Below are 48,527 nucleotides of genomic sequence, written 5' to 3'. Positions count from 1 at the left end.
ACCCTGGCTAGTGGGAGTTATGACAACACTATCAAACTATGGAATGTAAACACAGGAAACCTACTGCAAACCCTCACTGGTCATTCTAGATCGGTTAATTCAGTAGCATACAGCCCCGATGGTCAAACCCTGGCTAGTGGGAGTAGGGACAGCACTATCAAACTATGGGATGTAAACACGGGAAACCTACTGCAAACCCTCACTGGTCATTCTAGCTGGGTTAATTCAGTAGCATACAGCCCCGATGGTCAAACTCTGGCTAGTGGGAGTTATGACAACACTATCAAGATTTGGCAGGTTGCAGCATCTATTAGTAAAGCACCAGTTCAGCAAAATCGATCTCAGGTTTCACAAACGCCAGTTTCTACACCTCAGAGTCAACCTGTCACAATTCCAGCGCCTCAAACAACGATTCCTGTTTTATGGAAACTATTAATAGCTGCGATATTAGGACTTATAGGAACTCAAATCTATGGCTATGCACGTTATGGCGTGTTTCCAGTCAATCCCATATCTATAATTGCAAATTTACCTATTGGTTTCTCTTTAGAAAAAACCCTTGAAGGTCATTCTGAGAGGGTTTGGTCAGTAGCATACAGCCCCGATGGTCAAACCCTGGCTAGTGGGAGTGAGGACAACACTATCAAACTGTGGGATGTAAACACGGGAAACCTACTGCAAACCCTCAAAGGTCATTCTGAGAGGGTTTGGTCAGTAGCATACAGCCCCGATGGTCAAACCCTGGCTAGTGGGAGTAATGACAAGACTATCAAACTGTGGGATGTAAAAACGGGAAACCTATTGCAAACTTTGACTGCTCATTCTAACTCGGTTCTTTCAGTAGCATACAGCCCCGATGGTCAAACCCTGGCTAGTGGGAGTGAGGACGACACTATCAAACTGTGGGATGTAAAAACGGGAAAGCTACTGCAAACCCTCACTGGTCATTCTGACTTGGTTTGGTCAATAGCATACAGCCCCGATGGTCAAACTCTGGCTAGTGGGAGTGAGGACGACACTATCAAACTGTGGGATGTAAAAACGGGAAAGCTACTGCAAACTTTTACTGCTCATACTAGCTCGGTTCTTTCAGTAGCATACAGCCCCGATGGTCAAACTCTGGCTAGTGGGAGTGAGGACGACACTATCAAACTGTGGGATGTAAAAACGGGAAAGCTACTGCAAACCCTCACTGGTCATTCTGACTTGGTTTGGTCAATAGCATACAGCCCCGATGGTCAAACTCTGGCTAGTGGGAGTGAGGACGACACTATCAAACTGTGGGATGTAAAAACGGGAAAGCTACTGCAAACTTTTACTGCTCATACTAGCTCGGTTCTTTCAGTAGCATACAGCCCCGATGGTCAAACTCTGGCTAGTGGGAGTAGTGACAAAACTATCAAGATTTGGCGGTTAAAGTAGTCATTGATAAGGTTTTATTAGCAATGGTCTATTTTATCATCTTGTAAATCCTGTAATCCTGTACTTCGACTTCGCTCAGTAACCGTGCATCCTGATTCAGACAATTTTACTAACCTATTTCCTCACCATAAATCTATGAATCATAAAGTTTTTTATCTTGATGGTAAAAAAATCAATAGCATTCACTATTTGGAGATTTTTTGTGGTGGTTGTCTGAATCAGGATTACCAGGATTTAAGGATGTACAGGATTTGATTGACTTTTTACCTGATAAAGATAAATATAATATTCCATCATTCCCAACCCGCATTTCTCACAAACAATGCGATCGCAATCTATATAATCCTTATAGAGCAACGGTTTCGGTCATTTTTCACGAGGTTGTTTTTGATGCAGTGTAAAAACCCATAATCCAGATTATATAAGGGTTTGAGGATTTTGGTGAGAAATCCGGGCCAATAGTCGGTTTAAACCGACTTGAGCTTTTAGACAGGGAATTAATTCCCTGGCTTATGGCTATTTGGAGATTTTTTGTGGTGGTTGTCTGAATCAGGATTACCAGGATTTCAGGATGTACAGGATTGTTATTTATAGGTTTTCTGTGAATAGTTAATGATGATAATTTATGACAGGACTTACGCAACTGGCACAGCGATCGCTAATTATTAGTATATGTGTACTGCAATAATGAAGATGTTATTGAATCAGACTGATTGAGAATTGTTAATAGTAATAGATTAAATAAATGACGGGTATTAATTTTATGAGAGAATGATGATAGGGTGCATTAAGAAATTAATTAACGATGAAATTTACTAAACTTAATTACTGCCAGTATTTACTTAGCAGTCAAATCAACTACACAATGACTAATCTAGCAGAACATTTAGACAATATTAATAACATAATACTTAAAAATAGTTAAAATTATCATCTACATAATTTTAAGATTTATATAATTTTATTAGCGATCGCCCATTTTATATTTTATCATCCTGTAAATCCTTTAATCCTGGACATCCTGATTCAGACAATTTTGCTAACCTATTTCCTCACCATAAATCTATGAATCATAAATTTTTTTATCTTGATGGTAAAAAAATCAATAGCAAACAAACATTTTTAAATCAAGCTGCTGAAGCAATGGAAATTCCTACATACTTCGGACATAACTGGGATGCTTTTGATGAATGTATCACCGATTTAACATGGTGTCCGGCGCAAAGATATGTAGAGTCAGATCCCCGACTTCTTTAATAAGTCGGGGATCTTGTTGTTCATATTCCTCTCAATTTTTTAGTTATTAACAAATAGGTAAAGTTACATTTTCACTATTTGGAGATTGTTGGTTGTGGTTGTCAGAATCAGGATAACCAGGATTTTAGGATGTACAGGATTTGATTGACTTTTTACCTGATGAAGATAAATATAATATTCCATCATTCCCAATATCGGTTTAAACCGACTTTAGCTTTTAGACAGGGAATTTATTCCCTGGCTTCCTATTTGGAGATTATTTGTTGTGGTTGTCTGAATTAGGATAACCAGGATTTAAGGATGTACAGGATTGTTATTTATAGATTTTCTGTGAATATTTAATGATTATAAATTATGGTTCAGAGAAAAATATATTTTCTATCATTCACAAAAACCTATATTTTCTAAAAAACATCCTGTTAATCTTCTAATCCTGGATATCCTGATATGGCTTGCGCCACGCTACGCTATCAGACAAATAATAAAATTTATTCCCCGGCTTCCTCAATTCATGGTATTTTTACCCTGATTATAGTTTTCCGTATTTTTTCTAATCTGGCTAAAAATATCCTGCATCATGACTAATAATGACATTCACTGTCAACTAAATGATATAGCCGAACAATTTCATATTTTTGAATGTGTTCCTTGTGCTATAGCTTTGCGTCAATTCCTAATTAATCAAAAAATACCTGGTAGAAAAATTAACTTGTTTACAGGGAGTACAGAAGACCCATTCTGTAATATCTACCATGAAGTTTTACAACAAAATATCTCCATTAACGGTAGACATTATGCTATTGCAGTAGAAATTGATGGACAAGAACTAATTTTTGACAACATTCACCCCGAAGGAGTTTCTAGGGTAAACTGGATAAATAACTTATATTGCGTTATACAAGATTTAGGTGGAGAATTTCAAATTACTGAAACAGAATTTTAACCAGAGGAATATTATGTTAGATTTATACGATTTAATCCGCAATATTCAAAAACGTCCAGCTATGTATTTAGGAAAAACAACCATCGCTAATCTTCGCACTTTTATCGCTGGTTACAGTTTTGCACGTCGTCAAATGCAAATACCTCAAACTTCTCAAGAACAAGAATTTTCAAATTTTCAACCTTGGATACAACAAAAATATAATGTTGCTTATAATCAAACATGGGATCAGATAATTTTATTTTTCTCTAAAGATGAAAATACTGCTTTTGAGGATTTTTTTAAATTATTTGATGAATTTACACAAACAGATTCTATTTCTAAACAGCAAGAGAATGTAAAAGTAAGTTCAGCCACTATAGTGTAATCGTTATACTTTTGAGAAATAAGGGACAAAACAATGAATCAAAATAATTTATTGGCAACCTTGCAAGAAAATCGCTTAATGCAAACAGAAGAACAAGTTACAAATTTTGAAAATGCCAGGACTTACGCAACTGGCACAGCGATCGCTAATTATTAGTATATGTGTACTGCAATAATGAAGATGTTATTGAATCAGACTGATTGAGAATTGTTAATAGTAATAGATTAAATAAATGACGGGTATTAATTTTATGAGAGAATGATGATAGGGTGCATTAAGAAATTAATTAACGATGAAATTTACTAAACTTAATTACTGCCAGTATTTACTTAGCAGTCAAATCAACTACACAATGACTAATCTAGCAGAACATTTAGACAATATTAGTCACGATAAAATTAATTATTATTTAAAAAATGAGAAATTGACTCCTCGGTTACTTTGGGATAATGTGAAAGATATAATTGTCCGGGACGAGAATGCTTATATTATATTTGATGACACAGTTTTAAACAAAAGATTTTCAGAAAAGATTGAAATAGTGCGAAGGCAATATAGTGGAAATGAGCATGGCATCGTCAAAGGAATTGGAATAGTCAATTGTATATATGTTAATCCTAAAACTCTCAAATTTTGGGTAATAGATTATCGTATTTTTAACCCTGACAATGATGGTTTAAGTAAAGTTGACCATGTGAAAAATATGTTGCAAGGGCTTGTATATCAAAAGGTTCTGCCATTTGATACAGTTTTAATGGATACTTGGTATGCAGTTAACAATTTAATGCTTTATATTGATAGTCTAGATAAAGTTTATTATTGTCCTTTAAAGATTAATCGTTTGGTTGATGATAGTTTTGGCAAAGAAAAATATAAAAATATTGAATCATTGTCATGGAGTGAAGATGAGTTAGAATGTGGTAAAATTATCAAGATAAAAGCATTCCCCTCCGAGAAAAAAGTGAAGCTATTCCGGGTTACTATCTCTACCGATAGAACGGACTATATCGCAACTAATGATATATCTCAAAGTTCTATGGATGTTACACAACAGGTGTGTAAAATCCGTTGGAAAATAGAAGAGTTTCACAGGGAGATAAAACAATTAACTGGCATTGAATCATGTCAGTGTCGCAAAGGTCGTCTTCAAAGAAATCATATAGCTTGTGCTATGTTGGTTTGGCTAAGACTAAAAAACTTAGCTTACAACACAGGTCAAACTATTTATCAAATTAAGCATAATTTGCTTTCTAATTATTTAATAGGACAACTAAAACGTCCAGATATTGCTATGTCAATGGTTTAGTCTTTAGGCGCTCGGTGCAGCGTAGCCGCACCATCGCTTGTGCCAGTTGCGTAAGTCCTAAATGTATGATATGGTCATGTTACTTTTAGAGTTAGAGTTTTCTCTGTTCTCTATTAGCGGCATATACTGGGATTTTTTCGGCACATTATTTCAATCTCATGTTTTTAAACATGAGTTTTTCCAGTTGCCCGTTCCCTGTTCCATCTGAATTTTTACCTAAAAAATCAACATGAAAGTTTTTACCCCCCCCATAATCGCTAAAACCCTTGCTCTGACTAGCTTTGCCTCTTTATCTTTCATGGTGGCTGCTCCTGCCCAAGCGATTACTTTTTCGGGAAACACAACGGGTGCTCCTACGTGGAATCGCCCAGTTGAGAATGCAACCAATCCCCCTAATTCTTTATCAGTTGGAAGTACTGCCGTCCCCTATCAAGTGCAAAATTTCTTTGTGGGTACTACTGGGGCTTACAATTTTCTTAGTACAGCCACTTTCGATAACTACACCTTTATCTATAAGAATAGCTTTAGTGCTGCTAGTCCCTTAACTAATGCTATTATCGGTAACGATGATTTTCCTGATGGCAATAATTCTGGCTTTAATGGGGTTAACCTGACGGCAGATACTCAGTATTATTTCGTGAATACGGGATTCAATAACAGTGATTTCGGTGCTTACAATTCTAGCATTACCGGGGTTGGGAATGTCACTCTGGGAGATGTGGCTGCTGTGCCTTGGGAAACCGACGCTCTTCCTGTGGTGGGTAGTACGGTGCTTTTTGGTGCGGGTATGTGGGCTAAACGCAAATTTGCTCAAAAAAAGATCGGGATTGAAAACGCTTAAATTGTTTTATTGTTGATAAATAGTCAGAACCCACTTAGAGGTTGTTTGAAAAGTATCAGATGAAACCCATAATTTCCAAAAACCTAACCCCCCTGCCCCCCTTCCCTACCAGGGAATGGGGTTTTCAAAGCCTCTCCCCTTGCAGGGGAGAGGTTTGGAGAGGGGTCAGTCTATACATTCAAAACTTTTCAAACATCCTCTTAATGAGTGGGTTTTTTATTCTGGTTTTAATTTTATGTCAATTTTGATAACTGCTAGATAAATCATGAATTTGAGGATAGAAAGGCAACTCCTTTTATTGGTAAATTCACTCTAGATTTTTATAACCCAATTGTTTTATATTGGATGGGCGGGTTGTGTCTAGAACGAAATAACCCCAACCCCAACCCCTCCCCGCAAGCGAGGAGGGCGGTATGATGTGTTTTATTTAAGTGCATACGATGGTAAGAAATTGGGGAATTTGTATCAACTCGAAAACTGCGTAAATCGGCTTAGTTAATAACCCTAATATATGGGTGATCATAACTCCATTCCCCAGGCAAATTTATGACTTCTAGTATTACAGATTCATTTGTGAAAGCTGCTATTGCGTCCATATCTTCAGAGTCAGCAACAACAGCCGAAAAAATCCAAATGCTGATAGAAATAGCACAAGGTTTTCAGAAAAAGCCGAAAACAGCCCAAGATCTACACAATGCAATTGGGCTATTTGACCGCGCTTATCAAATGTGTGGGGAGGAGTATCTTTTACTAAAAGCACGGGCTAAGGTGGGCATGGCAGGGACGTTACAGATGATCCCTGACGGGGGTTCCCAATTTTTGCAACAAGCGCGAGCAGATTATCAGGAAGCTTTGCCAATTTTACAACAATTTGCCCCAGCGGCAGAAGTAGCAGAAGTGCAGATGAATTTGGGGTTAGTTTTGCAATCTCTTGTTCCCTATAATTTAGCGCGGATAACTGAGAGTATTCATGCTTATCATGAGGCTTTGCGGGTGTTTACTTGGGAAGATTACCCCCAAGAATATGCGATTTTGTATAATAACATAGCGATCGCCTATCTTTCCATGCCCATGTCATCGGCACAAGAATCTTTACGTCAAGGTTTAGCAGTCCAATCCTTTGAAATCGCCCTCAAGCATATTAACATAATTGACCATCCTAGAGAATATGCAATGTTGCAAAATAATTTAGGAAATGCCTTACAATATCTAGTAAGTTCCCATCCTGTAGAAAATAATTTACGCGCTGTCTTAGCCTATGATGAAGCTTTAAAAGTGCGTAATCTTCAAGATACACCGTTAGAATATGCTAATACAATTTCTAACAAAGCTAACCTCCTCTTCAACTTACCCGACAACCTCGAAAAACCAGAATTAGGGAATCCCCAAAATCTCTTAAAAGCAGAAGCATACTATCAAGAAGCTTGGCGAATATTTACAGAACATAAGCAATTAGAACAAGCCGAAATAGTAGCCAAAGCCCTACAAGATTTAACCGCAGAAATCCAGGCATTTGCCATCAATTAACCCCAAAATAGGAGAATGACTATGTTTGATTTAGTTAATGATCCAGGATTTGTCAAATTTTTGCATAGTTTAAATACAGAATTAAATCTCACCACAGGATTTAGTTGGTTAATCATCGCCGCAATTTTATCAATGATTGGTGGTGCAATTGGCGGAATTATCCTTGCAGGTAAAGATATAGGATATCAATTTGCAGCCACAATTGGTAGTTTATTTGCACCAGCAGGAGTAATTCCTGCGGTAATTTTAGGATTATTTATCCTGAATTTATTAGCCAATCATTAGGAGCATATATGTTAGAATTAAGTTGGTTTTCTGTTAAGTTATTTCTCAAGGGTAAACTATTCCGTGACCCTATATATTTTCTGCGTCAAACTATTATTGCTAGTGGTATTGGCACGGTTATATTAGTATTATTAGCACAAGCATCAATTCCCCTCTGTATTCCCATTACTGTAGCTAGTTTAACGACAGGCGCAATTATGCCCTTTCTCTTGCAAGATTTTAAAATGAAATGAGGTTTTAACAATCTCTCTAAATAAATCCGTAGGGGCGCAGTGCCTGCGCCTTAAACTAATTTCAAAATAACCAATTAACCCCAGATAAACCCATAAAAATAATGAATAATCTTGAAGAATTGATTACAGATATCAATCGGTTTGAAGCGATTATTGCTAACTGGGATGAAAGTCAACGTTGTGTAGCATTAGGGTTACAAAGAGCAATTGAATCTCTACATAAAGCAGCACTAACTAATTTAATTAAAAGTCTTAAACAAGAAAATATATCAGCCTTACGTCATGCTGTAGATGATGAAATTGTTTATGCAGTTTTGTTATATCACGATTTAGTTAAACAGCCATTATCAGAACGTATCAAAACAGCATTAGCAGAAATTAGTCCCAGCTTACAAAGTCCACCTCAGAATGAATTCTGATAGCCTGCGTGGCAAAGCCATGGCTAATATCAAAAGTAAGCTAAAGCTGACTAAAGATAAAATTTTGGGGGAGAATCATAAAAATGTAGCCGGCTTGAGCCGACTTTCGTTATCAGACTGGGAATGAATTCCCAGGCTTAACTTAACCAAATGGGTAAATGTTGGGTAACATACGTCAACCCAACCTACTTTATTCCTCCACATCAAACCATACAGGAGAAATATCATCAACCTGCCCATTATAATTAATCGTAATTTCCTGACCTTCCCGAATATATTGATGAGCAATAATATCAATTACATTTTTAGCAAAATTCTTAGTATAAATCGCATTGGGATGATAAGAATGATTAAAAAGAGAAGCAAAACCTAAACCTATTGCCCCGCTTTCTCCATGCCAACCAAAATAATAATTTAATAACACCGTCTTAGTAATTAACTTAAGTTGTTGTTTAGGAATGACAATTACAGGGGATGTTTCAATTAAATCTCCTTTAGCAAAATCTTGCTGGGCAAATATACCTCTACCTTTAGTCTCTGTATCACGAAATACTAGCATATAGCAATTCTATCTGATGGGTAAGAATGATTTTTGACTAACCACTACAGATAAACGCAGAGAAAATAAAGACAAATTTTTGTCACTGACTTACGGCTACTATAGCTACTATAAAGTCAATGATCAAAGATGTAGTCAGAATTTCCGTAAATTTTAATTTTTTGTGCCAAGTTGATAATATTCATGTTATTATAAATATCCCATGCTAACTATCATTGGTTGTGGCAATCTGAATCGGAATGATGATGCTGTCGGCGTAATTATTGCCCAACGTTTACAGCAATATGTTGCCCAAAATCCTCACCCCAACATCCGCGTTTTTGATTGTGGAACTGCGGGAATGGAGGTGATGTTTCAAGCCAGAGGTAGCGAAAAATTAATTATTCTTGATGCTAGTTGCACAGGTTCAGAGGCAGGTGCTATATTTAGAGTCCCAGGGAATGAACTAGAAGCACTGCCCGAACCTAGTTACAACTTACATGATTTTCGTTGGGATCATGCCTTGGCTGCTGGGAGAAAAATCTTCTTAGATGATTTTCCCCAAGAGGTGACAGTCTATTTAATTGAAGCTAAAAATCTGGATTTTGGACTGGAATTAAGTCCTATTGTGCAACGTTCTGCTGATTTAGTTTTTGCCGAACTAATTATAATTATCCAACAGAATGTGATGGCTTAATCAACAATCTCAAATCCCTAATTGCATCAGATCCAATCACGATAAACTGGCAACTCATCTACTCTCATTTCAAAAGGCACAGTTTGACTATCGGGAGGACAAACCCGGATTTTAGCACTGCTAACAATGCCATGAAGAACATTCGCCATAGGGACAATTTGTTGCAAAATTTGCCAGTTAGTAACTTGGTCAGGACATTCAATTACTAAGGTCAAAATACTCGCGCGAGTTGTAGCATACCAACGACAATTAGACAACAAACTATGAATAATGCGATCGCATCCTTCATAAAAGTATTTGCTAATTGAATGCTCCAATTGTTGTCGAAGCATAATATCTGCTGATGTTGGCTGTATAGGGTGCTTATCATCAGCATTGAATTCATGTTCTGTTCTCGCCATGTCCGGTTATTTTCCTATTGATTACCAATTGCCATTGCATACAATACGTCCTTATTGGTTTATAGAAAGGCTTGGGTTTCATCATCATCGAAAGCACCAATACCACTACAATCTACTCCCCAATAATTTCTCAATAAATACACTCTCTGTCCGACAAATCCGGCTAATTGCATAGCGGTTTGATAACCTAACTAATCGGACACGAAAAACTCTCGTTACAGCACAATCTCTAGCTATAGGCTGATTAATGCACAAAAAACCTACTTTTCCCCTAAGATTACCCGCTGTAATCAGATGTGTATTTTTATATAACCCTGGTGAAATTCCCTCGATATCATGCACCACTGAGTAAATTTCTATATCTAACTGATTTTTTTGCACTTTTTGTCGATATCACACAACTAGTACCGCAAGGCGTTCGTCAAAAGTCAAAAGTCAAAACGAATATACAATGAGCTTTCCAGTAGTTTGGAATGGTCTATTTATTTCCGCCGACCTGTACTAGTAATAAACTCGTTATTCTCAAATCCCAAATCTGCATTGAGAATAAGTTTATCAAAATCAAAACATAGTTGTATGTTGTTTTCGTGAAGATATGCAAAAGCAGCGATAGCACCCAAATGGTGTCCGCTATCCAACAAACAATATCCCAAACTCCTGTCTTGATATTTCCAGCTAGACCTATGATAAACACAACTAACTAAAAAGATGAATCCGTTGATACGTTTATTTAGTATAACATAATTCTCCAATTCATCATCGCCTAATTCATAAATTAAGGTCAGATAATTATTCTCAACTTCTATATAGTAGATACCATTTATTATTCCCTGAACCCCACCCATTTGCACATCAACTTCCGGAAGATATAAAGCCCCCACAGACAGATTTACACGCAATTTATAGGGAATAATTTATATATCTTTTCTAAAGTAATCGCACTGGTTAACTACACAAAAGCATGAATAGGGTTATTGCGATTTAATTGCAAGGACTGATAAAAACGAGGATAAACTTTAAAATAAATCGGTTGTGTAGCGGCATCTACATAATTGGGATTAACTTGTACTGATAAGTAGGAATGCTTGCTTAAATCGTGATAGGCTTTTCCAGCAATATTACTGTGAGGCATTTCTTAGTAACCTTAAAACTTATCTATTGCTGGCAAAATCAATTGCTTTATATAGAACTAATATTTGATTTTTGAAATATACGTAAGGTGTGTTAGCGGTAGCGTAACGCACCCTATAAATACTACGCATTCTGGAAAAACTTTATTTTCTCTCATTTTACCAAAGTGATAAAATAATTAAATTTACCTAACTAACTATGATTTTAATTGTTAAATAGTAGATATGGGAAATCCAGAATATTCCAGAACAAATGGGATTAATTACCTACTATGCAAATTCATACAAATAGCTTGTCATGGTTTGATGCAACAGATGATGTTAAAGAATTATTGATATTAGCAGCACAGAATTGGGAAAACACCGAAGAATCTACAAAATATATGCAGCAAGCGTTAGCTAAAACAGGAGATAACACAGATGTTTTAGTTGCAGCTTATAGATATTTTTACTACAAAAATAATTATGTCTTAGCACTGACAACAGCAGAGAAAATAACCGCTAGAATAAAAAAAGCGGAAAGTCTACCTGATAATTGGCAAGAACTTAAACCTATCCTAGTTAACCGTCACCAAGAACCCGAAATCAGATTGTACTTAACTGCTTATGCTGCTTCAGGTTTGGTATTAGCTAAACTAGGAAAGATCGAACAAGCGAAAGAAATCAGTACCAGAATCAAAGGTATTGATGATAAAAATGATTTTGGTGCTGGTATTCTTCTCGATATTTTAACTCGTCCACCAGAAGAAGATTAAATCTGGGGATAGGGAAAAACTCCTACAAATGACAACTACAAACAATCAACAAATTACGAATCATGAATAATTGGTTATCTTTCAACTCAAATTCCCATCTAATATCGTCATTTTCTACCCAGAATACTGTGATTCTACCAGGAATGCCTACATCTCCCTTGACTCCTGTAACTAAAATGCCTCAAACTTCTCCTCCTATAATTTTTTTACCTAATTCTGCACAGTCAATATTTTAAAATTTATGCAAGGTCAGGATTTATTTGTTGCTGAAAATGGAGAATATCAAGTTTGTAAATCAGCAAGATCATGGGATTTATTGCGTGATAATTATCGTCTCTATCGCTTTTTAACTGAAGTCGAAGACGTTCTCAAAAATGTCGAAGATGAATCAACACGACTACCAGAAATTAGAATTTTGGTAAGACGATTAATGATAAATTCCTATTGGGTACAAAGTCAATCTTTACAACCTGATCTGAAAACGGGAATCTCGGTTTTACTATTATATGATGAATTAGGATTTCCTTTAACTGTACAAACAGTAACATTTGCACCGGGAACAACTTCTAGTATTCATAATCATGGAACATGGGGAATAGTGGCAATCTTAAAAGGTCAGGAAAAAAATACATTTTGGAAACGTAGTTATGATCCAGAATTTCCTGATAAAATTGAAAAAACAGGCGAAATAAATTTATCCCCAGGTGATATCGTGAGTTTTACACCGCAAACAATACATCAAGTTCAAGCCATTGGTGAAGAACCAACAGTAACATTTAATATTTATGGAGAAACCAACCCAAAACAGAGATTTGAATTTGACGTAATTAACCACATTGCTAAAAAGTTTTAAAAGTAGTGGCAAAAAACTAAATAACAGATTATGGTAATAAATATTAGAGAAAGTAAGATCCTGAGCTTCTTTTTAGATATTGTAAATGAATGATTAATTAATGCTAGAAGTCAGTCATCTTGGAATTAAGTAGGTGAACAGAAAAATTTAAAGGTATGTGAAGAAAAGTAAAATCACTCAAAACTCTCTTCCTGTTTCCTTGCCACAACGACAATTTTTAACGCCCACCTACTTAGCTATCAATCAAAATAATCATCTTTTATCTGCGTTTATCTGCGGTTAATTATTTCCTATCCAAACATCCAACCATAACCTTATAGGAGAAACAGCAATGGCCAGAGTAATTTTCTATGAAAAACCAGGTTGTAAAGGTGGTATAAAGCAAAAAGTTTTGCTCACAGCCGCAGGTCATGAAGTAGTAGCATATAATCTATTAACAGAACCTTGGACAGTGGAAAAATTGCGGTCATTTTTTGGCGATCGCCCGGTCAGCGAATGGTTCAATAAAGCCGCACCTAGTGTAAAATCAGGAGAGGTGAATCCTGAAAATATCACCACTGAAAATGCTTTAGTCATGATGCTAAGAGATCCCTTATTAATCCGTCGTCCCTTGATCCAAGTAGGGGACAAAAGAGAAGTAGGCTTTGATGTTGAGAAACTTGACGCATGGATAGGCTTAAAAGCCGTAGATGAGTCTTTAAAACCAATGAGTGAACACCTCATGCAGCAGAACCTCCAAGGCTGCACTCATGGACATAATCACGACCACCATCATGGTAAAGGTGGTTGCAAAAATCACTGATAAGGACAGGATATATTAACAAGCCTCTACCCGCATATTTTTTAACAATCAAGGCTGTTAAGAGAAAAATGCGGGTAAAGAGAATAATTTATCTATAATCCTGTGTTTGAATGTTCCTTAATCTCGCTGCATCACGCATACCATAATCAGTGCGAGTAAAGCGATTTAGCTGCATTTCAAAAAATTCCCGATTTGCTTGTAAATGCTTGGGATTTTCATCATCTAAAGGATATAAAAGGGCGGTTCTTAAGGCTTGAATTACCGCCGATGTGACGTTATACATGGAACGTTGAAAAGTAATTCCCAATTGAATCAAAATATCCTCTTCTCCGCGACAATATTCTTGGTAATAATCAACGAGATATTGAGGCAAAAAGTGCAACATATCTTGCATTAATAATGTGGGAGGAATACCTGCTGTACCGACGGGAAAGACATCAGCGTAAAGAATCCCATAATGGAAGTCTTTTTGATCTTCGGGAACTTGCCCTGCTTGGGCATTATAAGACTTTGTACCTCTAAATGGGGCTGTGCGATAAAAAACAGCTTCTACATAAGGTAATGCGGCTTCATATAGCCAAGTAAAACCTTTTGATTTGGGGATAATTTCAAAACATTCACCATCAATATAAACATGATGATAAATGGGACGACCGGCGATCGCAAATATGCCATTGACAAGGAAATTCATGGCATCAGGTACACCTTTGAAACCACCTTCATCATAAATATCTGACATTTCAAAAAATACTGGTGCCATGACTTCCCAGAAAAGTCCGAGATTAGAATAATAGGACATCATCCGGCACTGTTCCAAAAACATATCGGGAAACAGTTTATAAAGTCCTAACATGAGAGGATTTTTCCGAAAATAAGCCTTAATGGCTTTATCAGCATTAGTTTTATATTCTTCGGAATCTAAATAGGCATCAAATTGATTAACTGGTGCATACATTTTGCGATGCCATAACATAGCTTGCATACAAGCTTCTGCAAATTCCATGTTGATTCTGTCATGGAATAAATGATGGAGAATTTTTGGCATTTTGGTGGTTTCACCTTTTTCCATAAATGCCAAAAGTTCTGGGTGTGCAGTAGCTATACCTCGCCAAATTCTTAAATCAGCATCATCACCTGCATAGTGATTATGTAAGTCTAAATATTCCTGTGGTAAGAAATATTTAAAAGCTGGTAAAGGATCTAAAAATACTCTTTCGGCAATGTAAAGTAAATCTCGCCAATAGAAATCCATCGGTACAGCATAAGCTTTATAAATACCGATAATTTGCATTAAATTTTCCGGTGTATCTGGCAACATTGAACCGCCAGCTTCTAAGCGATGAATAATTTCGGCAAATTCGTGTTTTGATGGGGGGATTTTGGTAGTTGGTTTGTCTGAAATTTGTACCATAGTATTTTTTTGTGTTGGTTAATAGAATAGCTTATCTGTTAGCTTTCAAACCCACCCTGAAATGATAGCGCGGCGTGGCGTAAGCCATATTTCCGGGCTAATAACCAAAATAAACTAAAGTTTACTAAAAAATTTTCAGGTTATTTAGTCATCTTTAGATAACTTTAGCTATCAGACTGGAAATTCATTCCCAGGCGGGCTATATCACTCATGATTGATGATAATTACTTCAAAGCAATTACAGTTTTTTCTGTAGTAGGAATTGCGGCTACCATTGCAGTAGTTGTAGTTTCACTCCAACGCACTAACCAAACTGGTTGTACTCCTAAAAAGATGATTAAGGATGCCAAAATTAGGGCAGGGACTTTTTCATTCCATAATACTCTGGGATAGTAGGCTAGGTTATTTTGCAGCTTGCCAAAACAGGTACGATTGAGAAGAATAACAAAATAAACTGCGGTTAAACCAGATGCAACCACACATAAAATTGTGGGAATAGGGAAGGTTGAAAAACTACCTTGAAAGGAAATAAATTCAGCAATGAAACCAGTTAAACCGGGAATACCTGCGCTGGCCATGCCACTCAAAACTAGTAAGGCACTAATTAATGGTAAACCGCGAATAGGACTCATTAAACCATTGAGTTTGTCTAATTCTCTGGTGCCAACTTTGGTTTCGATAACTCCGACTAAATGGAAGAGAATAGCGAGAATAATTCCATGACTAAACATTTGGGCAACTGCACCAACTAATGATAAAGGTGTGGCGGCGGCGGCTGCTAGTAAAATATAGCCCATGTGTCCGATAGAACTATATGCTACCATCCGTTTTATGTCTGTTTGCGATATCGCTACTACTGCCCCATAAATCGCGCTAATTGCCCCCCAAATTGCTAAATTTGGGGCGATAATATGCCAAGCTTGGGGAAACATTCCTAAGCCAAATCGTAATAATCCATAAGTTCCTAGTTTTGCTAATACTCCACCTAGCAAAATAGCAATAGGCGTGGATGCTTCAACATAAGCATCTGGTAGCCAAGTATGGAAAGGAACTAAAGGAATCTTGATTCCAAAACCTAAAACTATTCCTGCTAATAATACTAATTGCATTCCGGCAGAAATATTTTGAGTTGCAACAGCATCAAAGGCAAAACTGCGAGAACCTGTTAACCACACCATTCCTAAAAATGTGGCTAAAATGAAAGCCCCAGAAATGGCTGTATAAATCAGGAATTTCATGCCCGCATAAGCTCGTTTTTCTCCCCCCCAAATGGAAATTAGTAAATAAAAGGGAATTAATTCCAATTCATAAAAGAGGAAGAACAAAAGTAAATTCTCTGATAAGAAAGCACCAGCCGCGCCACCACTAACTAATAAAATCAGAGAATAAAATAACCGAGGGCGTTCTGTATCTTTGCTGCTGCTATAAATAGCAATCCAAGTGAGGAAGCTATTTAATACCAACATTAATATTGATAATCCGTCAACTCCTAATTGATAACTCAACCCTAATGTTTCATTCCAAGGTAAATATTCGGTAAATTGTATCCCTGGATTGCTGATATCAAATTTTAACAAAAGGAAAATATTCCACAGCAAAACTAAACCTGTAACGATTAAAGATACTAACCGAATCCGATTCGCAGGAACATCTTTTACTGGATAAAAACCGATGATTATAGCGGCTATAATTGGTAGCCAAATTAAAACACTCAACATATTTTTTAATTGAAAATTGTTAATTGGTAATTTATTACCAGTTGATCTACAGTGTTTCCCAATCATCTCAGGTATATCATACTCCCCTCCTCGCTTGCCTACGGTGTACACACAAGTCTTTGTTTAGCATCCTTTCTAGAGATGTCTGTACACCGTAGCTCGAAGAGCAGGGAGGGGTTGGGGGTGGGGTTCTTATCTGTCACTCAACCGAGAACCGCACCCAATTGAACTAACTAAACTAACTTTACCAGTATCTAAATCGTAATAACCACCAACTATTTTGTTAATCATTGGATTATTCCTATAGATGATAATTATCATTTTAGATTATTATCAGCAATCCAAATCATAGATATTTAGAAAATTAAATCCATGAGTTGAATTCCCCAGAAAGGCCATGTTACCCAAGCACCTAAAACACCGACTCCTAAAAGCACTGTTAAGGCATAAGATTGAGTTTGTCCAGTGTTACTATATTTCAAGCCTTCACCACCTAAAAGAGAAAATAAACCAACAAAATTGACGATACCATCTATTACAAATCTGTCCAGCATATCGGCAAATTTAGAAAGTTGGGCAACGCCGAAAATAATGGTAACTTTGTAAAGTTTAGGGGTGTAAAAGTCGTAAGCAAATAAATTTTGTAAGCCCTGCCAGGGTAAACGAATTGGTTTAGGAATGTTGCCTAAATAGATGATGCTGCTAATACTGCACCCAAAGATACTTGACCAAATTAATAGTAGGGCGACATCTTTATTTAATGTTGCCCATTCGGGAAGTAATGATAAACTTTGTAAAACTATTGGTAGATGTAAAACAAAGCCAGATAAAATCATCATTGGCAAAACCATTAACCAAATAGCTTCGGGAGAACGTTCACTCATTTGTTTGGGTTTACCACCAAAAATTAAAGCAAATTCTCTAGTTAAACTAAATGCAGTGAGGGCATTAACAACAATTACTATGCCGACTAAAATCGGGTGTGTCCCCCATAAACCATCAGCTAATTTGAATAAAGCCCAAAAACTCCCTAAAGGCGGAAAACCGATTAAACCCAATGTGCCGATAATAAAGGCTAAACCGGACATGGGACGACGTGACCATAATCCACCTAATTGGGTAACGTCTTGGGTAACACTGTTCCAAACGATTCCCCCGGTACTCATGACTAACAATGCAGCGGCGAGGGCATGGGTGATGACTAATAGTAATGCTGCTTCATTTTGCTGTGTGCCTACGGCAATAAATACCAATCCCATGTAAACACTGACAGAGTAGGATAAACAGCGTTTGATGTCAATTTGAGCGATCGCAATTAATGAACCACCAATAGCTGTCACTGCCCCAATAGCCACTATCACCGCAGATGCCACAGGAGACAAGCTAAACACAGGTTGTAATTTAATTAACACCCATGCACCACTAGCAACTACCACCGAACTCCGCAAAATTGTACTGGGAATAGGCCCCTCCATTGCCTCATCTAACCATAAATGCAAGGGAAACTGGGCGCATTTACCCATAGGTCCTGCAATTAACCCGAAGCATACTAAGGTGATAATTGTGGGATTAACATTGACTGTGTCCGCCCATTCTGCTAACTCTGCATAATTCCAAGTTCCCGAAAGTGTCCAAAGTCCCAAGACACCCATTAACAAAAACAAGTCTCCCACCCGTTTGGTTAAAAAAGCATCTCGCGCCCCAGTGACTACCAAGGGCTGACTAAACCACAAACCTACTAATAGGTAAGTTCCCAAGGTGAGGACTTCCAAAATTACATAAGTGAAAAATAAATCGTTACACAAAACTAAGGCACACAGACCTGCTTCAAATAATCCCAACAAGGAAAAGAAGCGTCCCCAACCCCAGTCCATTTCCATGTAACCAATAGCGTATATCTGCGCCAACAAATTCAATCCGGTAATAATAATTACTGCACCGACGCTGACAGAAGAAAGTTCTAAATTAATAGTCAGGTTTAAACCTGCTGTTGATAGCCAAGGAATAAATACTTCTTTGGCTGGATGATTCCACACTGCGGGAAAAGCAAAAACAGCATGGAAAAATGAGATAAAAGTCATGACAACGTTGACATATCCCGCCGGTCGAGGACCAGTTTTGCGGATTATCCCCGGTGACCAAGGTATGGCTAAAAGCCCACCTATCAAGGCATAAACCGGAATCAGCCAAACAGTGTCTAATAAATACTGAGCCATTCAATTACCTCTATAGTTTGCAGCAAAAATTAAAGAAAATACACCTAATAGTGTTGATCCCTATCAACTTAGTGATGCCAGACAATGGAAATTTATCTTTGTTTAATATTGTTAGAATTAGCTTACCGTTATCTGCGCCAAAAAGGAATTATTTAATTAGACAAATTCACGATATTTTCTCTAAATTATTCTTATATTTCAATGGATTGAATTATTAAATAACAACTATTGATTTAAGTCTATGGATTATTTTTCTATCATAGAATAGGGGCAGAATCGTCTACCCCATCTGTTTCACACTTTAGAAATTATGTCAAGCTGCAAATTAGGGAAGTTACTGGACGCAATGATGACGACTGGGCTGATTTGACTAATGGGCGCTGGTTTCATATCCCGGTAATCGAGGATTTGGACAACAATGAGGTAGGCGATCGCTAGTAGAATAGAAATTGCACCTGTAATAATCGCAACTATCTGGGAACGGTTCATAAGTATTTTCTGGAAATTAAGTTATTGAGAGACTTCTATATCTAGATTGCCATAAACTCTGAGATCAGTTCCATTTGCCAAAATATATCCTAACCTAGAAGCGCGTATTGCTATTCCTTTTAATCCTTTTAAAAAATCTTGGTATGAAAAACAAAAGAGTATGCTATCTAATTCTCCTCTAGATACTACCCAAGATATATGGGTTGAAAATGAATTTTGGGATTTTTGTTCTGGAAAGGAAAATACATTTGAGGAGTTACAAGTTTAGTAAATTTCATCGTTAATTAATTTCTTAATGCACCCTATCATCATTCTCTCATAAAATTAATACCCGTCATTTATTTAATCTATTACTATTAACAATTCTCAATCAGTCTGATTCAATAACATCTTCATTATTGCAGTACACATATACTAATAATTAGCGATCGCTGTGCCAGTTGCGTAAGTCCTGTCTAAATGAAATTTCTTTGTTTATGTATCTAGTAAAGATAGTATCAATATAGAACTGTGCTGGAATTAACCGTTATGTCACTAACCGAAGAAATTCTTTCCCAACTCCCAGGGGATGTTTTAGGCAGCTTGCGTCGTACTGATAGCATATTAACATCCCTAAGAATCGGTAACACACCCATACCCAACGTAGTTACAGAAAATCCCAAAAATTTAGACTCTGTAGAATTTGATGTCATTATCTGTGGTGGAACTTTAGGAATTTTAATCGCTGCTGCTTTAGCTGTGCGGGGTGTGCGCGTAGCGTTGCTAGAAAGGGGAGTTTTACGCGGAAGAGAACAAGAATGGAATATTTCTCGCAAAGAGTTAGAAGTATTTCGGGAATTGGAATTGTTGACAGCAGACGAATTAGCACAAGCTATCGTCACAGAATATAATCCCGCAAGAGTTAGCTTTCAAGGAGATACAGAAGTATGGGTAGAAGATGTTCTTAACATTGGTGTCAATCCTATTTATCTTCTGGAAACATTAAAAACTCGCTTTCTCAATGCTGGAGGGAAGTTATTTGAAAATACACCATTTAGCGATACAGTAGTTCACCCAAATGGAGTTATGATCAATAATCAATTTACCGCAAAATTGTTATTAGATGCCATGGGAAATCTTTCCCCAATTAGCCAACAAGCGCGTCAAGGAAAAAAACCAGATGCACTTTGTTTAGTTGTGGGAAGTTGCGCGACAGGATTTCCAGAAAATAACTTAGGTGACTTGCTGTTATCTTTCACAGCTTTGGAAAATCAATGTCAATATTTTTGGGAAGCTTTTCCAGCTAAAGATGGTAGAACTACATATTTATTTACCTATATGGATGCAGATCCACAACGGTTGAGTTTAGAAACTTTATTTGATGAATATTTGCGCCTATTACCAGAATATCAAGGTGTGGAAATTAATTGCCTAAATTTTCAACGGGCATTATTTGGTTTCTTTCCTAGCTATCGTCAAAGTCCTCTGCAAACCCCTTGGAATCGCATTTTGCCTGTGGGAGATAGTAGCGGTAATCAATCACCTTTAAGTTTTGGTGGTTTTGGCGCTATGGTGCGTCATTTACAAAGGCTAACTTTAGGAATTGAAGAAGCATTAAAAACTGATCAATTATCTGCCCAATCTTTAGCAATCTTGCAACCCTATCAACCTAGTTTAAGTGTCAATTGGTTATTCCAACAAGCGATGAGTGTAGGTGTCAATCAACAAATTGATCCTAATCAAATTAACCAATTACTCTCCGCTGTATTTGCCCAAATGCAGGAGTTAGGAACACCTGTTTTAAAACCTTTTTTACAAGATATCGTCCAGTTTAAGGCGTTAACCCAAACTTTGTTAAAAACTGGTTTATCTCATCCTTTATTAGTGGCAAAGATTATTCCCCAAGTTGGTTTGTTGAGTTTATTAGATTGGATGTTACATTATATTAACTTATGGGTTTATAATGGGTTATTTTTTGTAACTCCAGTAATAGAATTTTTAGTTAATAATTTATCTATGCAACAACAATATTACTGGCATCGGTTAATAGATAAATGGCGGTTTGGTTCCGGCAATGATTACCATGAATAATATCTGAGGATAAGATGACTGAACGCAATTCTATCATGGTAAAATACCTTGCAGTGCTAATCAGGTTACTGCGAGAAGGTGAAGCATTTTTTAGCCATGAAGACAATGGCGAATTTTTTGCATCTCCGTTGTCGCTAAACCTAAATACATTTGCTGTAATTCTGTGGATAAATCAGGGTTTTTGATCAAATGTTCTATCCGGCTTTGCACAGTAGCAATCAAGTTATCTAAGTTTTCGTCAGCAACTATATGTTGTTTCTGTATCTGCTTGAACTCTGGCTGTAGAGGTAGTTCGGTGGAGCTAGTTCGGCTATGGAAATATTTAGCTTTCTCTGTTTCCAACTGAGCTACAGTTATTTGTAATGTTTCTATGACTCCATACATCTCCAGTGGGTCAAATATCCGTAACAAACTGGTTTGAGTTACGATCGCTAACTTTGCTCCCCAATCCCAGGATACAACTAATCGCTGCACTCGCCGCTGCTGCATTTCTTGATGGGCAGACCATAGGGAATCTTCTGGACTAAGCAAAAATAAGGGTGTACTCATGACTGTTCTTGCTTGAATTTGAGGCAGATTTAATCCCAATGCTTGAAATTGTACGATATCTCTTTCTGTAACAATTCCTACTGGTTTAAAAGCAGATAAAACATCATTCCAGGAATCTGTTTTCGCTATCACCACGCAACTAACTTGATGTTCTGCCATCATCTGTGCCAAGCTGAGTACGGAGGCTGTGGGTGGTGCATGAATTACCTGCGTAGTCATTACTTCTGACACACGGCGCATTTTCAGCAAGTTGGTAGGGCGCAAAACTTGCCTAATACTTTCTGGGGAGACAATCCCCACGAGTTGTTCCTTTGCATTGACTATCACCAAGTGGCGAATGCGATATCGTCGAAATAAAAACAGTGCAGCAAATATATCCCGAAATGCAGTTTCTGCCAAGGTTATGACTGGATGCACCATGACATCAGCTATTTTCACATTAGTAAAGTCTGTACCCATTGCTGTGAATTTGACAATATCTCGCTCTGTAAAAATACCCAATAGCTCTGTTTCTTCCATGACTAAAACACAACTTGAACGCGTGCCTTGCATGGAATTAAAGCCAATTTCCAAATCAAAATCAGGTAATAAACAACTATTACCTCGCATTTGATTCATTAAATTCACAACATCAATCAGGGAGGTATTGGGCGCAACAACCAGTGGCTGTCTATCTATCGCATCTTCTAAACAGGGAACACCAATGGGTGACTCATCAATTTGCATGGTTTACAATAGCTGATGAAGTTAATTTATGAAGTTTTGTAAAGTTTTTTGTCATATACACATTATTTCCCACAAATTTCAGTTATAATACGGGGGATGTAAAGGATAAATCGAGGAAACAGTTTACATATAAAGGATTGAACGATTAAAAGGTAAATTTGGAATAAAGTTTAAACTAGTACAGGTCGGCGGAAATAAATAGACCATTCCAAACTACTGGAAAGCTCATTGTATATTCGTTTTGACTATTGACTTTTGACGAACGCCCTGCGGTACTAGCTTATCCAAATAGGGGTAAAAGAAGACATTTTTGCTTTGTGGTTCTAAATTAGAGTCAATAAGCATTAGTCTTCATCCATGCCCGAAATCCTCTGTATTTTACCATATAGCCTGTCTAGGACTCTTTTAACTGATACAGGTTGCCATTGACTCCCCCGCTTGGTTTGATATCCCTGCTGGTTAAGCCAAGCGGCGATTTGTGGAAGTGATTTTCCTGACTTGTGGTGACGGCGAATTAATTCAATAATCTGTTGTTCAGATGGATTTTCCACTAATTCACCATTAACGGACTGTTGACCAAAAGCAGGTGAACCATAGCCGGCATAGCCGCCACTAGCAGCTTTCGCTTTCCTGGCTTGGTCTAGTTTTTCCCACAGGTAAGAGTCTTTTGATTTTTCAGTTGCCATTGTTTTCAGAATTCAATCACCTCTGTAGATATGATATCTCAAATATTGGTTAGTCCTAGAGGAATCCTATATTTGGGGATTGTATTGGTTGTTGATTTCATCTCATTTTCAGTTGGAAATAGGGGGTGTTTGAATGCGATTGATTTTCTTGGGAGTACCGGGTGCTGGCAAGAGTACCCAGGGGGCAGCACTGTCAAGCCAATGGCAAATTCCGCATATTTCCATAGATGATATATGCCGTCAGGCGATCGCCAAGGAGACTTCTTTCGGCTTAAAAGTCAAGCCCTATATAGAAAGAGGTGATGTAGTTCCAGATGATTTCCTGCTGAATATCATCCGCCAACGCTTAAATCATGCCTCTGCTCAACAGGGTTGGATTCTGGATGGATTTCCTGGTAACTTATCCCAGGCGAAACTTCTTGATCAACTACTATTAGAAATCCAGGCTAAAAACCACAATACTTCATCAAAACAGCTTTACGACCAAGTTTTTAGCTTTTATGTCCCCATTGATGTTTTGTTGCCAAGGTTACTGCAACAAAGTCGCCTAGATGATACTCATGATAGTGTTTACAAGCGAATAGAACTCTATCATGAGCATTCTGCGTCCTTAATTCAGTATTATCGCCAACAAAATTGTTTAACCATGATTAATGGCGATCGCTCAGTTGAAATAGTAACTCACTTTTTACAAGATTCCGTTGCCAAATCTTATTTAACAGCAAATAAAAAAATTTAACTGCTGGAAAAATATCAATCAAATCAGGAAAAAATATTTTATCTGCATGACACAAAAATAAAGTAAACTTCCTGCCTATTTTATGCGAAAGAAAAGAAAAATCAAAAGATTACAATTTCTATGGCATCAGAGTTATAGAACTTCTGAGCCTTGCGTTACCTCAACAAATAACCTCAATTATTTGACAATTTTCCATCTTACAACTACATAATCACCAATTTAAATTTTTGCTGGAGAAACCTATGGCTACTTCTGAGAGTCTGAATGAAAGTCTTGTTAAATATATCCAAAAATCAGAATTTGAATCGCTCTTAGAGGCAAAGGAGTTGTTTGTCATGGACTGTACCGCAACTTGGTGCGGACCTTGTAGGATGGTTGCTCCTTTAATGGATAAACTAGCCGAAGAATACAAAGATCAGGTAAAAGTGGTCAAATTAGACGTTGGTGAAGGCGAAAACCAAAGCGTTGCGAAAAAGTACGGTATTCGCAGTATTCCCGCAGTTATGTTTTTCAATAACGGTGAATTATCAGAAATAGTTGTTGGGGTAGTTCCCTATGAAAAATTCACCACAGCTTTAAACAAAATACTTTAACATTCTTGAGGGGGTTTCTCCATGCAGAGAGCGTATATATTTCCATGTCCTAATTGCGGTAGTCAAGCAAAACGTCAGTTTTTAACTGATGAAAAACTAGCTCACAAGTATTCTTTGATTAATCAAATTATCCGCACAGAGTGTCCAGTTTGTGACTACCTGATGGTAATACGCTCTCTGGATGGAAGTGTCATTGAAGCTTACGCACCTGGAATACCAAGTAATTTTCAGCCATTAACGACATCTAATCTTTCTCCAGAAGTTTCTAAACAGCACATATTAGAGATGAGTAAATCTATTTTATTCTCCCCCATATGTAGACATTTACCAAATCAAAATCCCAAAAATTCATACTCATTACTTTCAGGATTTCAACCATGATTAAAGCTGAAGACATAATGACCACAGAAGTTGTGACAATTCGCGGTTCAGCAACCGTAGCAGAAGCTGTAGCACTAATGAAAGAACGCCATCTGCGCTCTTTAATTGTCGAACCTCGCACAGAAAATGACCCCTATGGCATGATAACTGAAACTGATATTGTTTATAAAGTTGGTGCTTATGGTCAAGACCCCAAACAAGTGCGAGTTTATGAAATTATGACCAAGCCTTGTATTGTCGTCAATCCTGAGCTTGGTGTGGAGTATATAGCCCGCTTATTTGCCAATACAGGCATCCGTCGCGCTCCTGTCATTAAAGGTAAACTATTAGGAATCATCTCAATTACTGATATTCTCAGAAAAAGTGACTTTGTGGAAAATCCAAAAAGCTATTTTGAGATGTATTGTCAGGAATTTCCCGATGCTTTAGAAGCCAGAGTTTACGAAGATTAAATCCAATAATTCATGTTTTTTTGCCCAGTTAAGCATACTCATTTACATAAGAATAATGAGCAATCTGGAGAAAGCTGAAACGGAATTTTTGCAAATTCATTACAATTCAAAAGTTACCCACAAATTTCAATCCAACTATTGATAGGAACTTATAAACCGATGATGAAAGCTGAAGACATAATGACCACAGAAGTTGTAACAATTCGTGGTTCAGCAACCGTAGCAGAAGCTGTAGATTTAATGAAATATAAAGGTTTGCGATCTTTAATTGTTGAACCTCGCACAGAAAATGACCCCTATGGTATGGTCAGTGAAACTGATATTGTTTATAAAGTTGCTGCTTACGGTAAAGACTCCAAACAAGTGCGAGTTTATGAAATTATGACCAAGCCTTGTATTGTTGTCAATCCTGAACTTGGGGTGGAGTATGTAGCCCGCTTATTTGCCAATACAGGCATCCGTCGCGCTCCTGTAATTAAAGGTAAGCTATTAGGAATCGTCTCAATTACCGATATCCTCAGAAAAAGTGATTTGTTTGAAAATCCAAAACGCATCTTTATTGAAGACGAAATAGAAGTTGCACGGGAAGAAGCGAGAACAATTTGTACAACTAAGGGTGATTCTTCTCGTGAATGTGCAGCAGCTTGGGATATTGTAGAAGAACTTCTGGCAGTAGCATCTGACCAAAGATTAGTGAAGGAGAACGTTGTCGAATAAATACTATCTACCTTGCCTGATTTGCGCAAAATTCTCATAGGGGTAAGGGTTTTTTCTTGCCTTTATCCCTTTAAATAACACCTCTAAAGATAGTTGATGTATCCATTTTTTGTATAGAATGAGTCAGGATCTAGATTTAACTTCTATTTCTCATATCCAAAAACTTCAATTGTTGATATAAACAACGAATTTGCTGCAAATTTACACCTGCTAATTCTGCTTTTCTTAATGGATTACCAAAAATTGCTTCTACTTCTAAAGGACGCTTTTCATCAAAATCAATTTTCATGCTAGTGCGGTAAGGTTTCATTTTCAAGGTGTAATCTAACATTGTTTCTATAAAACTTTCAGGAATGATTCTCCCGGTACTTTTTGCCCCTACTACTACTTCCCTCATCAAACTTTCTACTAATTGATGAGTGTGAATATCCGTCATTAATTCATCTGTTCTCCCATCAAGAATTACAGATAAGCCATTATAGGGAATATTCCAGACTAATTTTTTCCAACGGGCTAAAAGTAAATCTTCTAATAGTTCTATTGATATACCTGCTTTTTCAAAGTCGCTGGCAATTTCTTCCATTTGTTTAGTAATGCCAGTTGATTGATAATTAGAAGCATAAGCACCTAAACTAATTTGTCCATAATCTAAATGATGAATATGTCCTGGTGCGACTTTGTTAGAACAGAGAAAACATAAACCGCCAATAATGTTAACATTATCTACAATTTTGGCAATTTCTGGTTCTATATCCATGCCATTTTGCAATACCAATACTACGCCATTATTTTTAACTATGGGTGGTAATAAATCTGGTAGAAGTTGATTTTGAGTAGTTTTTAATGATATTATGACCACATCACACTGTGGCATTTTATTGACATCATTATAAGCATTGACTTGGGGAAGGGTAAAGTCACCGTCTTTAGACTGAATAATTAAACCATTTTCCCTGACTTGTTGATAATCACTTTTGAGTAAATAGTGAACTTCTAAACCGGATTTTTGTAGCTTTGCACCATAAAATCCGCCTAATGCGCCAGTTCCTAGTATTGCATAAGTGCGTTTATCCATTTTATGTATAAAAAAACCTTAAGAAAATCATCAGAGTATATTCTACCAGAATTGTCATTAATAAAACTTAAACATGATTTACTATCTTGTAGAAGCTTTGCTAGATCAGAGGTAAAATCCATGGCTGATATTGTTGATATTGCAGTTAGTAATGATGCGTTTAAAACTTTGGTGGCTGCTGTCTCTGCTGCTGGGTTAGTGGAAACATTAAAAAGTCCGGGTCCATTCACCGTGTTTGCACCCACTGATGACGCTTTTGCTAAGTTACCACCAGGCACAATTACAACTTTATTACAAAATATTCCCCAATTAGCACGCATTCTCACCTATCATGTCGTGCTTGGCAAGTTAACAAAGGCTGATTTGGCGAAACTTGGTACAGTTACTTCTGTGGAAGGTTCTCCTATTAAAATTAATTGTGAAGATGGTTTTGAGGTGAAAAATGCCACAGTTTTAGCAGCGGATATTGATGCTGATAATGGCGTGATTCACGTTATTGATACTGTGATCTTGATGGGTTAATCCGACAGAGTTTTTCATCTGCGAAACCTTGTAGAGACGTTTCTCACAGCGTCTCTATGATTAATAAATTTAGTTACTAAGGCTAATTCTTTAAAAATTGTTACATAAATGACGCGATCACTCACTTTTAAGGTAATATAATTTCAGTAACCATATTATTTATAATAAAACTTAATAACAAGAACCTACTACAATTATCCCCAAAAATTAATGTTAGATTTCAACACCTTAATTGAATTTTCCCGCAATAACTGTGTAGGCATTTGTGCCTTTCTTGTTCCAGCCAACATTCTGACAACTTTATTAACAATTGTCCTCACCGTTCTCAATCGTCCTATGGGTCAGGTGTGGATGTCTATAGGGTTCGCGTGTACGTTTGCTAGTATTATGATGCTGCACGTTTATACTTGGTTTATGATTGGTGTGGTTATGCCGCCAACTTACATCCTGTTATCCTTAGCAATTACCTGTTTATTGACTAATATTTTGATAATTATCTGGCGGAGAAATTCTCTACAATTGTTTTCTTTTGGCAAGTAATTACAACAAAAGTCAGCTTTGCCAAATTGAAACAAGCCTTGATTCATAGGTTGGGTTGTTCGCGTTACTGAGAAGTGGCACGTTCATTTATTGTACCGTTCAGGTATAATCCAACCTACAAAAAATGGCGAATGTATTGCTGTAACTAACAGCTTTTTTGAAGTTTAACAATAGCTACCCCATTTCTGACCACTATAACTTCCACTAGCACTATAACCTCCACTATAACAACCTTCACCAAAAATGTTTTGTACTTCCTCAGTAGCTAGTTCATTGAGGAAACTATTAGCAGCATTAAATAAATCATAGCCTACGGGAAGTAGTGGAGATATTTGGATATTAGCCATGACAATTTCTCCTTGATATATTGTTTTAAGCAAATACAATTTAATATTCAGAATAGTAGTAAAAAATAAAAATTACTATTCTGAATATTCATAATAGCTGTTAATTAACTAACAGCTATTTTTGGTAATGTTAACAACAGCAACCCCAGCAGCAACGGTGCTTGTAACCACCATAACCTCTACCATAGCCACCGTAACCTCCACCAAAAACATCTTGTACTTCTTCGGTAGCTAATTCATTGAGGAAACTAGCAGCATCATTAAATAAATCATAACCGACAGGAAGTAGTGTGGATATTTTGATATTAGCCATGATAATTCCTCCTTTATATATTGGTCTTGGCATCAAACGAATGAGATTAGACTTGATATTGACTAACCTTTGTTTTGATTCTTTCAAAAATAATTCATAAATGCAAGGCTTTAATGTTAATGGATAAGACTTTATTGAATTATTTTTGTCTGGCTATTGATAGCAATTAATGGTTAATTGTTTTTGATATAAGGGGTAAGGATGTGTGTACACGGTGCGGGGGGGATTCAGGGAGGGGGCTGATGATGTATCTCATTCAAGTGCATACCGCTATAGTAGAGATGTTCCATACAACATTTCTAAAAAAGAGCGTGATTTTTTTGTGGATTATATTTCTGAGAAAATACTGACTTAATTAAGTTTGTTTTGTCTAAACTATAGGAAATAGACAACATATTGAAAATACAATTTTCAACTCTTTTTAATTGGTGAATTCAGCCCGTAATTGGTTAACAACTCGATCTAATCCCACAGAATGGGCTGCTTTGAATAATAAGCGATCGCCTGTTTGCATAAATGTTTTTAATCTTGTTACCAAGTCAGCATGGGTAGTGAAACATTCACAAGATATATTATCAGCACTATTAGCAATAATTTCCGCATCTTTACTATCAACTAATACTAATAACCCATCAAGATGCAAATTTTTGACCATTTCTCCAACTTTTTGATGAAGTTCTGGGGATCTTTCTCCTAATTCCTTCATTGCCCCTAAAACTGCAATTTTCCGCTTTCCTGGTGTGTCTGCTAACAACTGCAAAGCGGCTAACATGGCTTCTGGCGCAGCATTATAGGTTTCATCTAAAATCACCACATCATTAGCTAAAGTGAAGCGTTGACTTCTACCTGTGGGCATATTCACCATGATACCAGATTGCAATAATTGCCAATCAATTTCTAATACCTGAGCTACTGCTAAAGCTGCTAAAAAATTGGTGGCATTATGACGACCAGGTAAAGGTAAAGGTAGGCGCATTCCGGCAACTTCTACAATTTCATTATCAGTTAATATTCCTTGAATATCGCCACCAGAAAAGCCATAACTGATAACTTTCCCCTGCCAAAACTTCGCGGCTGTATCCATTAATAAGGTATTATCATAATTAAGAATAGCGATACTATCATTTGGCATGGTTGCTAATAATTCACACTTAGCTTCAGCAATGGCTTCCTCTGAACCCAGTAATTCAATATGTGCCGTTCCTACATTAGTAATTACCCCAATTGTTGGCGTAGCAATTTCTGTAAGTTCCGCAATTTGTCCTCTTCCCCGCATCGCCATTTCAATCACAGCAAAGTCATTGTCTCTACCCATTTCTAACAGGGTTTTGGGAACACCAATTTCATTATTAAAATTCCCGTAGGTTTTATGAACTTTGCCTTTTGTGGCTAAAACTGCGGAAATTAATTCTTTAGTTGTGGTTTTCCCTACTGAACCTGTGATACCAATTACGGGAATAGCAAAGCTTTCGCGCCACCATTTAGCAATTTGTTGATATGCCTTTAAAGTATCTTTAACCCGCAAAACCGGAAAACCGGGATTTTCGTAATGATGATCAACTATTGCAACTATAGCCCCTTGAGCGATCGCTGTGGGTACAAAATCATGTCCGTCAAACTTTTCTCCTCGCAAAGCCAAAAACACTTTCCCTGGTTGCAAAATGCGGGTATCTGTTTGTATCCCAATAGCCAACTGAGTTAAGGTAGATACAGATACATTCACAGGTTCAGCGATAAGAACTTCAAGCAGTTGAGAGATAGTGATAGAGACTGACATACTGATAAACGATAGGGTATTTTAAAGGTAATAACCTTATCATTTTTTGTGTCACCTTCATTGAAGATTTATTTTTGTGAAGTTCTATACACTAAACTGGTTTAGATGATTTGTACTACGTATTACTGTTGAAGTGGAGAATCTATGTCTTGTTTAATTCTATTGATTAGGTAATCTCCTTTTCTTCAACAGTAGTATTTTCTGGAACTGATTAAATCATTTTTATTTGTCCTTTGTGTTGATATTCTGTTGTTGGATAATCTGGCTAATTTCTTCCAGACTTAAATTTAAAACTTGTGCGATTTGTTCTTTAGTTAAACCTAATGCTATTAAACCAGGAACTGCATCTAACTTAGCTTTGCGTTCACCTTCTTCCTTTCCCTCTTCTTTTGCTTCTTGATAAAATCGGGTTTGTTTTAACTCACTTAATCCAAACATGGCTTCTATTTCCTCCCTATTCATTCTTGGAAACTTGTAAATTAAAATTGTCTCGATAATTTGTAAGAGTTGTTGCTGTTGAAGTTGAGAATTTATCTCTTGTTTAGTTCTGGTAATTAATTCTCTAGCTTGGGTAATGGAATTATCTGCGTTAGCGATGATTAGTTTTATTGTAGCAATACCAATGGGTAAAGATGTTGTTTCTGCTAATTCATCGAGATAAATAACTCTAACTCGTTGACTGGTGAAGAATTCTTGATAATGCTGAATATCTTGTGTATCTATGCTGCGGGTTGGATAGATAACTACAGCACTCCAGTGATTTTTGGGGTTGTTTTGGCGAATGTAAAGAAATATTTCGCTAAAAAGTCTATGGTAGAGATCCTTATCTGATTGAAATTGTACTTCTAAAAAGTAGATGGGGTTATCTGTATTGTGGTTAGGGAAGAAAACTCCATCTATTCTCAAGGCTGTTGACTTCAACTGATGAAAATTGATAAAGTTCTGCTAGTTGGGGAGAGTTACCAATCAGTTCAAAAAATATGCTAGGTATTTCTTGAAATAATCTTTCAGAGGGAACAGGGAACAGGAAAAACTCATGTTTAAAAACATGAGATTGAAATAATGACACTGTTTTTTTCGTGCTACGCATCTTTTAAAAACATCCTTTTTTTGACTGAGCTTTAAACTCAGAACTAAAGTTTTTTATTTGCTCCCTGTTCCCTGTTCCCTGTTTCATTCTTTTGTAAAATATGCTGTCTATTTTCATTTTGAAAAGTTGTTTGGAGGAGTAAAATTTTAGTTATCTGAAACTTACGAAGTGGGTTTATTGTTGTAATTGACTCCATAATTCTTCTATTCCTTGTGCTACCGCTTCTTCCATTTCTTCAATTGTTTTGGCTTTTCCTTGATAATTCAAACAACCAGCAGCATCATCTAATTTTGTTTCTGGAAAAGTTTTTTTAGGCTTTAATAAAATTCCATCCCCCAAATTAATTATTATTAATTCCTGTCCATCTTGCCAATGATACTGATCTCTTAAAACTTGGGGAATAGTAATTTGACCTTGAGTTGATAGTTTAGTAATTTCCATTGCAATAATTTTCCACTATTTATGGTAATCCAATTTTAACATATATTCATAGCTATATTAGTCAATATGATAAAATGCTAATTCATTTTCCGCATCGTCATAAAACCGCACTTCAATTCCCACAGCTTGAGAAATCCAATTTGCATTATTAAAATATTCTGGAATTGAAAAACCTTCTGCTGGATAGGTACGATACCAAACTTTTTTTGTTTTATTCCATTCATAACCTTCAGCTTTCAACAAATGGCTAATTGTGTAAGTACCATTGCTACCTTTACCAATTTGATTACCAACTTTAACAGTAATATACTGTACAGTCCCCACACCAATAAAAGTTTGATAATCTGACCAATTTAATATAGAAATTTCTGTTCTCCTGTTTAATTCGTCAAGAAAAGGTGATGAATTTGTACTTTCTGTAATAATAAATTCAGGAATTTGTAACCGTTTGTATGCTTCCAGTTTATCAATTCCTCCACTACTAACAACCACCTCAATTACTAAATCAGCACGTTGGCTATTTGGTCCTAATTCATAAGATTTATCGCCTTCTTTTTTCACCTTTTCAAATTCATTTTCCAGGGTGACAGAACCAGTAGGAGTAAAATCTAATTCCAAAAATTCTAAATAAATTTCTAGTCAAGCCCCAATACGTTCTTTGATAGTTTCGTGTTTTTTCCCTGGCATTTTCCGAATCTCCAAGACTCCATCTAAAAAGGATAACCTTAACCCTGGGCGCTCAATTAGCTGTTCAACAGCTTTAAATTCTCTCCAGGTTAAGTCGCTAATTAAAATCGGTTCTGCTTCTCGTTCAATGAGTGTAGTTATCATAATTTAAACCCAAGTTTAGAGATTGAATCTATTGTATCTTAAATTCCTATGTAGAACCCTGAGTTCTAATCGCTTTTCAAATCACCTAATTTCTCTATAAAATCTGCGTGTTCTAGAGACTGTAAACCAGCTTGTAAAACATTCAAAACAACTTGCATATTACCTATTAATAATTCATTTACCGCTAACCATAAACCTGGAAATACCTGACTTTGTAAAACTCCCTGTTCATTAGGTGCTAATTCTAAATATTCACCTTCTTCTAAGGAAAACCAACTCAATTTTTGGTCTAAAACTTGCCAAACAATATATTCTTTGACTCCATTGCGACGATAAGCTTGTTTTTTGCCATGTAGGTCAATAGCTGCACTACTAGCAGCAATTTCTACCACCAACTCCGGCGCACCTTCAATATAATCGTCCTCACTAATTCGAGTTTGTCCACCTGCTTCTGGTATAATAATCAGAATTGCATCAGGTTGAGGTTCATTATCTAAATCTAGCCGGACTGTAGGTTCAACTCCTAATGCCACACCAGGAGTTAAAACTTCATAATTACCAATCCATGTTAAGATGCGACCATGAGGTTGTCCATGACTTCTAAAACGCAGAGCAGCGGGCATAATATAAACAATTCCTTCAATTAATTCAGCTTTTTTAGGTTTAGATGTTGTATTATATCGCCGTTCAAATTCATAACGGGTGAGTTTATCCCCGTTTGTTAAAGGAGGAATTGTTGAAGCCAGAAAGGGTATTTTTACCATAGTTTTTGTAATAAGTAATAAAGCCCTGAGTGTATCATAGCAAATTATTCACAATTTTCATTATCTAATTTTATTGTCTATAACATGACAACTTTCTTGACAGACTCCACAGATATAAATAGATTTAATTTATCGGCAAAATTAAACCCAAAACAAAGAAGTGAATTGGGTCAATTTATGACTCCTGCGACAGTTGCGAGATTGATGGCAGGACAATTTAACAATTTATCAGGTCATATTAATTTACTAGATCCTGGTGCTGGTGTTGGGTCTTTAACTGCTGCTTTTGTAGAGCGATTATTGACAAATTCTAATCAAGTTGAAAGTTGTTTTATCACAGCTTATGAAGTAGAAGCAAGCTTTATACCCTCGCTGCAAGAATGTCTTAATCACTGTTGTCAAGCCTTAAAAAATAGAGGGATTAAAACAGATTATTGTTTACAGAATGAAAGCTTTATTGGAAGTATTACAGAAAATAATTTACCACTTTTTAATACTTATACCCAGAATTTTACTCATGCAATTCTAAATCCACCTTATAAAAAGATTAACAGTAAATCAATTGAGAAAAAAATACTGTCAAAGCTGGGAATTGAAACGGTAAATTTATATAGTGCATTTGTTTGGCTATCCATATTACAACTTTCTATAAATGGAGAGATAGTGGCAATTACTCCGAGAAGCTTTTGTAATGGTAGTTATTTTCGTCCTTTTCGCCAAGCTTTTTTGGAAAAAATGGTACTCCAAAATATTCATATATTTGAAAGTCGCTCATTAGCTTTTGCAGAAGATAATGTTTTACAAGAAAATATTATTTTTCATGCTACAAAAACAGAAATTAAACCTAAATTTATAGAAATAAGTATTAACTCAGAACAAGAATTAGATAGTTTTTCGGAAATGAGACTTGTTCCCTATAACCAAGTTATTGAAAAAAATGATCCTGAAATGTTTATCCATGTTCTTACCAACTCTTTGGAAGATGCTTTAAAAGTGCAAATGGATAAATTTCCATCTACATTAGAAGAACTTAGTTTAGAAATTTCAACCGGTCCAGTTGTAGATTTTCGTCTCAAATCATCTTTAAGAAATTCCTTAGATGATCAAACAGTTCCCTTAATTTACCCAGAATCTATCAAACCAGGAAAAGTGTTATTTCCTCCCACAAAACCGAAAAAATCAATTGCTATTGAAAAAAATCAAGAAACACAAAAATGGTTAATTCCATCAGGTTGTTATATTGTAGTCAAACGGTTTTCTGCAAAGGAAGAAAAACGCCGTATTGTTGCTGCTGTGTCTTACCCTATAGATTCATCTGCATTGGGGATAGAAAATCATCTTAACTATTATCATGCTAAGGGAAAAGGAATGAATCTCGACTTAGCAAAAGGTTTAACAGCATTTCTCAATTCAACTTTATTTGATCAATACTTTCGCCTATTTAGTGGTAACACACAAGTTAATGCTACAGACCTACGAAAAATTAAATACCCCTGTAAAAATGATTTAATAAAACTAGGAACACAAATTCATGAATCTGCGTTTGATCAAGATCAAATTGATCAACTTGTACATCAAAATCTATCAATTATGAGTGAAGCAATCAACACAATTCACGCTAGTAAACGTATTCAAGAAGCACTAACTATTCTTAAAGAAATTTCTGCACCCAAAGAACAGCAAAACGAAAGATCCGCACTGTGCTTACTCGCATTGGCAGACATTCGACCGGAAACTTCTTGGGATCAAGCAACAACACCCAAACGCAGAATTACTGAAATGATGGATTGGTTTCGTGATTTTTATGGAAAACAATACGCACCAAATACAAGGGAAACAGTGAGAAGACAAACAATGCACCAGTTTGTACAAATGGGTTTAGTAGTGGAAAATCCAGATCAACCCGACCGACCAATTAATAGTCCTAAATGGTGTTATCAACTTCAGCAACAAGCACTTTCGCTGATACAATCTTATGGTTCTGATCAGTGGGAAGAATCTCATCGTAATTATACTATTTCTGTCAAGAATTTATTGCAGGATAGAACTCGAAATATCTCCACAATTCCCGTTAGTTTACCCAATGGACAAGCAATTTATCTATCATCAGGTGGACAAAATAATTTAATCAAAGACATTTTAGAAAATTTTTGTCCCAGATTTACACCAGGAGGTTTGGTTCTTTATGTCGGTGATGCTGGGGATAAGTTCATTATTAATGAAACTCAAAAGTTTCGAGAAATAGGAATTGATTTAGATCCTCATGGTAAAATGCCAGATGTTGTAGTTTATTATCAACAACAAGACTGGCTAATATTAATAGAAGCTGTCACCAGTCATGGACCTGTGAATTTAAAACGACACAATGAACTAAAACAACTATTTCAGTCTAGTAGCAAGGGATTAGTTTTTATGACTGCTTTTCCCAGTCGCAAGGACATGACTCGGTATCTAGCTGAGATCTCTTGGGAAACAGAAGTTTGGGTAGCAGATCAACCAGATCATTTAATTCATTTTAACGGAGAGAGATTTCTCGGACCATACAAAACCCGGTAAAATAGTTTGGGAAATTTTGATCCAAATATTTTGCAAAACGTTAAGATTTATTTACTTAAACAACATAAATATTGTTTAAATAATCAGCCATAACCCAGTCAGCCACTAGGTTTTACCGTCTCCTATACCAAATAACCTCGCAACAAACCTTATTTGTTCATAGCGGTTAGGTTTGAGAAAATCAGAAACGATTTAATAATCAAGCACTTATAGTTATTTGACTTGTCAAGGGAGAACACAGGATGAAATTGGCTTACTGGATGTATTCAGGACCCGCCCACATTGGGACTTTGCGGATTGCAAGTTCCTTTAAAAACGTTCATGCTATCATGCACGCGCCCCTCGGTGATGACTACTTTAACGTTATGCGTTCCATGCTATCGCGGGAAAGAAACTTTACCCCAGTTACAACCAGCGTGGTTGACAGAAACGTTTTAGCGCGAGGTTCTCAAGAAAAGGTGGTAGACAACATCACCCGCAAAGACGCGGAAGAACACCCAGATTTAATCGTTTTAACTCCTACCTGCACTTCCAGTATTTTGCAAGAAGACTTACACAACTTTGTGGGAAGGGCGCAGTTGGAAGCAAAAGGGGACGTAATGCTGGCGGACGTGAACCATTACCGCTACAATGAATTACAAGCCGCAGACCGGACTTTACAACAAATCGTCCAATATTACATTGAGAAAGCCCGGAAGCGGGGGGAATTACCCGCAGGGAAAACTGCAAAACCCTCAGTTAACATTATCGGGGTTTCTACTCTGGGTTTCCACAATAATCACGATGTTACTGAACTGAAGCGGTTAATGACTGATTTAGGCATTCAGGTAAATACTGTCATTCCTGAAGGTGCGTCTGTTCATGAGTTAAAAACTATGCCTCAAGCTTGGTTTAATCTAATTCCTTATCGGGAACTGGGGTTAACTACAGCTAAATATTTAGAAGAACAATTCGGGACTCCTTACGTAGATATTACGCCGATGGGTGTTGTGGAAACTGCTAAATGTATCCGTAAAATTCAGCAGGTAATTAACGCCCAAGGTGCTGAGGTTAATTACGAAGATTTCATTAATGAACAAACTCTGCACGTATCCCAAGCGGCTTGGTTCTCCCGTTCTATTGACTGTCAGAACTTGACTGGGAAGAAAGCGGTGGTATTTGGTGATAATACTCATGCAGCGGCTTTAACGAAGATTCTGGCGCGGGAAATGGGGATTCACGTGGTGTGGGCTGGTACTTATTGCAAGTATGATGCTGACTGGTTTAGAGAACAGGTGAGCGAATATTGCGATGAAGTATTGATTACAGATGATCATGGTGAAATCGGGGATGCGATCGCTCGCGTCGAACCTTCTGCTATATTTGGTACACAGATGGAACGTCACGTTGGTAAACGTTTGGATATTCCCTGCGGTGTGATTGCAGCGCCTATTCACGTGCAGAATTTCCCCATTGGTTACAAGCCATTTATGGGTTATGAAGGTACAAATCAAATCACAGATTTAATCTACAATTCCTTCACTTTGGGCATGGAAGATCACTTATTAGAAATCTTTGGTGGACACGATACAAAAGAAGTAATTACCAAAGGAATTTCTGCGGAATCTGGTTTGAATTGGACAAAAGATGGCCAAGCAGAATTGAATAAAATTCCTGGTTTTGTGCGCGGGAAAGTGAAGCGAAATACTGAAAAGTTTGCCCGTGAGCGTGGGTTTAAAGATATCTCGGCTGAGGTTTTGTATGCAGCTAAGGAGTCTGTAGGGGCTTAGGTTTGGGGGTTAGATGATAAGGGTGAGTGGTGAGGGGTAATTTATTCTTCACTACTTACTTTTTTGCTATTGACACTCTACTCCTCCTATATTATATTAGTAAGGTATGTTTGAAAGCATAGTATCTCATTCAAAAATCAACCTATTTACCAGGGTTTTTTGCTGGTAAATTTTATTTTGAAAGGAGTAAGCTATGAAAGTTAGCATACCTGTATGCTTGATTCCAGGAATAATCTGCATTTTTCTGAATTATAAATATCCAGAGGGAAGTAAAATTATTACGCCACCCTGTCCAGGTAACATTGTTATCAATTGGCAGGAAAAACAAAAGAAAAACAAAAAGAAAAATCTAGATTGAGATGTCAAAATCTCAGATAGTCTCTGAAAAGTTTTTCTAAAAAACTGTATTAGGGAAAAAACCTCAAAAAATTAAACTCAAAACTTAAACTTCAAAACTTAAACTTCAAAACTCAAACACAAAAACTCTTAAACTCAAACACAAAAACTCTTAAACTTAAACACAAAAAACTTTTAAACTCAAACACAAAAACTTTTAAACTTAAACACAAAAACTCTTAAACTCAAACACAAAAACTTTTAAACCCTAATACAGTCAAACCCCTCTTATGTAAACTAAGGGGGGTTTAAACTATCCTTAATTAATAACTTAGGTGAGAATTAAAAGATGACAACAGTTACCTTATTCCAATGGGTAGAAATAAAACAAGATGTTCCAAATAGTCCTGTAAAAGCTGGTAATAAGGGGGTTGTTTTAGATCATCTCAATCCTACTACAACCCAGCCAGAACCAGGATATATTTTAGAAGTCTTTGAAGATGGTGAAACTCTAGATATTGTTTCTATTCCTATTTCCTGGGTTAACCCTCTTCCTCAAAGTTGGGGAAGTGTTGAATATAATACTAAATAGACAGCTTAAAATATAATCATTGAGTCCGTTTTAACGGACTTCGGCTATTAGACTGGGAATTAATTCCCAGACGGGTTAGAAAGCTAACTGATAATATTGAAAATATCAGCTACAGCATGAGGAAAAATCCCACCATGTCCAACCAAACAAACTTAACAGATGCTCGTAATAACCTAGCTGACATCTGCGCTCAAGTAGTTGCAGATAGAGAAGTGATGATTATTACCCAACCTGACGGTGAAAACGTCGCCCTTATTGCTGCTGACGAATTAGCAAGTTTATTAGAAACAACTCATTTACTGCGATCGCCTAAAAATGCAGCGCGTCTTTTAACTGCTTTAGAAAGAGCAAAAGCCAGAACTTTAAAACCGCAAAATATTAACGAATTACGTCAGGAGTTGGGAATTGACCAAAAAGAAAAAGGATGAATCAAAACCCTCAGAAATTAAAATTCGGGATGCTGTATTTCATCCAGAATTTCGGGAAGACCTCGCTTTTTGGGTAGAGACAAACCGTAAAACTGCGCTGCGTGCTTTTAATTTAATTGAAGCGATTATGCGAGATCCTTTTACTGGTACTGGAAAACCAGAACCTCTGAAATATTTAGATTCAGATGCGTGGTCACGACGACTTACCCAAGAACATCGAATTGTTTATCTAATTAGTGATGACAGAATTGATTTTCTACAAGCTAGATTTCATTATTGAAACTTGGGGAAGTATTAAACATGAAAAACGACAAACAGCTTAAAATAGAAAAAATCAAACTCATGGCTGATTATGAATGTTACCCGTTATGGTGGGTAAATTCTGATAAAGCTGGCGATATTGACCCAGAAACGCAAAAAGAACTTGCACCTAATTATGAGGTTGTTTATTTTAGTGAAACATTACGTAAAGTTATAACTGATATGAGTGAATTAGAATCTTTGCGTAATTTGAACTTATCCTCAAAACGGCTGAGATTTGAAATTTTATAAGATTGCAAAAAAAACCTAGATGTGTAAGGGTTTAGCACTGCTAAACCCCTACCTATAGAATCAAACGGTTAAGCGATTTTGAAGTAATTGAAAACAGAGAATTATTCATCAATACAATGGGGAATACCCAAAACGGCACAAGGGAAGTTTTGATCTAGTTTTGCAATCATGGGATGATTACTAGATTGGCAGCCTAAAAAAAGAATATCTGCACTTTCTAATTCCACAACTTTCTTAAGTTCTTTCGCAATGTTGCCAAATCGCAGATGAGATTTAAACGAACCTTGCCACTCTTGGGCTAGAGTTTTTGCTTGCCACAGAATACTGTCTGCTTCCTTGAGAGAAGTTCTGAATTCTCTTTCTAACTGCGGTAAAATTGCTGTTACTTTTGGTTGAGTTAATAGGAACTTAGCTGGCTTTGATATATTGCTGAATTCACTTTCTAACTGAAGTTGATTTTCAGGCAAATTGAAGATATCAACAGACTGATAATTGAAGTTTTCTTCTAGTACATAAACGGCTTGAACTGTAACTTGAGAGTTAGTAGCTAAACTCGTTTGGTGGGCAATCCAACAAGCAAGATCCAGGGCTGTATGACTTTGAGGTGAACCATTATAGCCGACAATTAAGTTAGCTGATTTTATCTGAGAACCTCTTTTAGAAAATGATTTTTTAGCTTCTGGTAAGAATACCATTTGTTCAATTAGGTCATCACGACCTATAGCACTTTGTAACCGTGCTAACATTGGCTTAATTTTCACAGTTTTAACTTCTCTCCCTTGAAACGATTAATCAATGAGAAGCGGGGGATGACAATTTTAAATTTCAGATTTATCTCAAATCCAAAATCTAAAATTTATTTAAGGAAGCCCCAATCATAACTGATATTACAGCCAAGATTTTGGAGTTCCTTCCATTGCCGACGGAGTTAGCTGACGGGCTAAGACTGGAAGGTGTCTCTCGTAAGATTAGCCCCAAATACTTGGTTCCTCCGTTTCAAATTCAGCTTTGATGAATTTGGATTAGGCTACCCACTAAAAATATAGTAATACTATTACATTAGGTTTAAATAAAGTCAAGGTTAAGAAGATTGAGGATATGGTTGTAGTTAGGAGCTTAATTACTAATTTTTCCTATTTTTACTAATATTTAATGATTTAACCTATTTTAATATTGCCAGAATTAAAAAGTTGGAATTTAGCTATAATTCGTGATTTAACTATGTTTTAGGGATATTTATCAGGATTAAAGAAAAATTAATTAATTGAAATAGGAGATTCTTAACAGCCTTGTAGTAGATCAAGCAGGTAATAGGTAATAGAGAACAGGTAAGAATTTTACCAATTACCTATTACCTATTACCAATTATTAAGCAGTTACCTTTTCACTTTCTAAACGAGCTAATCTTTCGGCCAATAGTTTTTCCAAAGAAATCAAAGCCTTGGTAAAACCATCAATACCTTCTGCAAGTTTATCAGAAGCCATGCGATCGCCATTGTGCATTTGATCAAAGGTGGCTTTATCAAGAGAAATTTTATCAATTGATAGATTTGCTACCTTCGCAGGATCAAGTTTGCGGGGTAATTCAGCAACAGTGTTTTGCAATTCTGTCAACAAACCAGGAGAGATAGTTAACAAATCGCAACCAGCTAATTCAGTAATTTCGCCAATATTGCGGAAACTAGCACCCATTACCTCAGTTTTATAACCAAACTTTTTATAGTAGTTATAAATGGTAGTCACAGATAATACACCTGGATCTTCCGCTGACGGGTAACTATCCCGGCCAGTATCTTTCTTGTACCAGTCAAGAATGCGACCAACAAAAGGAGAAATTAAAGTGATTCCAGCTTCAGCACAGGCGATCGCTTGGTGCAGACCAAATAGTAAAGTTAAGTTACAGTGAATACCTTCTTTTTCCAAAATTTCCCCAGCTTTGATACCTTCCCAAGTAGAGGCAATTTTAATCAAAACCCGCTCTTTGGAAACACCAGCAGCTTTATACTGAGCGATTAAATCCCGTGCCTTAGCCACAGTAGCATCTGTATCATAGGATAAACGAGCATCTACTTCTGTAGAAACGCGACCAGGAATAATTTGCAAAATCTTTAATCCAAAAGATACCGCCAAACGGTCAAAAGCCAGAGATACCACCTGGGCTTGACTAGCACCAGTACCCGCATCTTTCTTAGCTTTGAGTAAAGTTTGATCAACAATATCCTGATATTCCGGCATTTGTGCCGCAGCGGTAATCAATGAGGGATTGGTCGTAGCATCTTGAGGTTTAAACTGTTCAATTGATTGGATATCTCCGGTATCCGCTACCACAACGGTTATTGCCCGTAGTGCTTCTAGTAAGTTCTTAGGCATAACATACTCCAATGTCAGTAGTCAGTAGTCAGTGGTCAGTGGTTAGTGAATAGGTAAGAGGCAAAAGGCAAGAGGTAAAAATGTTTACCAATTCCCAATTCCCAATCCCCAGTCCCCAATCACCCATTTTAGATGCGTCATGCTGTAATTGGCTGTCCAATAGAATGCACTTTAATTAAACTTGTTGTTCCAGATTGACCAATTGGGACACCAGAGGTAATCACCACCTTGTCTCCTTCCTGAACTAAACCACTATCTACAACGGTGTCTACCACATTCACAAACATTTCTTCAGCATTGTGAACAGGTTGAATCAGTAGCGGTTCTACACCCCAAGATAAAGCTAATTGACGGTAGGCAGTACAGTCGGAAGTAAGAGCGATAATTGGTGTGCTGGGACGATATTTAGAAACGAGTTTGGCTGTACTTCCTGATGTAGTATTACAGAGAATTGCTTTAGCACCGATTTCATAGGCAATGCGACAGACAGATTGAGATACTGATTCTGTGACAGAGAGACTACCAGCTTCAGGAATCCAAGAATGTCTATTTCCCTCTTGGAGTGCTGTTTCTGTTTGTAAGGCGATATTGTGCATGATTTGGACAGCCGCAATCGGATAGTCACCCATTGCCGTTTCTCCAGACAACATAACTGCATCTGTGCCATCGAAAATCGAGTTAGCCACGTCCGTAGCTTCAGCGCGAGTCGGGTCGGGGGAGCTAATCATGGACTCTAACATTTGGGTAGCTGTAATTACTGGTTTACCAGCTTGATTACAACGACGAGCAATTTCTTTTTGAATCAGGGGGACTTCATAAATTGGTACTTCCACCCCTAAATCGCCACGGGCAATCATAATTCCGTCCGCAGCTTCCAGGATAGCATCTAAGTTGGTTACAGCTTCCGCCCGTTCGATTTTGGCAATGAGGCGAATTTTTGAGCCAGCGCCTTCAATCATGCGGCGTGCGGGTTCTAGGTCTTGGGGCGATCGCACAAAGGACACCGCAACCCAGTCTACTCCTAATTGTATCCCAAATCGTAAATCCGCTAAATCTTTTTCTGTAATTGAACTTACAGGTAAAGGAGTTGCGGGTAAATTCACACCTTTATGAGAAGAAATCAAACCGCCAATATTCACCTGAGCGCGAATTCTATCAGCGTCACGACTGGTAACAGTTAATTTCACCCGACCATCATTAATTAAAATCGGTTCACCACATCGCATCATGGCGAATAGAGTGGGTAGAGGCAAGGGTAACTCATCAATATTTTCCCCCTTCTCCTGTAGGAGAAATGTCACCTCAGTCCCAGCTTCTAACATTAGCCCTTCCGGTGGTAATTTCCCCAACCGAATCTTTGGTCCACACAAATCTTGCATAATTGCAATGGGCTTGTGTAAATCCTTGCTAATCTGCCGCAGATGATGAAAAACCTGGGCATGAGCCTCATAAGCACCATGAGAGAAATTTAACCGCGCCATATTCATTCCCGCCCGCACCAAAGCTTCTAATTTCTCAGGTGAAGATGTAGCAGGTCCTATAGTACAAACAATTTTTGTGCGACGCATAAGTATGTAAGGAGTAACGGTAAAGTAGCACACCCCGTTAAGCCCTGTATTACTGATAGAACTTACGCAAAATTCATGGAATAACGAACCACAGAGGCACAGAGGTCACGGAGAAATGAGGATTCGAGAGATATTTTGCGTAAGTCCTGACCGATTCCATTACTCATTCTCTAAATCAATCCTTCTTTTTTGGCCATTGACAACATCAAATCAATGACGCGGTTGGAGTAACCCCATTCGTTGTCATACCAGGAGACAACTTTGAAGAAATTGGCATTGAGTTCAATTCCTGCCCCTGCGTCGAAGATGCTAGAGTGGGAATCACCTTGAAAATCTGTAGATACGACTTCTTCATCGGTGTAACCTAACACACCTGCCAAATTACCTTCAGCAGCTTTTTTCATGGCTGCACAGATTTCTTTGTAAGTAGTAGATTTTGTAGTTTTGAAAGTTAAATCAACTACGGAGACATCAGGAGTGGGAACTCTCAAAGCCATTCCTGTTAATTTACCTTTCAATTCTGGTAATACCAAAGCCACCGCTTTAGCCGCCCCTGTAGCGGAGGGAATTATATTTTGTCCCGCACCTCGTCCACCGCGCCAATCTTTGCGACTGGGACCATCTACCGTGGGCTGAGTAGCTGTTGTAGCGTGAACTGTGGTCATTAACCCTTCGGCTAAACCGAAGTTATCATTAATGACTTTAGCAATGGGGGCTAAACAATTTGTAGTACAACTTGCATTGGAGACAATCAAGTCTTTTGCTGGGTCAAATAGGTGATGATTTACACCCATGACCATTGTTTTTACTTTCTCTGGTTCTTTTGTTGGTGCAGAAATCACAACTCGCTTTGCACCTGCTTTCAGGTGATTTTCAGCCCCAGCGTAATCTGTGAACAGTCCTGTAGATTCAACAACATAATCTACTCCCAATTTACCCCAAGGTAGTTCTGCGGGATTTCGCATGGACACACAAGGGACAAAATGACCGTCAATTACAATACCGTCTTCTCTAGCTTCAATTTTGCTTTTCAGTCTCCCGTGTGTAGAGTCGTACTTGAGAAGATAAGCAAGGTTATCGGGGGGAACTAAATCATTAATTCCTACAAATTCAATGTTGGGATTAGTAAGACCGGCACGTAACACAAGTCTACCAATTCGACCGAATCCATTAATACCAATTTTCAACTTCGTCAAAATTAAACCTCCTGTGTTGGGAATTTCAGCAAAGGTTAACTGGCCCGGTTAATTCTAGTCTGACTTAGCTGATTCTTACAGTCACAAAAGGCATAAAGTTAATTTAACTGGCATATTTTAAGGTTTAGTTATTGTTCGTTGATTACTTGTGATCATTGGCTACTGAGTTTAAATATTTATGTATCTGTATCAATATCTCACTTCTTACCTAATTTCCAATCTTCACCACCAGTTAAATTACCTAAATAATCATCAATAATATCTGGTAATTCTCTAACTTGATAATTATAGGTGAAGTTAATTAACTCGGTTGCAGTTAATATTAATTGTGGTTTGTTTAACATTTGGGAAAGTTGCTGACGCTTAAATTTTCCATTCATTACTTCTAAACTAGCGTCAGCTATGGCTAATTCAATTTCATCTTCTAACCAACTATCCCATTCATCTTGATTGATATAATAGAATTTTTTATTTTCTTTGAGGTTAATATCTTGAATTTCTATTAATGAATTCCGAATAGAAGCAACCCAAGAATTTGTTAATCTTTTCTCAATTTAATTTTTAATTAAATGAATTAACAAAACTTTCAAAAAAAATTTAATTTGTCGTAATATGGCTTTTTTACTCATCCCCTCTAATTCATCAACAATAGCTAAAGCATCAGTGTAACGTTGTTCTACAATACTATTTCTCAGGTCTATTAATTCTTGAGTCATATTAATTACCTTTTCCCTAATTTCCAATCTTCACCACCGGGTAACTGTATTAACAGTTCAGCAATAGTTTTTGGTAACTCTTTCACAGAATGTAAATGAGTCAATTCCAAAAATTTCCTAGCGATAGAGATTACCTCATTTTTATTAACCATTTCCGCTAATTGAAATTCATTATAAATCCCATTCAAAACTTCTAAACTAGCGTCAGCTATGGCTAATTCAATTTCATCTTCTAACCAACTATCCCATTCATCCTGGTTGATATAATAGGATTTCTTATTTTCTTTGAGATTTATTTTTTTAATTTCTATCAATGAATTACGAATAGAAGCAACCCAAGAATTAGTTAATCGGGTTTCTATTTGGTTTTTAACTAAATGAATTAACAAAATTCTCAAAAATGCTTGAATATTTCGTAAAATCGCTTGTTTACTCATCCCCTCTAATTCATCAACAATAGCCAAAGCGTCGGTGTAACGTTGTTCTAGAATACTGTTTCTGAGGTCTATTAGTTCTTGTGTCATATTGATTACCTTTTCCCTAACTTCCAATCTTCACCACCAGATAAATTACCTAAATAATCATCAATAATATCTGGCAATTCTCTAATTTGATAATTATAGGTCAAGTTAATTAACTCAGTTGCAGTTAATATTAATTGTGGTTTATTTAACATTTGAGAAATTTGTTGTCTTTGAAATTTTCCATTCATTATTTCTAAACTTGCAGGACGAATTGCTAACTCTATAGCATCTTCTAAGATTTCTACCCATTCATCAATATTCAGATAGTAAGATTTTTTATTATCTTTTAAATTCAATTTCTTAATTTCTAAAATTGAACTTTCAATTGATGCAGCCCAAGAATTAGTTAACCGCTGTTCCACTTGATTTTTAATCAAATGAATCATCAATCTCAACAAAAATGATTCAATATTTCGTAAAATTGCTTGTTTACTCATCCCCTCTAATTCATCAACAATAGCCAAAGCGTCGGTGTAACGTTGTTCTAGAATACTGTTTCTGAGGTCTATTAGTTCTTGTGTCATATTGATTACCTTTTCCCTAACTTCCAATCTTCACCACCAGATAAATTACCTAAATAATCATCAATAATATCTGGTAATTCTCTAATTTGATAATTATAGGTGAAGTTAATTAACTCGGTTGCAGTTAATATTAATTGTGGTTTGTTTAACATTTGGGAAAGTTGCTGACGCTTAAATTTTCCATTCATTACTTCTAAACTAGCGTCAGCTATTGCTAATTCAATTTCATCTTCTAACCAACCATCCCATTCATTTTGATTGATATAATAGGATTTTTTATTTTCTTTGAGATTTATTTTTTTAATTTCTATCAATGAATTGCGAATAGAAGCAACCCAAGAATTAGTTAATCGGGCTTCTATTTGGTTTTTAATCAAATGAATTAACAAAATTCTCAAAAATGCTTGAATATTCCGTAAAATAGCTTGTTTACTCATCCCCTCTAATTCATCAACAATAGCTAAAGCATCGCTGTAACGTTGTTCTAAAATACTATTTCTGAGGTCTATTAATTCCTGTGTCATATTGATTACCTCAAGTTGGAAATTTACTAAATAAACGTCTGCTTCTACTATAACTAATTGGTAATCACTTTTTTATCCAGACGTTCAGCCAGCCACAATTTAATAATAGAATCAGAAGTAACACCTAAACGTTTTGCTTCCTGTTCTAAGGCTTCTATCATCCAAACAGGAAAATCAATATTAACTCTTTTTTGTGTATACCCTGAATGATGTACTTGAGATAAGTCTAAAAACTCAGTAATATCTTCACCATTGTCAAACTTAGTATCAAATTCTTCAGCTTTCATAAATATTAACCTCTTCAGTATGAGAACGACGAACAGAAATAATTCTTATTTTATCACTACGATAGGTAATGACTGCTGACCAATATTTATCAGTATTATATAAACTAGCATTAAGCAATTTTTTGATAGACAACATTAATTTTTGGTTGAGATTTATCTTCCTGTTGATTTGTTACCATGATTTCTACATTTTGACCTAATTTAATTAAATAACTTAATAAATTTTCAATTGTAAATTCTTTGAGAATACCGTTAGTTAAATTATTTATTTGTTCAAGTTCTAAGCTTACAGGACTTACGCAACTGGCACATTGGTAAGGTGCGTCAGATATCAAAAATCTGTTTATTTGCAGGATTTATGC

General features: G+C 36.7%; 58 protein-coding genes, 3 pseudogenes and 1 riboswitch. Of the genes and pseudogenes, 31 read left to right on the top strand and 30 right to left on the bottom strand.

Annotation, left to right across the window (positions count from 1 at the left end):
* From CA730_RS05815 to CA730_RS05770, 12 genes and pseudogenes are all read left to right on the top strand, one after another.
* A partial coding sequence (locus CA730_RS05815) for a WD40 repeat domain-containing protein (RefSeq protein WP_407919768.1) occupies positions 1–1,422 on the top strand: 1,422 nt, incomplete at its 5' end.
* A gap of 200 nt (positions 1,423–1,622) precedes the next feature.
* On the top strand, positions 1,623–1,823 hold the full coding sequence (locus tag CA730_RS24140; protein WP_157749919.1) for a hypothetical protein: 201 nt from the start codon (positions 1,623–1,625) through the stop codon (positions 1,821–1,823).
* 664 nt (positions 1,824–2,487) lie between these two features.
* Positions 2,488–2,679: a barstar family protein gene (locus CA730_RS05810; protein WP_096665092.1), complete on the top strand. Its 192-nt coding sequence runs from the start codon at positions 2,488–2,490 to the stop codon at positions 2,677–2,679.
* A gap of 577 nt (positions 2,680–3,256) precedes the next feature.
* Positions 3,257–3,622: a papain fold toxin domain-containing protein gene (locus CA730_RS05805; RefSeq protein WP_096665089.1), complete on the top strand. Its 366-nt coding sequence runs from the start codon at positions 3,257–3,259 to the stop codon at positions 3,620–3,622.
* 13 nt (positions 3,623–3,635) lie between these two features.
* Positions 3,636–3,989 (top strand): hypothetical protein, encoded by a 354-nt coding sequence (locus CA730_RS05800; protein WP_096665086.1) that lies wholly within the window; start codon positions 3,636–3,638, stop codon positions 3,987–3,989.
* A gap of 33 nt (positions 3,990–4,022) precedes the next feature.
* Complete coding sequence (locus CA730_RS25970; protein ID WP_269076502.1) at positions 4,023–4,145, top strand: hypothetical protein; 123 nt, start codon at positions 4,023–4,025, stop codon at positions 4,143–4,145.
* Positions 4,146–4,281: 136 nt separating this feature from the next.
* Complete coding sequence (locus CA730_RS05795; protein ID WP_096665083.1) at positions 4,282–5,295, top strand: IS701 family transposase; 1,014 nt, start codon at positions 4,282–4,284, stop codon at positions 5,293–5,295.
* A 229-nt stretch (positions 5,296–5,524) separates the two neighbouring features.
* Entirely contained in the window at positions 5,525–6,136 is a 612-nt protein-coding gene (locus tag CA730_RS05790; RefSeq protein ID WP_096665080.1) for a hypothetical protein, read from the top strand.
* 546 nt (positions 6,137–6,682) lie between these two features.
* On the top strand, positions 6,683–7,663 hold the full coding sequence (locus CA730_RS05785; protein ID WP_096665077.1) for a hypothetical protein: 981 nt from the start codon (positions 6,683–6,685) through the stop codon (positions 7,661–7,663).
* Between the two features lie 21 nt (positions 7,664–7,684).
* Positions 7,685–7,948 (top strand): hypothetical protein, encoded by a 264-nt coding sequence (locus tag CA730_RS05780; protein WP_096671312.1) that lies wholly within the window; start codon positions 7,685–7,687, stop codon positions 7,946–7,948.
* Positions 7,949–7,956: 8 nt separating this feature from the next.
* Positions 7,957–8,181 (top strand): hypothetical protein, encoded by a 225-nt coding sequence (locus CA730_RS05775; protein WP_096665074.1) that lies wholly within the window; start codon positions 7,957–7,959, stop codon positions 8,179–8,181.
* Between the two features lie 101 nt (positions 8,182–8,282).
* Positions 8,283–8,579: pseudogene (locus CA730_RS05770) on the top strand (NifU family protein); the annotation flags it as partial.
* A 211-nt stretch (positions 8,580–8,790) separates the two neighbouring features.
* Here the strand turns inward: CA730_RS05770 and CA730_RS05765 are convergent.
* Positions 8,791–9,159, bottom strand: a complete 369-nt coding sequence (locus tag CA730_RS05765) for an SET domain-containing protein (RefSeq protein WP_096665071.1) — start codon at positions 9,157–9,159, stop codon at positions 8,791–8,793.
* Positions 9,160–9,361: 202 nt separating this feature from the next.
* On the opposite strand from CA730_RS05765, the gene CA730_RS05760 reads away from it, so the two are divergent.
* A complete protein-coding gene (locus tag CA730_RS05760; protein WP_096665069.1) occupies positions 9,362–9,835 on the top strand; it encodes a hydrogenase maturation protease in 474 nt (157 codons plus the stop codon).
* A 26-nt stretch (positions 9,836–9,861) separates the two neighbouring features.
* Here the strand turns inward: CA730_RS05760 and CA730_RS05755 are convergent, their stop codons facing one another.
* The 3 genes from CA730_RS05755 to CA730_RS25450 form a co-directional block, all read right to left on the bottom strand.
* Positions 9,862–10,236, bottom strand: coding sequence for a hypothetical protein (locus CA730_RS05755; protein ID WP_096665067.1), 375 nt, complete (start codon positions 10,234–10,236; stop codon positions 9,862–9,864).
* Between the two features lie 482 nt (positions 10,237–10,718).
* On the bottom strand, positions 10,719–11,135 hold the full coding sequence (locus CA730_RS25455; protein ID WP_231939990.1) for a nitroreductase family protein: 417 nt from the start codon (positions 11,133–11,135) through the stop codon (positions 10,719–10,721).
* A gap of 50 nt (positions 11,136–11,185) precedes the next feature.
* Positions 11,186–11,368 (bottom strand): hypothetical protein, encoded by a 183-nt coding sequence (locus tag CA730_RS25450; RefSeq protein ID WP_231939988.1) that lies wholly within the window; start codon positions 11,366–11,368, stop codon positions 11,186–11,188.
* A gap of 270 nt (positions 11,369–11,638) precedes the next feature.
* Between CA730_RS25450 and CA730_RS05740 the strand changes: the two genes are divergently transcribed.
* The 3 genes from CA730_RS05740 (at position 11,639) to CA730_RS05730 (ending at position 13,776) form a co-directional block, all read left to right on the top strand.
* Positions 11,639–12,121: a hypothetical protein gene (locus tag CA730_RS05740; RefSeq protein ID WP_096665065.1), complete on the top strand. Its 483-nt coding sequence runs from the start codon at positions 11,639–11,641 to the stop codon at positions 12,119–12,121.
* 241 nt (positions 12,122–12,362) lie between these two features.
* Positions 12,363–12,974 (top strand): cysteine dioxygenase family protein, encoded by a 612-nt coding sequence (locus CA730_RS05735; protein ID WP_096665063.1) that lies wholly within the window; start codon positions 12,363–12,365, stop codon positions 12,972–12,974.
* A 331-nt stretch (positions 12,975–13,305) separates the two neighbouring features.
* Positions 13,306–13,776: an ArsC/Spx/MgsR family protein gene (locus CA730_RS05730; protein ID WP_096665060.1), complete on the top strand. Its 471-nt coding sequence runs from the start codon at positions 13,306–13,308 to the stop codon at positions 13,774–13,776.
* An 88-nt stretch (positions 13,777–13,864) separates the two neighbouring features.
* Here CA730_RS05730 and CA730_RS05725 read toward each other — a convergent pair whose 3' ends face one another.
* The 4 genes from CA730_RS05725 to CA730_RS05710 all read right to left on the bottom strand — a co-directional run bounded on the left by CA730_RS05725 (position 13,865) and on the right by CA730_RS05710 (position 19,610).
* On the bottom strand, positions 13,865–15,187 hold the full coding sequence (locus CA730_RS05725) for a CO2 hydration protein (RefSeq protein WP_096665057.1): 1,323 nt from the start codon (positions 15,185–15,187) through the stop codon (positions 13,865–13,867).
* 224 nt (positions 15,188–15,411) lie between these two features.
* Complete coding sequence (locus CA730_RS05720; RefSeq protein WP_096671310.1) at positions 15,412–16,905, bottom strand: NADH-quinone oxidoreductase subunit M; 1,494 nt, start codon at positions 16,903–16,905, stop codon at positions 15,412–15,414.
* Between the two features lie 356 nt (positions 16,906–17,261).
* Positions 17,262–19,121, bottom strand: a complete 1,860-nt coding sequence (locus CA730_RS05715; protein WP_096665054.1) for an NAD(P)H-quinone oxidoreductase subunit F — start codon at positions 19,119–19,121, stop codon at positions 17,262–17,264.
* Positions 19,122–19,415: 294 nt separating this feature from the next.
* Positions 19,416–19,610, bottom strand: a complete 195-nt coding sequence (locus tag CA730_RS05710; RefSeq protein WP_096665051.1) for a hypothetical protein — start codon at positions 19,608–19,610, stop codon at positions 19,416–19,418.
* 58 nt (positions 19,611–19,668) lie between these two features.
* On the opposite strand from CA730_RS05710, the gene CA730_RS05705 reads away from it, so the two are divergent.
* Together CA730_RS05705 and CA730_RS05700 are read left to right on the top strand one after the other, a co-directional pair.
* Positions 19,669–19,878, top strand: a complete 210-nt coding sequence (locus tag CA730_RS05705) for a TdeIII family type II restriction endonuclease (RefSeq protein ID WP_330221296.1) — start codon at positions 19,669–19,671, stop codon at positions 19,876–19,878.
* A 260-nt stretch (positions 19,879–20,138) separates the two neighbouring features.
* Complete coding sequence (locus tag CA730_RS05700) at positions 20,139–21,680, top strand: FAD-dependent oxidoreductase (RefSeq protein WP_096665048.1); 1,542 nt, start codon at positions 20,139–20,141, stop codon at positions 21,678–21,680.
* 90 nt (positions 21,681–21,770) lie between these two features.
* Here the strand turns inward: CA730_RS05700 and CA730_RS05695 are convergent, their stop codons facing one another.
* Both CA730_RS05695 and CA730_RS05690 read right to left on the bottom strand, forming a co-directional pair.
* A complete protein-coding gene (locus tag CA730_RS05695; RefSeq protein ID WP_096665045.1) occupies positions 21,771–22,955 on the bottom strand; it encodes a CBS domain-containing protein in 1,185 nt (394 codons plus the stop codon).
* Positions 22,956–23,299: 344 nt separating this feature from the next.
* The gene (locus CA730_RS05690; RefSeq protein WP_096665042.1) at positions 23,300–23,641 is read right to left on the bottom strand and encodes a recombinase family protein; all 342 of its coding nucleotides are present in this window, start codon (positions 23,639–23,641) and stop codon (positions 23,300–23,302) included.
* Between the two features lie 133 nt (positions 23,642–23,774).
* Between CA730_RS05690 and CA730_RS05685 the strand changes: the two genes are divergently transcribed.
* The 5 genes from CA730_RS05685 (at position 23,775) to CA730_RS05665 (ending at position 26,523) form a co-directional block, all read left to right on the top strand.
* Positions 23,775–24,380: a nucleoside monophosphate kinase gene (locus CA730_RS05685; RefSeq protein WP_096665039.1), complete on the top strand. Its 606-nt coding sequence runs from the start codon at positions 23,775–23,777 to the stop codon at positions 24,378–24,380.
* A gap of 242 nt (positions 24,381–24,622) precedes the next feature.
* Entirely contained in the window at positions 24,623–24,973 is a 351-nt protein-coding gene (trxA, locus tag CA730_RS05680) for a thioredoxin (RefSeq protein ID WP_096665036.1), read from the top strand.
* Between the two features lie 21 nt (positions 24,974–24,994).
* On the top strand, positions 24,995–25,354 hold the full coding sequence (locus CA730_RS26235; protein ID WP_330221284.1) for a hypothetical protein: 360 nt from the start codon (positions 24,995–24,997) through the stop codon (positions 25,352–25,354).
* Positions 25,351–25,806 (top strand): CBS domain-containing protein, encoded by a 456-nt coding sequence (locus CA730_RS05670; RefSeq protein ID WP_051424254.1) that lies wholly within the window; start codon positions 25,351–25,353, stop codon positions 25,804–25,806. Before CA730_RS26235 ends, CA730_RS05670 begins: the two co-directional genes overlap by 4 nt.
* Positions 25,807–25,965: 159 nt before the next feature.
* A complete protein-coding gene (locus CA730_RS05665) occupies positions 25,966–26,523 on the top strand; it encodes a CBS domain-containing protein (protein WP_035081470.1) in 558 nt (185 codons plus the stop codon).
* Positions 26,524–26,659: 136 nt separating this feature from the next.
* On the opposite strand, the gene CA730_RS05660 is transcribed toward CA730_RS05665, so the two are convergent.
* Positions 26,660–27,598 carry a putative 2-dehydropantoate 2-reductase gene (locus CA730_RS05660; RefSeq protein ID WP_096665033.1) on the bottom strand — a complete coding sequence of 313 codons (939 nt, stop codon included), beginning with the start codon at positions 27,596–27,598 and terminating at the stop codon, positions 26,660–26,662.
* Positions 27,599–27,718: 120 nt separating this feature from the next.
* On the opposite strand from CA730_RS05660, the gene CA730_RS05655 reads away from it, so the two are divergent.
* Both CA730_RS05655 and CA730_RS05650 read left to right on the top strand, forming a co-directional pair.
* A complete protein-coding gene (locus CA730_RS05655; protein ID WP_096665030.1) occupies positions 27,719–28,120 on the top strand; it encodes a fasciclin domain-containing protein in 402 nt (133 codons plus the stop codon).
* Between the two features lie 210 nt (positions 28,121–28,330).
* Positions 28,331–28,660, top strand: a complete 330-nt coding sequence (locus CA730_RS05650) for a hypothetical protein (protein WP_096665027.1) — start codon at positions 28,331–28,333, stop codon at positions 28,658–28,660.
* Positions 28,661–28,824: 164 nt separating this feature from the next.
* On the opposite strand, the gene CA730_RS05645 is transcribed toward CA730_RS05650, so the two are convergent.
* The 8 genes and pseudogenes from CA730_RS05645 to CA730_RS05610 form a co-directional block, all read right to left on the bottom strand.
* Complete coding sequence (locus CA730_RS05645; protein ID WP_157749918.1) at positions 28,825–29,040, bottom strand: hypothetical protein; 216 nt, start codon at positions 29,038–29,040, stop codon at positions 28,825–28,827.
* A 97-nt stretch (positions 29,041–29,137) separates the two neighbouring features.
* A complete protein-coding gene (locus CA730_RS05640) occupies positions 29,138–29,320 on the bottom strand; it encodes a hypothetical protein (protein WP_096665021.1) in 183 nt (60 codons plus the stop codon).
* Positions 29,321–29,741: 421 nt separating this feature from the next.
* The gene (locus tag CA730_RS05635; RefSeq protein ID WP_096665018.1) at positions 29,742–31,097 is read right to left on the bottom strand and encodes a UDP-N-acetylmuramoyl-tripeptide--D-alanyl-D-alanine ligase; all 1,356 of its coding nucleotides are present in this window, start codon (positions 31,095–31,097) and stop codon (positions 29,742–29,744) included.
* 222 nt (positions 31,098–31,319) lie between these two features.
* Positions 31,320–32,124 (bottom strand): annotated as a pseudogene (locus CA730_RS05630) (Rpn family recombination-promoting nuclease/putative transposase).
* Between the two features lie 237 nt (positions 32,125–32,361).
* Positions 32,362–32,628, bottom strand: a complete 267-nt coding sequence (locus CA730_RS05625; protein WP_096665014.1) for an AbrB/MazE/SpoVT family DNA-binding domain-containing protein — start codon at positions 32,626–32,628, stop codon at positions 32,362–32,364.
* 57 nt (positions 32,629–32,685) lie between these two features.
* Positions 32,686–33,246 carry a hypothetical protein gene (locus CA730_RS25445; protein WP_231939987.1) on the bottom strand — a complete coding sequence of 187 codons (561 nt, stop codon included), beginning with the start codon at positions 33,244–33,246 and terminating at the stop codon, positions 32,686–32,688.
* A gap of 21 nt (positions 33,247–33,267) precedes the next feature.
* Positions 33,268–33,459, bottom strand: a complete 192-nt coding sequence (locus CA730_RS25440; protein WP_231939985.1) for a Uma2 family endonuclease — start codon at positions 33,457–33,459, stop codon at positions 33,268–33,270.
* A 65-nt stretch (positions 33,460–33,524) separates the two neighbouring features.
* Positions 33,525–34,223, bottom strand: coding sequence for a Uma2 family endonuclease (locus CA730_RS05610; protein WP_096665011.1), 699 nt, complete (start codon positions 34,221–34,223; stop codon positions 33,525–33,527).
* 84 nt (positions 34,224–34,307) lie between these two features.
* Here CA730_RS05610 and CA730_RS05605 point away from each other — a divergent pair, with 84 nt between their 5' ends.
* The 6 genes from CA730_RS05605 (at position 34,308) to CA730_RS05580 (ending at position 40,456) form a co-directional block, all read left to right on the top strand.
* A complete protein-coding gene (locus tag CA730_RS05605; protein ID WP_096665008.1) occupies positions 34,308–36,779 on the top strand; it encodes a BsuBI/PstI family type II restriction endonuclease in 2,472 nt (823 codons plus the stop codon).
* A gap of 242 nt (positions 36,780–37,021) precedes the next feature.
* Complete coding sequence (gene bchB, locus CA730_RS05600) at positions 37,022–38,548, top strand: ferredoxin:protochlorophyllide reductase (ATP-dependent) subunit B (RefSeq protein WP_096665005.1); 1,527 nt, start codon at positions 37,022–37,024, stop codon at positions 38,546–38,548.
* 685 nt (positions 38,549–39,233) lie between these two features.
* Positions 39,234–39,476, top strand: a complete 243-nt coding sequence (locus CA730_RS05595) for a DUF4926 domain-containing protein (RefSeq protein WP_096665001.1) — start codon at positions 39,234–39,236, stop codon at positions 39,474–39,476.
* A gap of 134 nt (positions 39,477–39,610) precedes the next feature.
* Positions 39,611–39,904, top strand: coding sequence for a type II toxin-antitoxin system Phd/YefM family antitoxin (locus tag CA730_RS05590; protein WP_096664998.1), 294 nt, complete (start codon positions 39,611–39,613; stop codon positions 39,902–39,904).
* Positions 39,882–40,184: a Txe/YoeB family addiction module toxin gene (locus tag CA730_RS05585; protein WP_096664995.1), complete on the top strand. Its 303-nt coding sequence runs from the start codon at positions 39,882–39,884 to the stop codon at positions 40,182–40,184. The genes CA730_RS05590 and CA730_RS05585 overlap by 23 nt, the downstream gene beginning before the upstream one ends.
* Before the next feature lie 20 nt (positions 40,185–40,204).
* Positions 40,205–40,456 carry a hypothetical protein gene (locus CA730_RS05580; RefSeq protein WP_096664992.1) on the top strand — a complete coding sequence of 84 codons (252 nt, stop codon included), beginning with the start codon at positions 40,205–40,207 and terminating at the stop codon, positions 40,454–40,456.
* A 101-nt stretch (positions 40,457–40,557) separates the two neighbouring features.
* On the opposite strand, the gene CA730_RS05575 is transcribed toward CA730_RS05580, so the two are convergent.
* The 11 genes and pseudogenes from CA730_RS05575 to CA730_RS05525 all read right to left on the bottom strand — a co-directional run bounded on the left by CA730_RS05575 (position 40,558) and on the right by CA730_RS05525 (position 48,500).
* Complete coding sequence (locus tag CA730_RS05575) at positions 40,558–41,202, bottom strand: universal stress protein (protein ID WP_096664989.1); 645 nt, start codon at positions 41,200–41,202, stop codon at positions 40,558–40,560.
* Between the two features lie 156 nt (positions 41,203–41,358).
* Positions 41,359–41,474, bottom strand: a riboswitch (cyclic di-AMP (ydaO/yuaA leader).
* Between the two features lie 350 nt (positions 41,475–41,824).
* Positions 41,825–42,826, bottom strand: coding sequence for a transaldolase (locus CA730_RS05570; RefSeq protein WP_096664986.1), 1,002 nt, complete (start codon positions 42,824–42,826; stop codon positions 41,825–41,827).
* Positions 42,827–42,963: 137 nt separating this feature from the next.
* On the bottom strand, positions 42,964–44,394 hold the full coding sequence (gene pyk / locus CA730_RS05565; protein ID WP_096664983.1) for a pyruvate kinase: 1,431 nt from the start codon (positions 44,392–44,394) through the stop codon (positions 42,964–42,966).
* 170 nt (positions 44,395–44,564) lie between these two features.
* Positions 44,565–45,590 carry a type I glyceraldehyde-3-phosphate dehydrogenase gene (gene gap, locus CA730_RS05560; RefSeq protein ID WP_096664980.1) on the bottom strand — a complete coding sequence of 342 codons (1,026 nt, stop codon included), beginning with the start codon at positions 45,588–45,590 and terminating at the stop codon, positions 44,565–44,567.
* A 197-nt stretch (positions 45,591–45,787) separates the two neighbouring features.
* A pseudogene (locus tag CA730_RS05555) lies at positions 45,788–46,306 on the bottom strand (DUF29 family protein).
* A 5-nt stretch (positions 46,307–46,311) separates the two neighbouring features.
* The gene (locus CA730_RS05550; RefSeq protein WP_096664977.1) at positions 46,312–46,830 is read right to left on the bottom strand and encodes a DUF29 family protein; all 519 of its coding nucleotides are present in this window, start codon (positions 46,828–46,830) and stop codon (positions 46,312–46,314) included.
* 5 nt (positions 46,831–46,835) lie between these two features.
* Entirely contained in the window at positions 46,836–47,354 is a 519-nt protein-coding gene (locus CA730_RS05545) for a DUF29 family protein (protein ID WP_096664974.1), read from the bottom strand.
* 5 nt (positions 47,355–47,359) lie between these two features.
* Positions 47,360–47,878 (bottom strand): DUF29 family protein, encoded by a 519-nt coding sequence (locus CA730_RS05540; protein ID WP_096664971.1) that lies wholly within the window; start codon positions 47,876–47,878, stop codon positions 47,360–47,362.
* A 53-nt stretch (positions 47,879–47,931) separates the two neighbouring features.
* Positions 47,932–48,165, bottom strand: a complete 234-nt coding sequence (brnA, locus tag CA730_RS05535; RefSeq protein WP_096664968.1) for a type II toxin-antitoxin system BrnA family antitoxin — start codon at positions 48,163–48,165, stop codon at positions 47,932–47,934.
* Complete coding sequence (locus CA730_RS05530; protein ID WP_157749917.1) at positions 48,155–48,301, bottom strand: BrnT family toxin; 147 nt, start codon at positions 48,299–48,301, stop codon at positions 48,155–48,157. Before CA730_RS05530 ends, brnA begins: the two co-directional genes overlap by 11 nt.
* Positions 48,276–48,500: a helix-turn-helix domain-containing protein gene (locus CA730_RS05525; protein ID WP_096664965.1), complete on the bottom strand. Its 225-nt coding sequence runs from the start codon at positions 48,498–48,500 to the stop codon at positions 48,276–48,278. Before CA730_RS05525 ends, CA730_RS05530 begins: the two co-directional genes overlap by 26 nt.
* Positions 48,501–48,527: the final 27 nt, after the last annotated feature.

Origin of the sequence: Dolichospermum compactum NIES-806 (assembly GCF_002368115.1) — a bacterium.
In the GTDB taxonomy this organism is placed as follows: domain Bacteria; phylum Cyanobacteriota; class Cyanobacteriia; order Cyanobacteriales; family Nostocaceae; genus Dolichospermum; species Dolichospermum compactum.
Note: the sequence above shows the minus strand (reverse complement) of the source record. Positions and strands in the feature narration are given on the sequence as shown.

Bases quoted from the DNA above. Each gene is read 5' to 3' on its own strand.
- CA730_RS05810 (WP_096665092.1), top strand. From the start codon at position 2,488: ATGAATCATAAATTTTTTTATCTTGATGGTAAAAAAATCAATAGCAAA.
- CA730_RS05805 (WP_096665089.1), top strand. From the start codon at position 3,257: ATGACTAATAATGACATTCACTGTCAACTAAATGATATAGCCGAACAA.
- CA730_RS05800 (WP_096665086.1), top strand. From the start codon at position 3,636: ATGTTAGATTTATACGATTTAATCCGCAATATTCAAAAACGTCCAGCT.
- CA730_RS25970 (WP_269076502.1), top strand. From the start codon at position 4,023: ATGAATCAAAATAATTTATTGGCAACCTTGCAAGAAAATCGCTTAATG.
- CA730_RS05795 (WP_096665083.1), top strand. From the start codon at position 4,282: ATGAAATTTACTAAACTTAATTACTGCCAGTATTTACTTAGCAGTCAA.
- CA730_RS05790 (WP_096665080.1), top strand. From the start codon at position 5,525: ATGAAAGTTTTTACCCCCCCCATAATCGCTAAAACCCTTGCTCTGACT.
- CA730_RS05785 (WP_096665077.1), top strand. From the start codon at position 6,683: ATGACTTCTAGTATTACAGATTCATTTGTGAAAGCTGCTATTGCGTCC.
- CA730_RS05780 (WP_096671312.1), top strand. From the start codon at position 7,685: ATGTTTGATTTAGTTAATGATCCAGGATTTGTCAAATTTTTGCATAGT.
- CA730_RS05775 (WP_096665074.1), top strand. From the start codon at position 7,957: ATGTTAGAATTAAGTTGGTTTTCTGTTAAGTTATTTCTCAAGGGTAAA.
- CA730_RS05765 (WP_096665071.1), bottom strand. From the start codon at position 9,159: ATGCTAGTATTTCGTGATACAGAGACTAAAGGTAGAGGTATATTTGCC.
- CA730_RS05760 (WP_096665069.1), top strand. From the start codon at position 9,362: ATGCTAACTATCATTGGTTGTGGCAATCTGAATCGGAATGATGATGCT.
- CA730_RS05755 (WP_096665067.1), bottom strand. From the start codon at position 10,236: ATGGCGAGAACAGAACATGAATTCAATGCTGATGATAAGCACCCTATA.
- CA730_RS25450 (WP_231939988.1), bottom strand. From the start codon at position 11,368: ATGCCTCACAGTAATATTGCTGGAAAAGCCTATCACGATTTAAGCAAG.
- CA730_RS05740 (WP_096665065.1), top strand. From the start codon at position 11,639: ATGCAAATTCATACAAATAGCTTGTCATGGTTTGATGCAACAGATGAT.
- CA730_RS05735 (WP_096665063.1), top strand. From the start codon at position 12,363: ATGCAAGGTCAGGATTTATTTGTTGCTGAAAATGGAGAATATCAAGTT.
- CA730_RS05730 (WP_096665060.1), top strand. From the start codon at position 13,306: ATGGCCAGAGTAATTTTCTATGAAAAACCAGGTTGTAAAGGTGGTATA.
- CA730_RS05725 (WP_096665057.1), bottom strand. From the start codon at position 15,187: ATGGTACAAATTTCAGACAAACCAACTACCAAAATCCCCCCATCAAAA.
- CA730_RS05720 (WP_096671310.1), bottom strand. From the start codon at position 16,905: ATGTTGAGTGTTTTAATTTGGCTACCAATTATAGCCGCTATAATCATC.
- CA730_RS05715 (WP_096665054.1), bottom strand. From the start codon at position 19,121: ATGGCTCAGTATTTATTAGACACTGTTTGGCTGATTCCGGTTTATGCC.
- CA730_RS05710 (WP_096665051.1), bottom strand. From the start codon at position 19,610: ATGAACCGTTCCCAGATAGTTGCGATTATTACAGGTGCAATTTCTATT.
- CA730_RS05700 (WP_096665048.1), top strand. From the start codon at position 20,139: ATGTCACTAACCGAAGAAATTCTTTCCCAACTCCCAGGGGATGTTTTA.
- CA730_RS05695 (WP_096665045.1), bottom strand. From the start codon at position 22,955: ATGCAAATTGATGAGTCACCCATTGGTGTTCCCTGTTTAGAAGATGCG.
- CA730_RS05690 (WP_096665042.1), bottom strand. From the start codon at position 23,641: ATGGCAACTGAAAAATCAAAAGACTCTTACCTGTGGGAAAAACTAGAC.
- CA730_RS05685 (WP_096665039.1), top strand. From the start codon at position 23,775: ATGCGATTGATTTTCTTGGGAGTACCGGGTGCTGGCAAGAGTACCCAG.
- trxA (WP_096665036.1), top strand. From the start codon at position 24,623: ATGGCTACTTCTGAGAGTCTGAATGAAAGTCTTGTTAAATATATCCAA.
- CA730_RS26235 (WP_330221284.1), top strand. From the start codon at position 24,995: ATGCAGAGAGCGTATATATTTCCATGTCCTAATTGCGGTAGTCAAGCA.
- CA730_RS05670 (WP_051424254.1), top strand. From the start codon at position 25,351: ATGATTAAAGCTGAAGACATAATGACCACAGAAGTTGTGACAATTCGC.
- CA730_RS05665 (WP_035081470.1), top strand. From the start codon at position 25,966: ATGATGAAAGCTGAAGACATAATGACCACAGAAGTTGTAACAATTCGT.
- CA730_RS05660 (WP_096665033.1), bottom strand. From the start codon at position 27,598: ATGGATAAACGCACTTATGCAATACTAGGAACTGGCGCATTAGGCGGA.
- CA730_RS05655 (WP_096665030.1), top strand. From the start codon at position 27,719: ATGGCTGATATTGTTGATATTGCAGTTAGTAATGATGCGTTTAAAACT.
- CA730_RS05650 (WP_096665027.1), top strand. From the start codon at position 28,331: ATGTTAGATTTCAACACCTTAATTGAATTTTCCCGCAATAACTGTGTA.
- CA730_RS05640 (WP_096665021.1), bottom strand. From the start codon at position 29,320: ATGGCTAATATCAAAATATCCACACTACTTCCTGTCGGTTATGATTTA.
- CA730_RS05635 (WP_096665018.1), bottom strand. From the start codon at position 31,097: ATGTCAGTCTCTATCACTATCTCTCAACTGCTTGAAGTTCTTATCGCT.
- CA730_RS05625 (WP_096665014.1), bottom strand. From the start codon at position 32,628: ATGGAAATTACTAAACTATCAACTCAAGGTCAAATTACTATTCCCCAA.
- CA730_RS25440 (WP_231939985.1), bottom strand. From the start codon at position 33,459: ATGATAACTACACTCATTGAACGAGAAGCAGAACCGATTTTAATTAGC.
- CA730_RS05610 (WP_096665011.1), bottom strand. From the start codon at position 34,223: ATGGTAAAAATACCCTTTCTGGCTTCAACAATTCCTCCTTTAACAAAC.
- CA730_RS05605 (WP_096665008.1), top strand. From the start codon at position 34,308: ATGACAACTTTCTTGACAGACTCCACAGATATAAATAGATTTAATTTA.
- bchB (WP_096665005.1), top strand. From the start codon at position 37,022: ATGAAATTGGCTTACTGGATGTATTCAGGACCCGCCCACATTGGGACT.
- CA730_RS05595 (WP_096665001.1), top strand. From the start codon at position 39,234: ATGACAACAGTTACCTTATTCCAATGGGTAGAAATAAAACAAGATGTT.
- CA730_RS05590 (WP_096664998.1), top strand. From the start codon at position 39,611: ATGTCCAACCAAACAAACTTAACAGATGCTCGTAATAACCTAGCTGAC.
- CA730_RS05580 (WP_096664992.1), top strand. From the start codon at position 40,205: ATGAAAAACGACAAACAGCTTAAAATAGAAAAAATCAAACTCATGGCT.
- CA730_RS05575 (WP_096664989.1), bottom strand. From the start codon at position 41,202: ATGTTAGCACGGTTACAAAGTGCTATAGGTCGTGATGACCTAATTGAA.
- CA730_RS05570 (WP_096664986.1), bottom strand. From the start codon at position 42,826: ATGCCTAAGAACTTACTAGAAGCACTACGGGCAATAACCGTTGTGGTA.
- pyk (WP_096664983.1), bottom strand. From the start codon at position 44,394: ATGCGTCGCACAAAAATTGTTTGTACTATAGGACCTGCTACATCTTCA.
- CA730_RS05550 (WP_096664977.1), bottom strand. From the start codon at position 46,830: ATGACACAAGAACTAATAGACCTCAGAAACAGTATTCTAGAACAACGT.
- CA730_RS05545 (WP_096664974.1), bottom strand. From the start codon at position 47,354: ATGACACAAGAACTAATAGACCTCAGAAACAGTATTCTAGAACAACGT.
- CA730_RS05540 (WP_096664971.1), bottom strand. From the start codon at position 47,878: ATGACACAGGAATTAATAGACCTCAGAAATAGTATTTTAGAACAACGT.
- brnA (WP_096664968.1), bottom strand. From the start codon at position 48,165: ATGAAAGCTGAAGAATTTGATACTAAGTTTGACAATGGTGAAGATATT.
- CA730_RS05530 (WP_157749917.1), bottom strand. From the start codon at position 48,301: ATGTTGTCTATCAAAAAATTGCTTAATGCTAGTTTATATAATACTGAT.